The 57,671-nt window shown below is 50.0% G+C and carries 40 protein-coding genes (1 of these 40 running past the window's edge); 27 read left to right on the forward strand and 13 right to left on the reverse strand.

Annotation, left to right across the window (positions count from 1 at the left end):
* Positions 1 to 139: 139 nt before the first annotated feature.
* On the reverse strand, positions 140 to 1,564 hold the full coding sequence (gene murD, locus ACN0YN_RS28345) for a UDP-N-acetylmuramoyl-L-alanine--D-glutamate ligase (protein WP_417388261.1): 1,425 nt from the start codon (positions 1,562 to 1,564) through the stop codon (positions 140 to 142).
* Positions 1,565 to 1,735: 171 nt separating this feature from the next.
* On the opposite strand from murD, the gene ACN0YN_RS28350 reads away from it, so the two are divergent.
* Positions 1,736 to 3,703, forward strand: coding sequence for a sodium:solute symporter family protein (locus ACN0YN_RS28350; protein WP_417388262.1), 1,968 nt, complete (start codon positions 1,736 to 1,738; stop codon positions 3,701 to 3,703).
* A 119-nt stretch (positions 3,704 to 3,822) separates the two neighbouring features.
* Here ACN0YN_RS28350 and ACN0YN_RS28355 read toward each other — a convergent pair whose 3' ends face one another.
* Positions 3,823 to 4,287 (reverse strand): hypothetical protein, encoded by a 465-nt coding sequence (locus ACN0YN_RS28355; RefSeq protein ID WP_417388263.1) that lies wholly within the window; start codon positions 4,285 to 4,287, stop codon positions 3,823 to 3,825.
* A 559-nt stretch (positions 4,288 to 4,846) separates the two neighbouring features.
* Between ACN0YN_RS28355 and ACN0YN_RS28360 the strand changes: the two genes are divergently transcribed.
* The 4 genes from ACN0YN_RS28360 (at position 4,847) to ACN0YN_RS28375 (ending at position 10,251) form a co-directional block, all read left to right on the forward strand.
* The gene (locus ACN0YN_RS28360; RefSeq protein WP_417388264.1) at positions 4,847 to 5,959 is read left to right on the forward strand and encodes a hypothetical protein; all 1,113 of its coding nucleotides are present in this window, start codon (positions 4,847 to 4,849) and stop codon (positions 5,957 to 5,959) included.
* Positions 5,960 to 6,031: 72 nt separating this feature from the next.
* On the forward strand, positions 6,032 to 6,991 hold the full coding sequence (locus ACN0YN_RS28365; RefSeq protein WP_417388265.1) for a S1C family serine protease: 960 nt from the start codon (positions 6,032 to 6,034) through the stop codon (positions 6,989 to 6,991).
* A gap of 240 nt (positions 6,992 to 7,231) precedes the next feature.
* Entirely contained in the window at positions 7,232 to 8,983 is a 1,752-nt protein-coding gene (locus tag ACN0YN_RS28370; protein WP_417388266.1) for a hypothetical protein, read from the forward strand.
* 185 nt (positions 8,984 to 9,168) lie between these two features.
* The gene (locus ACN0YN_RS28375) at positions 9,169 to 10,251 is read left to right on the forward strand and encodes an EF-hand domain-containing protein (protein WP_417388267.1); all 1,083 of its coding nucleotides are present in this window, start codon (positions 9,169 to 9,171) and stop codon (positions 10,249 to 10,251) included.
* 27 nt (positions 10,252 to 10,278) lie between these two features.
* Here the strand turns inward: ACN0YN_RS28375 and ACN0YN_RS28380 are convergent, their stop codons facing one another.
* The 3 genes from ACN0YN_RS28380 to ACN0YN_RS28390 all read right to left on the reverse strand — a co-directional run bounded on the left by ACN0YN_RS28380 (position 10,279) and on the right by ACN0YN_RS28390 (position 12,460).
* Positions 10,279 to 10,956 (reverse strand): class I SAM-dependent methyltransferase, encoded by a 678-nt coding sequence (locus tag ACN0YN_RS28380; RefSeq protein ID WP_417388268.1) that lies wholly within the window; start codon positions 10,954 to 10,956, stop codon positions 10,279 to 10,281.
* Positions 10,957 to 11,010: 54 nt separating this feature from the next.
* Entirely contained in the window at positions 11,011 to 11,952 is a 942-nt protein-coding gene (locus ACN0YN_RS28385; RefSeq protein WP_417388269.1) for an aminotransferase class IV, read from the reverse strand.
* A 61-nt stretch (positions 11,953 to 12,013) separates the two neighbouring features.
* The gene (locus tag ACN0YN_RS28390) at positions 12,014 to 12,460 is read right to left on the reverse strand and encodes a hypothetical protein (protein WP_417388270.1); all 447 of its coding nucleotides are present in this window, start codon (positions 12,458 to 12,460) and stop codon (positions 12,014 to 12,016) included.
* A 346-nt stretch (positions 12,461 to 12,806) separates the two neighbouring features.
* On the opposite strand from ACN0YN_RS28390, the gene ACN0YN_RS28395 reads away from it, so the two are divergent.
* The 5 genes from ACN0YN_RS28395 to ACN0YN_RS28415 all read left to right on the forward strand — a co-directional run bounded on the left by ACN0YN_RS28395 (position 12,807) and on the right by ACN0YN_RS28415 (position 17,140).
* Positions 12,807 to 13,727, forward strand: a complete 921-nt coding sequence (locus tag ACN0YN_RS28395) for an NAD(P)-dependent oxidoreductase (protein ID WP_417388271.1) — start codon at positions 12,807 to 12,809, stop codon at positions 13,725 to 13,727.
* Between the two features lie 89 nt (positions 13,728 to 13,816).
* Positions 13,817 to 14,704, forward strand: a complete 888-nt coding sequence (gene dapA / locus ACN0YN_RS28400) for a 4-hydroxy-tetrahydrodipicolinate synthase (RefSeq protein ID WP_417388272.1) — start codon at positions 13,817 to 13,819, stop codon at positions 14,702 to 14,704.
* Positions 14,705 to 14,804: 100 nt separating this feature from the next.
* Positions 14,805 to 16,109 carry an ATPase, T2SS/T4P/T4SS family gene (locus tag ACN0YN_RS28405; RefSeq protein ID WP_417388273.1) on the forward strand — a complete coding sequence of 435 codons (1,305 nt, stop codon included), beginning with the start codon at positions 14,805 to 14,807 and terminating at the stop codon, positions 16,107 to 16,109.
* Positions 16,110 to 16,286: 177 nt separating this feature from the next.
* The gene (locus ACN0YN_RS28410; protein ID WP_417388274.1) at positions 16,287 to 16,535 is read left to right on the forward strand and encodes a hypothetical protein; all 249 of its coding nucleotides are present in this window, start codon (positions 16,287 to 16,289) and stop codon (positions 16,533 to 16,535) included.
* A 425-nt stretch (positions 16,536 to 16,960) separates the two neighbouring features.
* Complete coding sequence (locus tag ACN0YN_RS28415; RefSeq protein WP_417388275.1) at positions 16,961 to 17,140, forward strand: hypothetical protein; 180 nt, start codon at positions 16,961 to 16,963, stop codon at positions 17,138 to 17,140.
* A 209-nt stretch (positions 17,141 to 17,349) separates the two neighbouring features.
* Here ACN0YN_RS28415 and ACN0YN_RS28420 read toward each other — a convergent pair whose 3' ends face one another.
* Complete coding sequence (locus tag ACN0YN_RS28420) at positions 17,350 to 19,083, reverse strand: alpha-keto acid decarboxylase family protein (protein WP_417388276.1); 1,734 nt, start codon at positions 19,081 to 19,083, stop codon at positions 17,350 to 17,352.
* 180 nt (positions 19,084 to 19,263) lie between these two features.
* Complete coding sequence (locus tag ACN0YN_RS28425) at positions 19,264 to 22,932, reverse strand: family 10 glycosylhydrolase (RefSeq protein ID WP_417388277.1); 3,669 nt, start codon at positions 22,930 to 22,932, stop codon at positions 19,264 to 19,266.
* Positions 22,933 to 23,352: 420 nt separating this feature from the next.
* Between ACN0YN_RS28425 and ACN0YN_RS28430 the strand changes: the two genes are divergently transcribed.
* Positions 23,353 to 25,293 (forward strand): hypothetical protein, encoded by a 1,941-nt coding sequence (locus ACN0YN_RS28430; RefSeq protein ID WP_417388278.1) that lies wholly within the window; start codon positions 23,353 to 23,355, stop codon positions 25,291 to 25,293.
* Here ACN0YN_RS28430 and ACN0YN_RS28435 read toward each other — a convergent pair.
* Positions 25,290 to 26,702 carry a 6-phosphofructokinase gene (locus tag ACN0YN_RS28435; RefSeq protein WP_417388279.1) on the reverse strand — a complete coding sequence of 471 codons (1,413 nt, stop codon included), beginning with the start codon at positions 26,700 to 26,702 and terminating at the stop codon, positions 25,290 to 25,292. The two genes, ACN0YN_RS28430 and ACN0YN_RS28435, sit on opposite strands and share 4 nt — an antisense overlap.
* Positions 26,703 to 27,050: 348 nt before the next feature.
* On the opposite strand from ACN0YN_RS28435, the gene ACN0YN_RS28440 reads away from it, so the two are divergent.
* On the forward strand, positions 27,051 to 28,268 hold the full coding sequence (locus ACN0YN_RS28440; RefSeq protein ID WP_417388280.1) for a S1C family serine protease: 1,218 nt from the start codon (positions 27,051 to 27,053) through the stop codon (positions 28,266 to 28,268).
* A 62-nt stretch (positions 28,269 to 28,330) separates the two neighbouring features.
* Here the strand turns inward: ACN0YN_RS28440 and rpmA are convergent, their stop codons facing one another.
* The 3 genes from rpmA to ACN0YN_RS28455 form a co-directional block, all read right to left on the reverse strand.
* Entirely contained in the window at positions 28,331 to 28,582 is a 252-nt protein-coding gene (gene rpmA / locus ACN0YN_RS28445) for a 50S ribosomal protein L27 (RefSeq protein ID WP_144985837.1), read from the reverse strand.
* A gap of 166 nt (positions 28,583 to 28,748) precedes the next feature.
* Positions 28,749 to 29,588, reverse strand: a complete 840-nt coding sequence (locus tag ACN0YN_RS28450) for a hypothetical protein (protein ID WP_417388281.1) — start codon at positions 29,586 to 29,588, stop codon at positions 28,749 to 28,751.
* 452 nt (positions 29,589 to 30,040) lie between these two features.
* Positions 30,041 to 31,387, reverse strand: coding sequence for a serine/threonine protein kinase (locus ACN0YN_RS28455; RefSeq protein WP_417388282.1), 1,347 nt, complete (start codon positions 31,385 to 31,387; stop codon positions 30,041 to 30,043).
* Between the two features lie 464 nt (positions 31,388 to 31,851).
* On the opposite strand from ACN0YN_RS28455, the gene ACN0YN_RS28460 reads away from it, so the two are divergent.
* Positions 31,852 to 33,144, forward strand: a complete 1,293-nt coding sequence (locus tag ACN0YN_RS28460) for a CPBP family intramembrane glutamic endopeptidase (RefSeq protein WP_417388283.1) — start codon at positions 31,852 to 31,854, stop codon at positions 33,142 to 33,144.
* Here the strand turns inward: ACN0YN_RS28460 and ACN0YN_RS28465 are convergent.
* Both ACN0YN_RS28465 and ACN0YN_RS28470 read right to left on the reverse strand, forming a co-directional pair.
* Positions 33,131 to 34,480 (reverse strand): cytochrome c, encoded by a 1,350-nt coding sequence (locus ACN0YN_RS28465; RefSeq protein ID WP_417388284.1) that lies wholly within the window; start codon positions 34,478 to 34,480, stop codon positions 33,131 to 33,133. The genes ACN0YN_RS28460 and ACN0YN_RS28465 overlap by 14 nt on opposite strands.
* Before the next feature lie 37 nt (positions 34,481 to 34,517).
* Positions 34,518 to 35,342 carry a PIG-L deacetylase family protein gene (locus ACN0YN_RS28470; RefSeq protein ID WP_417388285.1) on the reverse strand — a complete coding sequence of 275 codons (825 nt, stop codon included), beginning with the start codon at positions 35,340 to 35,342 and terminating at the stop codon, positions 34,518 to 34,520.
* Between the two features lie 201 nt (positions 35,343 to 35,543).
* Between ACN0YN_RS28470 and nadA the strand changes: the two genes are divergently transcribed.
* The 14 genes from nadA to ACN0YN_RS28540 form a co-directional block, all read left to right on the forward strand.
* Positions 35,544 to 36,533: a quinolinate synthase NadA gene (gene nadA / locus ACN0YN_RS28475; RefSeq protein ID WP_417388286.1), complete on the forward strand. Its 990-nt coding sequence runs from the start codon at positions 35,544 to 35,546 to the stop codon at positions 36,531 to 36,533.
* 561 nt (positions 36,534 to 37,094) lie between these two features.
* Positions 37,095 to 38,474, forward strand: coding sequence for an MFS transporter (locus ACN0YN_RS28480; RefSeq protein ID WP_417388287.1), 1,380 nt, complete (start codon positions 37,095 to 37,097; stop codon positions 38,472 to 38,474).
* A gap of 61 nt (positions 38,475 to 38,535) precedes the next feature.
* Positions 38,536 to 41,496, forward strand: coding sequence for a nitrite reductase large subunit NirB (gene nirB, locus ACN0YN_RS28485; protein ID WP_417388288.1), 2,961 nt, complete (start codon positions 38,536 to 38,538; stop codon positions 41,494 to 41,496).
* Positions 41,497 to 41,510: 14 nt separating this feature from the next.
* Complete coding sequence (locus tag ACN0YN_RS28490; protein ID WP_417388289.1) at positions 41,511 to 42,281, forward strand: ferredoxin reductase; 771 nt, start codon at positions 41,511 to 41,513, stop codon at positions 42,279 to 42,281.
* Positions 42,282 to 42,287: 6 nt separating this feature from the next.
* Complete coding sequence (locus tag ACN0YN_RS28495; RefSeq protein ID WP_417388290.1) at positions 42,288 to 44,033, forward strand: DmsC/YnfH family molybdoenzyme membrane anchor subunit; 1,746 nt, start codon at positions 42,288 to 42,290, stop codon at positions 44,031 to 44,033.
* Positions 44,034 to 44,073: 40 nt separating this feature from the next.
* Complete coding sequence (locus ACN0YN_RS28500; protein WP_417388315.1) at positions 44,074 to 46,272, forward strand: molybdopterin oxidoreductase family protein; 2,199 nt, start codon at positions 44,074 to 44,076, stop codon at positions 46,270 to 46,272.
* Positions 46,273 to 46,591: 319 nt separating this feature from the next.
* A complete protein-coding gene (locus tag ACN0YN_RS28505) occupies positions 46,592 to 47,635 on the forward strand; it encodes a hypothetical protein (RefSeq protein WP_417388291.1) in 1,044 nt (347 codons plus the stop codon).
* A 318-nt stretch (positions 47,636 to 47,953) separates the two neighbouring features.
* Positions 47,954 to 48,481 (forward strand): RNA polymerase sigma factor, encoded by a 528-nt coding sequence (locus ACN0YN_RS28510; protein WP_417388292.1) that lies wholly within the window; start codon positions 47,954 to 47,956, stop codon positions 48,479 to 48,481.
* Between the two features lie 41 nt (positions 48,482 to 48,522).
* The gene (locus ACN0YN_RS28515) at positions 48,523 to 49,083 is read left to right on the forward strand and encodes a hypothetical protein (RefSeq protein WP_417388293.1); all 561 of its coding nucleotides are present in this window, start codon (positions 48,523 to 48,525) and stop codon (positions 49,081 to 49,083) included.
* A gap of 4 nt (positions 49,084 to 49,087) precedes the next feature.
* Entirely contained in the window at positions 49,088 to 49,771 is a 684-nt protein-coding gene (locus tag ACN0YN_RS28520) for a hypothetical protein (protein WP_417388294.1), read from the forward strand.
* 51 nt (positions 49,772 to 49,822) lie between these two features.
* Positions 49,823 to 52,570 (forward strand): DUF1549 domain-containing protein, encoded by a 2,748-nt coding sequence (locus tag ACN0YN_RS28525; RefSeq protein ID WP_417388295.1) that lies wholly within the window; start codon positions 49,823 to 49,825, stop codon positions 52,568 to 52,570.
* Between the two features lie 95 nt (positions 52,571 to 52,665).
* Positions 52,666 to 53,964: a DUF1501 domain-containing protein gene (locus tag ACN0YN_RS28530; RefSeq protein ID WP_417388296.1), complete on the forward strand. Its 1,299-nt coding sequence runs from the start codon at positions 52,666 to 52,668 to the stop codon at positions 53,962 to 53,964.
* Between the two features lie 71 nt (positions 53,965 to 54,035).
* Positions 54,036 to 54,548: a hypothetical protein gene (locus ACN0YN_RS28535; RefSeq protein WP_417388297.1), complete on the forward strand. Its 513-nt coding sequence runs from the start codon at positions 54,036 to 54,038 to the stop codon at positions 54,546 to 54,548.
* Between the two features lie 393 nt (positions 54,549 to 54,941).
* On the forward strand, positions 54,942 to 57,671 hold the 5' portion of the coding sequence (locus ACN0YN_RS28540) for a DUF1553 domain-containing protein (RefSeq protein ID WP_417388298.1). 132 nt of this gene lie beyond the right edge of the window; 2,730 of the gene's 2,862 nt are visible here — the first part of the coding sequence; it begins with the start codon at positions 54,942 to 54,944; the stop codon falls past the right edge of the window.

Below are 57,671 nucleotides of genomic sequence, written 5' to 3' on the forward strand. Positions count from 1 at the left end.
CTTCGTATACCAGTTTAATGGCGACGATCTGAAACAGCGATCGATCCCGAATAGATGATTGAGCGTACCGCTTGATTAAGTCTCAGAAAGGTACCCATGCGCGAAGAATAAAACCACTTGACAAGACGTCGCTGCTGGGTTAGCCCGACTGGCTTTCATCAGACAACTGCCGAAACAGGGTTCGAAAACGTTCCCCACGTTCGACGAAGCTGGTAAACCAGTCATAGCTGGCACAACCTGGTGAAAGCAAAATCACATCCCCCGGCGCTGATTGCTGAAATGCCCAGGTGAACGCATTTTCAAATGAAGTCTGAGGCAGTGAAATGACTGCTGATCCAGATTTCTGATCGGAAAACGGCTGTTCCTGCAGGGAATCGTACATCAGTTTACCGGTTTGCCCCATCAGAGCGGTAGCTTTGGTTTGACCTCGAAATCGACGGGCAAATTCCGTGAGATCCACGTATTTATTCGAGCCTCCTGCGAGCAGAATGACCGGACTGTCCCGGAACGCATCCAAGGCACAGATGGCTGATTCCGGGGTCGTCGCCAGTGAATCATTGTAAAACCGTCGCTGTTGATATTCGCCCACGAATTCCAGGCGATGTGGTAATCCTGTGAAGGACTCGAGCCCCTGGTTCAAATCCTGAGCGGGAATCCCTGCTGCCCGACATGCCAGCAATGCAGCAGCTGCATTCCATCGATTGTGTGCCCCGGGTACTTTCAACTCAGGCGACAAGGTTCCCCATTCATCTTTGAACTGAAACGAATTTTGACTGACAAATAAATCCGGATCTAGTTCGACGTCTGTACTGAAGGTGAGAATGTTTCCAGTGGTTTGCCATCCCTGCAATTCCGGATCATCCCGATTGAGCACCGCGACATCAGATTCTGACTGCCAGCGCAGAATCGTCTGTTTCGATTGACGATAATGAGCCAGGGTCTGATGCCAGTCGAGGTGGTTGGGGCTGAAATTGGTGACGAGGGCGATGTGCGGACTGACCTGAATCCGATTCAGTGCCTCGAGCTGAAAACTACTCAATTCCAGAACGACCCAGTCATCAGCCTGGATCTGCTCCAGTTCCGGTAACAGACTGATGCCGATATTCCCACCGAGCCAGCAGCGCCGACCGGCCGCTTTCAAAATGCTGTGAATCATGGCGGTCGTGGTCGATTTTCCATTGCTCCCCGTGACCCCGATCACACGTCCCGGATTCAGTTGCCAGAACAGTTCCATCTCACTGGTGACGGGAATCTGCTGTTGAGCAGCGTTTTTCAATAGGGCATGGTCGGGAGGGATCGCAGGATTCACAACCAGTAATTGCGTAGCTGGCAATTCCGTGGAACTGTCTCCCAGCTGAAAAGCCACATCAGCACAGTTTTCCAGCTGCCGGATTGATTCCTGCAATGCCTCTGCTGGTTTGCTGTCAAGTATGGTGACCCGCGCCCCTTTCTCAACCAGAAACCGGACGGTGGCGACGCCCCCGCCAAATTTCCCGAGTCCGAGGAGGGTCACATCCTTCCCGGCCAGGTCATTGTTCTGAATGAGATAGGGCAAAATGCTCATGCTATGTGATTCTGATCTTTTCTATTGGTCTGCAAGAACCATGCTGAAATACAGGAAGGATGCCTGAGGAGTTCATTCAGGCATCAGTAGGTTTGCATATTTTGTGAATCCGCGGTAGTCTGATTTCGAAACAAAGATTACAAATCAACTGTTCAAAATGAGGGTCAGCCGATGCTGTTTGCCGCTGAAAAAAATACCTGGTTGGGACTGCATACCGCCGACTGGATCATACTGGCTCTATACTTTGTTGTCATTCTCGCCATTGGTCTCTGGTCTGTCAAAAAGGTCAAAGACATGGCAGACTTCTTCATGGGGGGCCGCCGTTTCGGCAAAGTCTTCATGATGTTCTTTGCTTTCGGCTCGGGAACGAGTAGCGAACAGGCCATCAGTGTTGTTGCTGGTACGTGGCGGTCAGGGCTGGCGGGCATCTGGTGGCAGTTTCTCTGGTTGTGGGCCACTCCGTTCTACTGGATTGTTGCCCCCCTCATGCGTCGCATGCGTGCTCTGACAACTGCAGACTTCTTTGAAACCCGTTTTAACGGGCCGACAGCTGTCATGTATTCTTTTTACGGCATTGCCATCTCGATTACATTTATCGCCGGCGGTCTGTTTGGTACGGGCAAGATGGTCGATGCTTTAACCGGGAATGAACTGGATCGGCTTTCCGTTGAAGCCAATATCATGGTTCCCGCTGCGGAATGGGATACGAAGGAAAAAACGTTTCACATCACCGAACGCAGGCTGCAGGGGTATGAATTCGCGATTCTGGCCGTGACCGTCATGTTTGTGATTTACGGGATGGCGGGCGGTCTGGGAGCTGCGATTATCACCGACTTTATCCAGGGGATCTTAACGATTGTGTTTTCATTCCTGCTGCTCCCATTCGTGTTCTACGAAATAGGCGGTTTTGGAATGCTGCATCAGCAGTCCGATCTCAAAAAGGGAATGCTGGATCTGACGGTCAGTCCCGAACTGGCGGCCACCATGGGAGAACCGATCACCCCGTTTTACGTCTGTATGCTGTCTATTACTGCGTTGGCCGGCATTGTGATTCAACCCCACATCATGGGGGTCTGTGGAGCAGGGAAGACGGAATATGAAGGCCGTTTTGGATTCACGGTCGGTAATTTTCTGAAACGATTCTGTACTGTCGCCTGGACGTTTACCGGCCTGGCCTGCATTGTCTGGTACATGGGGGATAACAGTCCCTTGAAAACATCGCCCGATCCGGCAGATCAGGCTGTTTATCAGTCCCTGCTGGTCCGCGCCAGTCCTGAATATGATCAGCTTTCAGCAGAAGAAAAAGCCAAAGTTGAGGCCACTGATAAGAATTTCGCTGACAAACTGTTCGGAATGGCGGCACATGATATTCTGCCACGCATTGCCCCTGGCTTGATCGGTCTGTTGCTGGCATCCCTGCTGGCGGCGGTCATGAGTACCAGCGATGCCCAGATGATTATTTCCAGTGGTTTATTTACCGAGAATATTTACCGGAAGTGCATCGTCAAGAATAAATCGCAGCGACATTATCTCTGGGTCGGACGACTGGCAGGCCTCGTGATTGTGATCATGGCGCTGATCCTGCAGACGACGTTTACCGATATTATTGACGCCTTGAAAATCATCGTCAAAACGCCGGCCTGTATCGGCATCAGCCTCTGGTTTGGCATTATCTGGCGACGCTGGAATGTGATCTCGGTCTGGGTTTCAACAATCACTGGTATTGTCGTCTGGACCATCGTCGCGTTTCATGCTGATGTTTTGTTTAACTCAGGAATACTTCCTGAGAGCATGTTTAAATCAGGCAACGAAATGAAAGACGTCTGGCAGATGTTCTCTTTTATGAGTCTGGCGATTCTGAGTGGCATTTTTGTGAGTTTCCTGACGCCGCGCCAGTCACAGGAAAAGCTGGACCATTTCTATAAGCTGATGCATACGCCAGTGAAATTGAACGAAGTGATTGATGCCCCCTGCACACTGCCGGCAGAACCGGAGCCGATGGGAAGAAAGCTGTTCCCCAACTCGAAGGATATTGAAATCCCTTATCCTACCTTTCAGGATCTGGCAGGGTTTGCGCTGGCATGGGGAGCGGTGGCGGCAATTATCTTTCTGACACAGTTCCTGGCCAAAGTCGCCTGACACTGCTCAATACGCTTTAAATCAGCGTAACAAGTTTCATATCTTTACGTAAAAAAACAGCCGGAAACAAAATTGTTCCCGGCTGTTAATTATTGTGATGAAGCTACTACTCTTTATTATTAGCTGCGGTAGGTTACAGTGACTTTTCCACGGTGGGATTCAACGACTACACTGTATTTCCCGTAATCAAAAACTTTACGACGACCATCTTTTGTGCAGCGAACGCATTCGCAGGCACAACTTGGAGCACAAATTTCCACAGCCACACATCCTGGTTCGCAACAGCTGTGTTTGGGTGCACAAGGATCAACAATGGTTACAAGTTTTGGATTGGAACAGGGAGCAATGTTGCGGGGACGTTTGTATTTGACACAATCAAATACAGGGATCTCTTGAGAAGCAACATGGTGCTCATACGGCTGAGGCGCCAACTCAGGCATCGGTACAGGACTGACTGCTGGCGGTACTGCAGTCGTCTGGCTCAACAATAGCCCTTGTCCCAGATTAAACGAGGGACCCTGAGCTTGAGCAGTTGAAACGGTCAAGGCAATCATACCTAAAGTGTAACAAACAATCTTGTTCATCTCTGAATACTCCTTTTGCTACCTGGGTGAACTCCATTAAGGCAGCTGATTGATAAAAATCAATGTTGTTTCCCCCGACAACGTGCTTGCTGGCATTCTCCAGAATGTTAAATGATCAAGCAGATGAATAGTCAGTTCGTTTTCGCAGTTGTCCACCACACAAATTATACTCTACTGTCAACTTGAGTCGCCAATTAATCAGCAAAGCAGGTGAAAAACCGGTATCAGTTACGTACCTGATAATGGTCAGAGATAATAAGTGGAGTTTGAGATGACAAGGGTTGGCAGGCAATTTTTTGCGTAATCAACCAAACGGCCCCTGTTTCACTTACCGGAATATTTTGACAGAGAGTCAAGCTGGATCTGTTTCAGCTTGAATTCTGCATGGTTTCAATTTGATTTAGACACATGGGTTATTTGAAAAGTCGAGATTGGGAACTGGAAAACCTGTACAGATTAGAATAAGAATTTTACAATCCTGCAGAGATGCAGTTGCAAGCCGTGCTCAGATAACACATAATCTAATTGGTTTAATTTCAAGGACTTGAGGGAGACATCCATGAACAGACCGGCCTTCCGGTGGTACGGCAAACCGTTCTATTACACACCTGTGTTAATTTGTGGCACGCTATCATCTGCTCTATTGACTGGATGCGGAGGGAGTGAACCCGCACCTGCTCCCACACAGGCAACTCCCCAACAAGCAACGCCTGCACCCGCTGCGCCCCCTTCGCAAGTCGCGCAGAACACACAGTCTACACCTGTTAAGAAAGAAGAAAAGCAGGAAGACAGTCGCAAAATGATCGACGGCATCCCCTACGATGTCTGGTTTGATAATCCTCTTGCGGTCGCAGGGGATCAACAATCGGTGACTCCCGTTGCGCTTCCAGGGAATACCGTCGCAGCCACACCTGGGAATACAACTCCTGCAACAGAAATGAAGACGGCAGACGCACAGCCTTCCGCAGCAGCGGGAGGGGTAGACTGGAAAACCATCATTCCGATGCCCGTGCTTGACTCACTCGTCAAAGACATCCGCAATCGCCTGACCAAAAATATGCAGTCTGTGGGAACATATAACACCACTTATCTGGAACTGCCTACGTTTACTTCCACTCTGGCGGCTCTTGCGGAAATTGCAGCAGAGCATCCGGACGAGATTGGCTGGAAAAAAAATGCGAAATACCTGCGTGACCTGGCAGCAGGTATTTCGTCGAAGCAGTTAATGCGTGGTGCCAAATCTTATCGCGAGATCCAGGTTCCTTATGAGCAGATGATTGTAATCATGAATGGCAGTCTGCCTGCGGGGGTCCCCGATTCCGAAGATAAAAAACCTCTCAGTGATGTTGCCTCCATGGGGGATCTGATGAAGCGGGCTGATATTGCTTCCAAATGGTTGAAATCCAATGTTGGCAATGCAGACGCTTTAAAATCGGAAAAAGAAAAGGTCATTGAAGAAGCACACCTGCTGGCGGCGATTGCCAAAGTCATCACAACCGAAGGTTATGGTTACGTGGATGACAAGGGGTTTCTGGGGCACGCCAATCCGATGTCAGAGGCCAGCCTGCAGATGGTGGAAGCAGCCAAAGCCGATAACTTCCCTGATTTTGATAAAGGTTTAACTCGCGTTTATAAGGCATGCACTGAATGTCACAGTGAATATAAAGAGTAGTCTCTCTGGAAATCAAAACGTTCGCTCTGCACCCCGTATCAGCACACAACAGCAATAGAGGAAATCGACGGAATGATTCGCAATTTTTGCCACCTCGGACTACTGCTCTCTGTTCTCTTAACGCTTCCAGGCTTTGTCCGTCCCGTTCAGGCCGACTGGATAGAGCTGGTCAGTGGTCATAAAATCGAAGGCGATGTTCTCAAGCAGAGTAACGATCACCTGCTGGTGGATATTGGGTTTGAAGTGCTGAGAATTCCGCTGGAACAGATCCGTTCTCGCAGTAAATCGGAAAAAACCTCCGATGGTAAAACGCCGGTTTCCAAGAGTAAGGACAAAATTTACTCCGTAGCGGAACTGCCGGTCAAAAGTATCAAGGAACTGGCCCGGCAGTATGGAGAAGCAGTAACCCTCGTTCAAACTCCCAGTGGACTGGGATCCGGCTTTATCATTAACGACCGCGGGTATTGTGTCACCAATTATCACGTCGTAGAGAAAGAAACGCGGATTGCCGTTACGATTTTTCATCGAACGGCCAATGGAGAATTTCAGAGACGTCAAATCAAGGATGTAGAAATTCTCGCGCTCAATCCCTTTTTTGACCTGGCTCTGCTGCGTATTCCACAACAGAAAGATTTCGCATTTCGCACCGTCTATCTCGCAGAAAATGATCAGCAGCGGGAAGGGGAGGAAGTCTTTGCCATCGGTAACCCACTTGGCCTGGAACGATCCGTTTCACGCGGAATCGTGAGCACGCGCAATCGAAACATGCAGGGTATTGTTTATATTCAGACGACCACTCAGATCAATCCCGGCAACAGTGGCGGCCCGCTGTTTAATTCCCGGGGTGAAGTCATCGGCGTCACTAATATGAAGCTGATTCTGGGAGAAGGGCTGGGATTTGCGATCCCCATCACTTACGTCAAACATTTTCTGGATAACCGGGATGCATTTGCGTTCGATAAAACAAGTCCCAATACGGGCTATCGCTATTTTGATGCACCGCGCAGAAAAACGGCTGTTTCTGAAAAGTAAATTAAGAAATTTGCAACCAGTGTCTGAGTTTCGTGGTAATGTCTGCCGAGAGTATCACGAAATTGTTTTCTGCCTCTGACCGGGGTGAGTTTCAGGTTGGGGTTGTCAGAAAAAGAAGAATTGCTACAAATAAACAGTATAATTTTCGTCACGCGTAAAAGTATAAGACAGGGCCACAACGTCGGATCTTGCGTGAAGTTCCCTTAAATCCCCTCTGGAAGAGAAAGAATGAAGGCTCCTATGAGAAAGCCACTTTTGTTACTCGCATTCATGTTGATGCAGGCGATGTTCCTGCAGACTGCCCAGGACAGTTTTGCACAAGATCGTGTTTCTGCAGCACAGAGACTGCCCGACGATTCACTGTTCTATTTTTCCATTCCGGACGTCGAAGTCATGGAAGAAAAATGGGCACAGACCTCAATGGCAGAAATGATTCGCGATCCCGCTTTTGCTGGAATGCGCGAAGATCTGGTCAAACTGGTCGAAAAGTATTCAAAAAAGTTTGAGGACGAAACCAGTCTGGGACTGAGTAATGTCCTGAGTATTCCCAGTGGCGAATTCTGTCTCGCCTTCGTGAAAAGCAGCGAAGGGAAATTTGGTGGACTGGTCTCGCTGGAGTATGGCGAGAGCGGTGAGATCGTAGAAAAGATTCTGGAAAAAACGGCTGATGCTCTCGATAAGGAAGGTGCCCGCCGCTCCATTCGCAGTATTTCCGGTACCAAGATTGTCGTCTTCTCTTTTGAAGCCGAAAATCCTGAAGACGAACCCGTCAAAGTTCCACTCGCCAAGCAGTTTTCGTACTTCCTGAAGGATAAAACGTTTGTTGCTTCCAATGATGATAAGATTCTGGAAGGAGTTCTGGCGAACTGGGATGGTCAGGATCAGAGATCACTGGCTGCGAAAAAAGAGTATCAGTACATTCAGAGCAAGTGCGCAGATCCGGGTGCACCGGCAGTTGCACAATGGTACCTGAATCCGATTGGTGCGCTGCAGTCTATCCTGGGGGTGGCCAGCCGTGCCAATCCTCAGATTGGAATGGTACAGGGTTTTCTGCCTGCTTTGGGTATTACCAACCTGAAAGCTGTCGGCGGAGCCAGCTTCATGGCGACTAAAGAGTTCGATGCTATCTCAAAAACTTTCACTTATGTCGAAATGCCGACCTCCGGGATTATCGACATGTTTAAATGCCCTGCCGTTCCTCAGCAGCCCCCCGTCTGGGTCTCTGATAAAGTTTCCTCGTACTATTCAATCAACTGGAGCATCATCGGTGCTTACGATTCGATTGAAACTCTGTTCGATGGTTTCCAGGGACGCCCCGGTGCGATGGCCGCTTTAATCGATTCGATGGCTGATAATCCAAATGGCCCCAAAATCCACATCAAAAAAGACATCGTGGATAACCTGAGTGGACGTATTCAGGTTGCGACTCAGATTGAAGAAGGCGAACAGCTGGACCTGACCAAAATGACCGGTCAGTTCACTGTCGCATTAGGTCTGAAGAATGCAGACGCTTTCCAGAAAATTATCGCATCACTGACGGCCCGTGATGATTTTCCCGGACAGGCACGTGAATTCCAGGGAACAACACTATATGAACTTCCCGGCGCAGTCATCAATTCCCCCACCTCAGCAGGCTTCTGCATCGCAGAAAATCAGCTGTTTATCTCAAACGATGTACAGCAGATCGAAAGTGTGCTGAGAAAAGACCGGGGTGCCGGTTCTCTGATCAACGATGCCAATTACAAACTCATCGCTGAAAACTTCCCTGAAAAGACATCCATGATTACCTACCAGAATGCAGATGCTCAGGTACATGCCGTCTATAATTTAATTAAACAGAATGAGGATCAGGTGAAGATCGAAGGACTTGACCTGTCGAAACTGCCTCCTTACAGCTTCTTCCAGAAGTATCTGCCCATCAGCGGCGGTTACACAATTCCTGATGACCAGGGCTTCTTTACCTCGACTTTTTCAGTGAAAAAGTCAAGATAAGTCCTTAAATCACGCTTAACTTTCAAAAACCCGGCGAGTCAGCTCGCCGGGTTTTTTTATTGTTGATATCGGTTTTTTCGAAAGGCGCAATACTTTTCAGTCCGGTTTGAGTTAAATAGGAAGTAGAGGACTTATCGTGTATCTGGCCCTCGTCTGATTTCAGCATACCCGTGAAAGGGGCGACAATGCAGTATTCTTTCATTTCACTGGCGGCACTCGCCGTACTGGGTTTCTCTGCCGGCAGCCTTTCCGCTGCTCCGGAACAGGACGAATCCGCGTCCCAGAGCATTTTTCAACAGCTTGATAAAAACTCTGACGGCACTGTGACAGCAGATGAAGTCCCACAGGATAAAGAACGTTTTTTTGACCATCTGATTCGAACGGGTGATCAAAACAAAGATGGGAAGCTCACAAAAGATGAGTTTGAATCGAGCCTGAAAAAAGAGGACCAGAAATTTCCTGCTGCAGGAGGCGGCGACCAGGAACGGTATCGACGTGGTATGCAGGAATTCATGAATCGTCTGGACCGAAATGGCGACAAAAAGATTTCACGTGATGAAATACCAGAACCACTGAAAGATCGTATGGAACCGCTTTTCAAACGGATGAATACAGACGCGATTCCTCTTGATGCACTGCAACGATTCTCAGGCATGAATCGAGGCAGACCCGATGGTGACCGCAGAGAACGTTCTCGCGCTGATGACGAAAAGATGAGCCAGGAACGCTACGAGCGGTTTTTCCAGTCACTCGATACCAATAAAGATGGCAAACTGACTCTTGCGGAAGCCCCTGAACGGGCAAAGCAGATCCTGCAGCAGATTTACAGACAGACCGATAAAGAGGCTGACAGCTCACTCTCAAAACAGGAATTCATTGAAGCAATCAAAAATTCTCGTCCTGGCCGGAGACCCGGCGATCGTGGGCGCGACACCGAAATGGAACGTCCCGAAATGAATGCTCGTCCGGAAGGGAGCCGTGGAGGTTTTCAGGGAAGAATGTTTCAACCGGTTTTCATGAAATCTCTGGATACAAACGAGGATGGAAAACTGGATGCCAAAGAACTCGAGCAGATGAAAGATCTGCTGAAAAAACTGGATCGCAACGAAGACGGTTCGCTGGACCTGAGGGAATTGATGGGCGGAGACCGTGGTGGATTCAATCCACGAGGGCGGGATCGCGATCGCATGGATCGTCCACGTCGTCCTGCTGCTGAATCACCGGACAACAAACAGCCGGAAAAAGATTCGAAAAAACCAGACGCTTAAATACCGGCTCACGAACAGTTCGTGAGATCAGACCTGATTTTGAGAGGCAGTTTGCTCCAGCGCGGGTGAACTGCCTTTTTCTTTTTGCAGATGCTGTACCCAGGCGGGAGGCAGGTTGCACCAGACCCAGTTTCGACGAATGCGGAACTGGCGTGTGTAGTCTCCCATAATCTCATCGATTTCACGAATCCGCTGATTCTCGTCACCCCGCGAGACGACTTTGCGGACAGGCCGCACATACATGTATTCGAAGTACGAAAGTACTCCTCCCGGCTTGAGCAGTCGGAAGTACGCTTTGAAAATATCAGTAACCAGATCTGTCGGGAAATTATTTAAAGGCAGGCCGGAGACAATGTAATCATATTCCTCTGCTGCACCATAATCCTGCAGTGGACAATTATGAATTGCCGTCTGATGTTTGATTTCCTGGAAGCCTCGTTCGGTATCAAAGCGTTTATGCAGAATCTCGACAAATTTATCATTCAACTCCACCAGATCGAGTTGATCGCCTGGGTGAATCTGCTTCACGATCTCCCGTGTGACCGCTCCTGTGCCAGGCCCGATTTCCAGAACTTTCTTGGGCCCCTGATGCTGCTTCATAGGCCCGGCCATGTTCGCTGCCAGAAATCGACTGCTGGGAGCAATCGCGCCTGTCGTCTCGAAAGTTGTCCGAAACTGTCGAAAGAATTCAAGGTAGTGTGACAAGACAATAATTCCTGATTGATACGCTATATATGAATTTGATGATCAACCTGATGATTATAAACAGGCCTGCCGACGTGCGGTACCGATTTCCTGTGCCTGCTGTAAAATATCAACTCCCACCGCCTGACTCCAGGCAGTCAGCAGTTTCCAGTAAACGGGGCCGGGAATGCCTTCCGACAACTGATTGTCTTCAAAGCGGGTGACCGGCATCAGACAGTAAGCGGTCGAAGACGTCAATGCTTCGTCAGCTTCGAGTATCATATTGGGGGAAATATCTGTTTCCTGATAGTCCATTCCCAGCTGTTTCGCTAATCGAATCACCATTCTCTGGCTGATTCCCCCCAGAATATATTCAGGGCGGGGAGAAAGAATCTGGTTTCCCTGCACCAGAAAAAAGTTTCCAATGGTCGTTTCCGCCACGTAGCCTGCCGGATCAAACAACAAGGCAGAAGCCTCCGGATTGTTCCGCCGTACCAGTTTGTCAGCGCGGTAGAGGTGAATTCTACTGCGTGATTTCACACCCGGATTAAAAATGGCAGCATTGAGAGGCTGTACTTCTGATCGTATCAGATTTTGTCCCACAGCATATTTGCGATCCCAGAGTTCAAAAGCGAGCGGGAACGTGTGCACACAAATGGTCGGTGTCTGACAGGTCTTAAGTTCAGCCAGTCCCAGGTAAGGCAGATTGTGGCCGGCGGTAATAAAGACCGTTAAACCCAGGTCATGCTGGTCTGGTAACAGCGCGGCATTTCTCTCAACCAGCGTTTCACAGACCTGCTTCAATTCAGCTTGGGAGACAGGAGGTTCTATGCATGCATAGTCCAGCGCAGAAAAAAGACGCTCCAGGTGATCGTCCAGCAGAAACAACTGATGCTGAAACGTTCGTACCATCTCTGTAACAGAGGCACCATACACGATTCCCAGATCGGTTACCGACAGCTTCGCTTCCGAATCGGGAATGAAGTTGCCATTCAAATACGCCTGCGCTTCGGACATGGAAAAGATTCGTTCGGGTAATAGAGATCAGTAACAAAGAAAACAGCTCGACAGCTGCAGATCAGTATCCGTAATACACAACTGGCTGTGAGTATGCCGGGTAGGAGTACACAGGATAAGGCATGGGAGCAGGATATGTCGTGGGATACTGTGAATTCAAATATGGTCTTCTTCCAAATAAACGGACCTGCAAATACATGGTATTAGCAACCATTCGGCAGCCCAGTGGAAACGCAGAGCTGTTACATCGCTGGTGTAATTCATTCCGGAACTGTAAATCACAATACCGGCGGCTGATACCGGGAATCTGATAGCAGCGGTCATGTTGAGAACAGGTGCCACGAAAATCGGCCCCCATAAACCCCTGGGGAGTCAGCATCTGCAGCAGGGGAGCACCATCAGGACCGCAAGGGTAACCATTTCCACATGTTTGAGCCTGCAGTTCAGATCCCTCTGAGAAAATCCAGGCGAAACAGATACTCCACAACACAACGTATTTCAATTTCATGACATAACCTGAATCCGCATCTGAAAATAAGTCAACCAGGATCGGGCACTGTTCAAAAGCTCCAGCCAGATCGTTCGTTCGATTTTCCCTACCTGGCAATCCAATCGCAAGTTTCTTTTGCTCCCATCGTCGAATTCCTGTCAGAAAAGAGGGCTGCAGGCATGATAGTTGACAAAAAAATGAACCAGTCATATGACTTCTGAGTCCGACCTCGATATACTGCGAAGGAGAATGATTGGTCTAACTTGAGATATACCAATCATTTTTTTACGATTTCAATGAACATAACCGCATTGATCATTAAGTAACTCGACGAAATCTGAAACAGATAAAAGGATTGAACAAGATGGCGATACCAACCATTCAACCAGGTCAGACAAAAATTGGCTGGATTGGGACGGGAGTCATGGGAGCCAGCATGGTTGGCCACCTGATGGACGCTGGTTTTTCGGCTACGGTGTATAATCGCAGTAAATCGAAAGCGGAACCACTCATTAAAAAAGGGGCAAACTGGGCCGCTTCTCCCAAAGAGGTTGCTGAAAATTCAGATGTCATCTTTTCGATCGTTGGTTTTCCGACAGATGTCAGGGAAGTTCTTCTGGGAGAGCAGGGGGCTCTGGCCGGCGCAACAGCTGGTAAGATCCTGGTTGATATGACAACCAGCGACCCCTCTCTGGCTGTTGAAGTCGCAGAAGCAGCGAAAGCTCAGGGAGTTTTTAGTGTCGACGCCCCGGTTTCCGGCGGAGATGTGGGCGCCAAAAACGGAACTCTGTCCATCATGATTGGTGGTGAAGAAGCAGTTGTGGATGCACTCAAACCCTGCTGGGACGCCATGGGGAAAACGATTGTCTATCAGGGGGGACCGGGATCCGGACAGCATACCAAGATGGTCAATCAGATTCTGATCGCGACCAACATGATCGGCGTCTGCGAAGCATTGCTCTACGGTTACAAGGCAGGCCTGGATCTGCCCACAGTACTGGAATCCGTAGGCAGTGGTGCAGCCGGCAGCTGGTCTCTCTCGAACCTGGGTCCGCGAATTATGGACAACAATTTTGATCCCGGTTTCTTTGTAGAACACTTCATCAAAGACATGGGAATCGCCCTGGCGGAAGCCAAAGCGATGAACCTGAGTCTGCCCGGCCTGGCACTGGGACATCAGCTTTACCTGGCCGTCCAGGCTCAAGGGCATGGACGGGATGGAACCCACGCACTGCAGCTTGCCCTGGCGTCATTATCGAATGTCGACTGGGAACAGCGATCATAGTATTTCAAGTTAAACTCAATTGAATATAAAAAAGAACTGACCCGCCAACCTGAACTGGCTGGAAGGATTTGTAGTAAGGTAATAAAAGCATGGCGAATCAAAGTGACCTGTTTGCAGGTCTTGCGGTAGCAATGATCACCCCGTTTCAGAATGGTGAAATCGATGAGACAGCGCTCCGCGCCCTGGTCGATTATCATGTGGAACAGGGGACAGACACCTTGTGTCCCGTCGGGACAACCGGTGAATCACCGACGCTTTCTCACGACGAACACAAACAGGTGATTTCGATTGTCTGCAATCAGGCTGCCGGCCGGATTAAAGTGATGGCGGGGACAGGCTCCAACAGCACACGCGAAGCGATCGAGCTGACCAAGTATGCACAAGGTGCCGGAGCAGATGGTGCCCTCCATGTGGCTCCCTATTACAACAAGCCGACCCAGGATGGCTTCTTCCAGCATTATCAGGCCATCGCAGAATCCGTCGATATTCCGATCGTCATCTATAATATTCCCGGGCGGACAGCAAAAAACATCGAACCGGAAACGATTATTCGACTGGCTGAGATTCCGAACATCGTCGCCGTCAAGGAGTCCACCGGCTCCATGGATCAGGCTTCTCACATCCTGTCAGCCTGCGATCTGGCAGTCTTATCAGGCGACGACAGCCTGACTCTGCCCCTGATGGCGTTAGGCGGGAAAGGGGTCGTCTCTGTCGTAGGGAACATTGTTCCCGGCGATGTCAAAAGCATGCTGAATGCATTCAATGCAGGAGATTTAGCGCTCGCCCGTGAGTGGCATTTCAAGCTGTTTGCCCTGTGCCGTAATCTGCTGGGGCTGGCGACCAATCCCATTCCCATTAAAGCCGCCATGCAGTTACTGGGACGTGACAATGGTGAAGTTCGACTTCCCATGACCCAGTTGGACAGCAGTTCAATGCAGGTTCTGGAAAAAACCCTGCGGGATTATGGTCTGCTTTAAGAATTCGGCTAAACTAAACGGCATCTACAGTTGCTCCGGGTAAGAGACTCCAGGAACAATGTTCAATTAGGCACTTAATCTGTTTCAAGAGGTATCTCTGGTGATATTTGGCTTTGGAAAATCCCGGGAAGAGGAAGAAGAAGAGTTCGAAGAAGAAATTGAGCCGGTCTCGTTTCAAGGGGCACTCAATGGCCAGCCTGCGAATCTGAAAGACAACGCGCGGCTGGTAAAAGCAGGCCTGATGCCTGCGAAAAACATCATTACCGACGGACTGGTATTGCGTGCAGAGCTCATCCGATTTGAACCAAAGGGGGAACGCTACCAGGTCCTGTTTTATGTTGATGGTGTCCCCAGCCCTGGCCCGAAACTCTCCAAGCAGCAGGGAATGGCGGTTGTGCAGGTCATCAAGCTGCTGTCAGGCTTGAATATCCAGGAGCGCAAGCGCCCCCAGACAGGAGGCGTTGCAGCGGAGCTGGAAGAAGTATCGTACCAGTTGCGCGTTGCAACCGCACCGACACAGGATGGTGAGCGGCTTTCCGTCAAAGCAATCAACCTGAAATACCCGCTGGATCGAGCAGACGACATCGGCTTCACCGAGGAAATCAAAGACAAGATTCGTGAACTGAGTACGGGCCGCAGTGGGTTGATCATGGTCAGTGGTCCTCCTAACTCCGGCACAACCACCACGACTGTTGGTGTGGTGCGTTCGGTCGATGCCTATCAATACACGATCTTTGCATTGGCTGACCCTGAGCATCGCGAATTGAGTCATATTGCGACCCTGGAAAAAAAAGAAGGGGACACATTCGACGATGAATTACGCCGCATCATCCGGATGGAAGCAGATATCATCTATATCTATCCTATTACCGATGAACAATATGTCGCCAGCATTCTGAATGTCGCCGATGAAATCACGATGATTGCGGAACTTTCAGCGAAAGATGCGATCTCCGGTATCATTAAATACTGCAAACTGGCAGGCAGTCTGGAAAAGGGTGTGAATTCGCTCAAAGCGGTTGTTGGTCACAAACTGATCAGAACGCTGTGTGATCAATGTAAAGAAGCGTTTCGCCCCAATCCGAAGCTCATTGAAAAAATGGGGCTTCCCAAATCCACAAAAATGCTTTATCGACCGCCACGCCAGACCGTGGATGAGGATGGCAATGAGATCGAACCCTGTGAAAAGTGTGAGGGCTTGGGATACTACGGTCGGACACTGATGCTGGAAATGATCGAGATGACGGACGAAATGAAGAAGCTGATCATCAGTGGTGCCGAACCTGCCAAGATCAAAGCGTTTGCGAAAAAGCAGGATATGCCCAGCTTCCAGAAAGATGGTATCCGACTGGTCGCCGAGGGTAAGGTTTCCATGGATGAACTGCAGCGTGCGTTCAAATCGTAATTGAACCGACGATTTCCTCCAGCAGAATCGAATTCATAGATCGCCTGTGACATCAGGGAAAATGCGCAAATGTTTCGGGCTGACCTGGCCGATACTATGCTACGCCCCACCTGATCCCCTCTTGCAGATCGCTTCGATTCCACCTTTCAAACTTCCTCCACTTTCGCGAGGCTTCCTATGATCACACGCTCCAGAATGATTGTGCTCCCTGCAATTCTTGCTGGTTTCGCCATCTATCCGTTTATCACTTCGGTTCCAGAGCAAAGCAGCGAAATTACCCCCAAGGCGTTACCGGAATCCTATAGCAGAGATGTGGTTCAGTATTATCCTGATGAAGCTCAGGGACAGTTTGCTGACCAGCGTCAAATTCTGGAAGCGTATAAAATAGAGCGCTCCCGCAAATCTGCTCAATCTGCGCCTCAGTAAGCATTCCGCAGTCTGAGTTTAATTCGAATCAAAGCTGTATAGAACAGCTGAGGTCCCAACACAGACTTTCAGATTGACGGAGCAATCAGTGGCCATGCGATCACAATCCGCCATATCTATGTTCTGCGGAGTTTCTTTATACAAAATCTTGTCCGATTAAGCAGAATATACCGAAGATTCCGGTTTTGCGTGTCGATAAAAGAAGTACACACGTTGTAGTTTTGTGTGACCTTGCAATCACTTTACATCAAAGTGACTGGATTCAGTACAAGGACGGACTGTTCCCAAGGTGTTCCCGGCTCCTGTCTTACCCTGTTTACACGTCTCCCCAACAGGTGCCATTTGACAACTTTATCATTCCGAGGAAAATCATGGTGATTCGCCAGCTAAAAAATTGGTCAAGTGTTGGAGTTCTGGGTTTAGCATTGATCGGATTAACCAGCACCGGTTGCCAATCCAGCATTGGTGGCCAGACATTGCCTTCAGCGTATTACCTGAATGACGATGTGCAGTTCTACCCGGCAGGTCCTGAAGAACAGCTCTACAATCAGCGGGAAGTACTGGAACAATACAAGCTGGAACGCAAACTCCAGCAGGATCAATAATCATTCATTGAAAACTCCAGCAGGCGTGGTTTCGATCCGCCTGCTGTTTTTACCACAAGCGACTCCAAACAGGGGGGACCCTTTCGCGCCTTATGACGGTTCAATGCGCTGGATTATTTGAACTGTCAGCGAAAGGATATTAGCCGGACGCAGAGAACGGGACTCTCGCCCGGCTTTTTTCATTTTTCGGTTTCCAGACCCCCTACCGCTTAGAGCGTCTTCGACATCTTATCGGCCAGGCGAGTGAGAGCCGGGCTGACGTCAGTTGGCTTAAGATGCACGTTTATGACACTCAAGCTGTCCTTATTCGCCAGGGCGGCTTTGATGGCTTTCTCCAGGTCACCTTCCGTACTGACTTCGAAGCCCCAGCCCCCTCCGATCAGATCGGTAATATTATGATATTTCCAGTCGGGAATATCATTGAATGGGCCTTCCTGCAGAAAACGCTCGGTCGTATACCCCTTGTTATTGAGTACGATCACAATCGGGTTGAACCCCAGTTTGAGTGCCGTCGAAAGCTCTAGACATGTCATCTGAAAAGCACCATCGCCGACCAGAACAATCGGCCTCAGACTCTGATTCGCCACCTGTGCTCCCAGAGAAGCAGGGATCGCAAATCCCATTGATGTATAATAAGCAGGGCTGAGGAACTTGGTATGCGTATTGATCATCAGATCAACGGCCCCGAACAGGCAGTCGCCGACATCGGTGACGACCACCGTCTCATCAGTCAGGATCTGATTGATGCTTTCAAAGAGATGTTTTGTCGTGACAGGCTGTGTCGGTTTGACCTTGAAATCAGCCTGCTGCGGACGGACATTTTCGGGAATTTTCCGGGTAACCACTTTCATTTTCTGCTTTTCCAGGGCGGTTACAAAGTCCGAGAAAATCACATCGTGAAAGTGATGATAGCTGATCCGCAGCTTTTCGCTGGTGGCATAAATACATTTCCCCGGATCCAGATGCGCGGTATAAATTCCGAGATTGATGTCCGTCATAAATGTTCCCAGGAGAATGACACAATCACTCTCCTCGACATATTTCTGGACCTCGCCTCGTCCCATCGCTCCTTCATAAACTCCCAGGTAAAGCGGATGCGATTCGCTCACGACTGACTTTCCGAGAATCGTGGCACACATCGGGATGTTAAACTTCTCAGCGAAACCGAGCACTTCTTCCCGTAAACCAAAGCGATGAACTTCAACCCCTGCGATGATCACAGGCTTCTTACTGGCTTCAATCAGTTCCTTCGCTTCTGCCAGCGATTCCCGCAACGCATTTTTGTCACTGACGGGCTGACTGTCATCAGGCACATGGGGGATCACAGCCTGCTTGTGTACGCAGTCGCGAGGCAATTCCAGATACACCGGTCGTTTAAACCGGACACACGCTTCCAGACACCGGTCGATTTCCTGGAATGCCGTCATGGGATTATCGAGTAACGCTGTTGCAACGGTTATCTTTTCGAAGACATCGCGTTGTGTATGAAAATCTTTGACACGATGATGGAGCAGGGGATCTGTCGCTCGCTCTGACATGCCTGGTGCGCCACTGATGACAATCACCGGAGACTTTTCTGCATAAGCCCCCGCAATCGAATTACACAGGCTCAAACCGCCGACACAATAGGTGACACAGACGGCTCCCAGACCATGCACCCGGGCATAGCCGTCCGCTGCATAGCCGGCATTATCTTCACGGGTCGTCCCGATGACTCGAATCGGACTCTCTTCCAGCATCCCATAAAACTGCAGCACAAAATCGCCGGGGATACCGAACAGATCGGTGACGCCATAATCCTGCAACCGCTGCACCAGATAACTGCCAATCGTGTGCACTTTTCCGTTGCGTTTTTCAGATTTGGAACGCGAAGTCTGTTTCGCGGGGATACGTGATCTCGTTGAGGCGGGCTTTGAACTGGTTGTGGATTTTCGAGCTAACATCTCAATTCCTTCCTTGCGTATATGCTGATTCATTCAGAGAAATTGTGACCTAAGATCTTTCTACTATTGATTATAACAGACAGAAGGAGCCGAATAAGCAACAATCCCATAAGCCACTTATATCACAGCACTTACGGCACCGCATAGTCGCGTAAGACAGGCAGGCAGAATTTAACTGGCTCACCTCTGGAGCAGTTTTCGGATTCCTCTTCGCTCAGCATGCCTGACCGGAGCCTGTTCACCAGCGGGCGTGGCAGGCAGTTCAGCTGTATCTCCAAACTGCCCCCAGTAGCTGCATAAAAGTCGGTAGCAGTCGAGATAGCGCTGTGAGTCCCAGGCCAGGGCAAGCGTCGAAACCAGTTTGGTCAACTGGCGATCATCCTCAGGGGAAATCTGATGGATCTGTAGATCAACGTCATCAATCCACAATTTCTCTGGCCCCAATTTTTCAACAACGATGTGGGCATTCTGAATCTGATCTGCAGGGATATCTTTGACACGAAACAGGTATTTGCGCCATTGCTGATCCACTGAAATAATCGCGGACTGCACTTTTAATTTCCCGTTCTGCTCCGCCTCGAGTGCAATCCGCACCTGCATATCGCTGGCCTTCGACTTCATCCAGACGCTCATGTTCAAATAGCGGGAATCCTGAAGTGGAATTTCATTTGTGCGAAGAAAGTTACTCCCAGGCACATTTCCCAGAACCAGTGACGTTTTTCCGGAGTGGGCTTCGGTCGAATCGATGGTCCAGGCATTCCCCTGAGATGCTTTTGTCTCCCAGCCTGCCAGGATGTAGTCGCGAGAACTTTTACTTTCAAAATCGGCATGAAAGACAACTGCCGTCAGTTCATCCATCGACTGATGCAGTTTAACCAGACTTTGTTTCTTCTGTTCGATTCTGGCCTGCAGATGCATGAGATCCTGTTCGGCGATATTGCATCGAACTGACTGGACCTGAATTTGTGAATCATCGATCCGAAATGCCTGAAAATCAAACGGCTCAAGCGAGACGGTGTACCGACGAATTTCTGTCCCCGACTGAGTTACAGGTAACGCTTCACCCGATTTAAGCGAAATCACCGGCGCCTTCGAAGGAGCCGTCAATTCAATCACAACCTGGCAGGAATAGGGAAAATCATTCACCAGGTAGAAATAGGCTTTCTCTTTGCCGCGAGACAGGCGGGTTACGACCGGTTGTGCTGTTCCTTCCACAGTCTGAAAGGGGCGCGACGGGAGTTGCTGAAACTGACTGCGAATGGATTCGGTCGCACGCTCCTGCCCAAACGGAATCGTCCAGCCTCCATCAAAGATAAAATAAGGATCCTGTCTGGCAATCGAATGAATATATCGAATTCGATTACTTTCACCAGCCGGTGTTACCTGTGAAACCAGCCAGGTAAACGCTGGCTGCCAGGGCGAAATCCGGTCAAATTCAGCAATCCGGATTTCGACCGGATCGTGATAGTATAAAGCGCCGCTTAAGCGAGACTTAAATGCGTCATCAACCGATGGATGTGAATTCAGAACCTGGGCTAACGCGGAGTCCTGCTGCTGTGAATTATAATGACCGGGTCTGAGCACAACCGCATTTTCGATCTGATCATAGTGTGTAAAATCCAGCCCCATTTCCATTAAAACAGGCCGAAAGATGGTTCCTGCTTTGAGAGCGGTGATCACATCTCCTTCACTGCTGCGAGAAGGCAGTAGTTCCCGTGCAGAGAAAATGATCTGTGCATCAGGAGCTTCTGCCTGCAACACATCCGCTAACAGTTGATGCAGTTCGCGGATCTTCTGACAACGCCATTGTGTCCACTGTGGCAAAGCCGCTGTCGTCAGATATCGATACCGATCCTGATATCTGCTTGCCGGCGTGCTGAAGGGAACCTTAATCCCTGTCTCTTTCTGAAACTGCTGAATCGTCTGATCATCATAGCCCCATTCCAGTCCCGGCAACTGCAGGTAACCATTCAGGCTCAATTGAACGGCAACTCCCTGGAATGAGGGATGCTGTTTATAGCGGACCACCAGTTCACGGAATATTTTCACGATCTCGGCCTGAACCCTTGGATCCAGGGGATTATAAAAAGGCGCCTGTCCGCGGGAGGTCCCTTTGGCTTCACGCCAGGTCTGTCCAGCAGAATTGACCAGTTCAATCCCGGCGGAACTTCCGGATGCATCATGCAGCATCTGTTCCAGTGAATTCAGCATGGAAGAGAACTGCAATTCCGGAACCAGGGTTAACTTTTCCCGATTAAAAATCTGGAACAACAGCTCCAGCACATCCTTGCGTACGACATCCTGCCCGGAAGAATGATAGACACCAGAATCGTAACGAGGCGTTGGTGCCAGGAACTCGGAAGGATAAATGGCGCTTCCGTCAGCGGAGACAGCCATCAGCACACTGTTGAAGTGATGGTAATTTAAGTAGTAAGCCAGATGCTCACCCGCTTCGCGAAAGGTCTGCCAGTCATCCAGGCTGCGATTACTTTTACTATCCAGCACCTGCGTGGCACCAAATATTTCTGGCAACAATGGTTTCTGCAGGTAAGGCCCGGTCAGTCGACTTTTTTCAGTGACAGCGCCAGTTTCACCTTCAACAGTAGTTTGCGAATTTAAACGGGCAGGAAGCTCATAGACTTCGACTTTTGTCACTTCCGCTGGGTTTGCGGTCCCCAGACTATGAAAGATCAAAATGGGATTATCCACTTTAGGCCAGAAGAGTACTTCGGCCTGCAATTCATCCGACTGGCTGGCAGCAGTTACTTCAGTCTCTGTCTGATAAACTCCGGAATCGATCCCGACGGGAACCAGTTGACCGGCAGCATCCGGTTCCAGAATACTGAAGCCCAGTCTGGCACCGGTTCGTCTCGGGTAGGTTAACAGCAGTTTGTGAGGTCTGTGTAGACTTTTAACCCTCAGGTGGCATGCCGACCAGGGGGGATGCTGTGTGCCGGACTGCTCTATGGCTGGATTGGCTTTGAAAAATGACTTCAATGAACTCCTGAACCGGCTGCCTGGACGACGTTTAATCAGATCATGATGGTCGAGCGGACCATTCAGGGTAAATTCATCCACCAGATCTCCGGAATCCGGAATCAATGCTTTGATATGCGGTTGAGGCCGTTTTTGTGAAAGAACAGCAAACTGAACTTCCGCGCGCTGACTCCCCAGGGTCACCACCAGATTGTATTCACCTTTCTCTGGTGCATTGACAGATAGGCCAACCCCCTGTTTCAACAGCTCCGCACGATCCTGCGTGGGAAGGGGAATTGCCCCTGACAGAACGGGCTCCGCGGTTCGTGCCCGCTGGATATTCCAGTTCAATTCATTGCCAGGTACCACGGATTTGTCGAAGAGGAAATGCGGGAACGCCTGAATTTTAATTTCTTCACCCGGCTTGAAAACAAGATGCGGGTTCCTGATCTTTAAGGCAAATGCGTCACCTGGCGCCTGCTGTACGATCAGTTGCGCAGCCGTCTGATTGACGGGCAGAATGACTTTTTGAACCAAAATATCCTTCAACTCAAACTGCTGACTCAAAGAGACAAGGGAATCGTCCCGATCCCGCACATGAACCTGGAGTTTTGCATCAGCAACGCCACGGACCGTAAACTCAACGCTGTTAAACACACGCCGCGAGTGCGGCTGATAGCGAACCGTTTGCCCCGCTGACTTCAGGACGGCAGCTTCATCTGCGTCCACGCCTAGCGATTTTGCTGAAAGCAGTTCACAACCCGTGAACTCGAACTGTGCTTCCCAGTGACGGGGAACCGATTCTCCCCACTCTATCCGAATCCTGACTGGAATCGTAAGCGCATCTTCGGCTCCTGCGTTTGCAGTAGCCAACGACACCATCCAGAGGATTGTCCAAGTAATGATTAAGGTTCGTTTCACAGAAACCTACTTTACCGTGTGATTAAAGTCCGGAATTCGGGGGCCCGCTCGAATTGAGCAATCGATTGAATGCCAACAGGCTGTGAAGAAATGAACTAAAGGTGAGCAGGGGGATTATATGGATTTCCGAATCTGGGCCAAGGGCAATTATTTTCTAAAAGTACACCAAAACATGTGAATTTCCCCAGGAACCATCTTGACTCAAATCCATAAAAATGCCAAAAGACGCTTCCTCTCTCACAGCTCGCTTCCGGGCTCTCAAACCAGAAGCAGTTGTTACTTACAATTTCTGAGCTCTTCACAGAAGCTGCTCCGAAATTATAAAAACCAATCTCACTCCTCTCAAACCCCCAATACCTACCTGGACTAATCATGATGTTAAAAAACGGTTTCTCTCTGGTAAGCTGCGTTTTCCTGCTGGCATGTGCAACCGGTTGCGCTTCGCTGGTTGAAGTAACAGCGATCGAACAGTTTTCGAAGGCCATCGAAAACGAAGACCTTAAATCGCTCAAACATCACACGACCATGAAATTCTCGAAGGTTGCCTTAAGGGATAAGGCATCCATGGATGATCTGAAGGTCCTCAAGATTCCTACAGGGGAAACGACGATTGTCGAAATCACGGACATCTCTGAAAATCACAAGAAAGTGGTCGCAGAAGTCGGTAAAAACAAGAAAAAACTGCTCTATGAACTCAAACGTGTTACGAAAACAGGTGAGTGGGTTGTCGATGATATTTATATCAACCAGAAACAGAAGAATCTGAATGTGATGAAATCTGTCACTGAGCAGATGGACCTGCTGCTCACTGTCCGCGAATTCGTTGCTGCCTGGGAAAAAGGGAATCGTGACGACATCCTGGAAACAACAGATGGCGAATTCAAAGAAAGCCTGGAACAACTTCACCCGGCCTTCCTGGCGAAACTTTCAAAGCGAGTCGCCGGCGAATCCAAAAACACGAAGTACCGCCGCCCCGACGCACAATTGGATACAAACATTGCCATTATCCGACTGCCTCGTCGCTCAGGAGAAATGGTTATTTCCATGAAGCTGAAGGACGGGAAATGGAAAGCCAGCGATGTTGCTGTTGAGTCCAGGGTGGATGGACAACATCTCGCTTCTGCCAAAAAGCAGGCAAAAATGTTACTGGCAGTCAGTCACTTCCTTGATGCCTATAACCAGAACGATAAAGCGGAACTCAAAAACTACTCAACGGAACAGTTTTTCCGGGGCAGTCTCGATTTTGCAGATCTGAAGCTGGCTGCTTTACCTCACTCACAGAATGCGGCAGCTGACTATGAACTGAAAATCGAAAATAACATGGCAAACTTTGTCACCCAGAACGATGGAAAAATGATTAATCTATCGCTGGTCAAAATTGAATCAGACGAAATTGATATTCCAGATAAATATCTGATTGAAGAAGTCACACTCTTTCAGGATCAGGGAAGTCAACAGGTCACTTTGACTTCGTTATTCTCAACCCGGACGATCACAATGGTATTCAGTGAAGCGTTAGCTAAACGCGACATGAAAATCCTGGACTTCAGTTCGACTCCCGACTTCTCAACCCGCGTCTGGAAACAGGTCGCCCCCCAACTGGTTTCTCAGTTGCCTTTGAATGAGATCACTGAACCGGGATTTGAAATTCTGGATATTCAATTCAATGGTGCCATCACAAAGGTATTCGCTCGACAGGGAAATCTGCCCGTCACGTATATTTTAAGAGAACATCTGGGACAACTGCTGGTCGATGACATTCAACTGGACCTGAAAGGCCGTCCTTCTTCAGTGAAAGATACACTGGAAATGATGATTCGAGTCCAGAACTATGCCTTCTCGATGCACGAACAGAATATTCGAAATCTGCAGCGTCATTCCTCACGCGACTTTAATGAACTGGTATGGCGACAGGTAGACCAGGTACCACAGACCGCCTTTAACATCCCGGAACTCCTCATGTCCGATCTTGTCAGCCTCGAAATTAATGAAAATGAAGGCTACTCCCGAATTCAACTGGGAAACAAAGAACGAGGAGCGACCGTCCTGTTTATCAAACAGCAGGGACAATATGTGGTGGACGACATCATGATCAATTCTGATTCGGTGGCCTCGCGTTATCTTTCGACCAAGAAAGAGCTCCGTATGTCAATGGCTGCCACTTCAGGCACCTTGAAGCAGCAAGCGGTCCAGGCAACCTATACGATCTCGAACGAGACTGTTCCCGAGAGAATGACAGCACCGCGTGCGGAACCGGTATCCATTCCAGAGATTCAACCAGCGGCATTCGAAATCCCTCAAGAGGAGCCTTAAAACTGCTCGGAGTTTTCCGACATGACATCGGAATTCAAATATCGAATATGCTTGTGAACGCTGACATTGATGCTTTGATACCGGGTTTTCAGATGCCCGGTATCAAACAGGTCTTCGCGTAATAATTCCAGGTCATCAGATCCGACAGCATTCGCGAAGATCTTGGACAGGTAGCTGACTCCCAGTTTGGAAGGCTGATAACGGTGCTCATCGTAAAAGGCAGGGTGCAGAGTCCGCGGATGAATTCCGCGCCAGGCATCTCGGAGTGAGTTCCCGTTGATCGAACTGACATAAAAACCACGCTGCTCATTCCACTGCAGAATTGCGACATAGTTATTCTGTCTTTGCACGAGCAGATCAACGGCCTTGCCTCCCAGCTGTGTTGCGTAGTGACGGTCAAAGCGAATCGGACGTCCGCCACGTTGCGTATGTCCAATCTTACGTGTGAAAGTCGCCTGTTTTGCCTGTTCATGTCGTTTACGGGAGACGAAATAGTGATCTCCCAGGGAGTCGATCAACATATTCTGCAGAACTTCTGCTGCACCGGAGAAGATAATATTACCTGCCGGATCAACGCTTTTTGAGATATCTCCCAGTCGTTTCCCTTCATGGTCTCGCAATCCTTCGCCAATGACGATCACGACATTTTTCTGCGTTTCATACAGATCCCGGACGCGACGTTCGAAGCGTTCGTAATCGAGTGGAACCTCCGGTATCAGGATAATATCGGGCTGGCCGTATGCTGCGCCTAATGCCAGATAACCGGACTCTCGTCCCATCACTTCAATGATGGCAATTCTGCGATGGCTCTCTGCTGTCGACCGAATGCGCTGTACCCCCTGCACACAGACATAGACGGCGGTCGCATATCCGGGAGTCGCAAAATTGATGATATCATCCAGCTCCAGATCCAGCTTACCTGGCGTCTTGCGAAATTTTTCTTTCTTCGTCTCGGGATTGACTTCACGGATCCATTCATTGGGTTCGTCAGGATAATTCAGCCCCAGGTCATTATCGATGGTTTTCGGAGCCAGGACACAAGGCATGAACTGGGAAATCGGCTGCATCCCATTCAGGGTTCCATCGCCGCCGATGCAGATCAGTCCTTCGATCCCCAGTTGATCGAGTCTTTTTTTGACCATCTGCAGCTCACCAGCATGCGATTCATCAATATACGTTCGAGATGAACCGAGAATCGTGCCTCCACAGCGGGGGTCGAGCTCAGGCAGTGTTGAATAGAGTGGATTCAAGCGAATATGGGGGACGTTGGGATCAAGTAAGCCACCGAAGCCTTTAATAATTCCTACCACCTGGACCCGAAGCTCATTGGCTCGCTCGACAGCCCCGAAGATCGTGGCGTTTAAAGCCGGGGTGTCTCCACCTGCTGTTAAAAGTGCAATCCGACGCATCTCAATCCTTTCGTCACGCTGAAACGGGAACGCTTCTAAAAAAGTTAAGTCTTTTCGTAGATCAGAACTCAAACTGTTTTGCATCCTCTGCAAATGACTGTTTGAATTCCTATTTACGCTGGCGGGAGAATTGTGATAATGATTTTGCGATCTCTTGGCTGGTGCCTATTTTACCAGCATTTGAACTTCACCGACTATTCTGGCAAGGAATTATGATGGAGTTCAGTCCAGATTCCATGCTTATTTTAAAAATTCTTTCAAAAACGAAGTTCTCAATCATTATTCTCGAGCCCCCGGGCTTTTTGTTTTACCCAGTTTGCTGGAATTTCGTGTAGTTCGAGGTGTCATATGAAATATGTACTTGGATGTTTTTTTTCTGCGATCATCGGTGGTCTGATCGTTGCTTCATTTGAATCTCCCGGAACAGATTTGATTTCTACCTCTGAGGCTCAGGCGCCTCCCCGTCTTTCGGGTCCACAAATATTACCTCCCACACCACTGGTCAAGGAGCCGCCTCAATCAACTGCCAATAAGACGCTGTCCGTCCCTGACACCGCGCTGTTCAATCAGCGTGGCTTGTCTCCGGAAGAAGAAATTAATGTCAGTGTGTATGAAAAGTTGAATAAAAGCGTGGTTCACATCACAACCAAAAGCACGAAGACAGACGGGTTTTTCCTGCTGGAATATGATACGGAAGGGGCCGGCTCCGGCGCAATTATCGATCAATCCGGGCACATCCTGACGAATTATCATGTGATCGAAGACGCACAACAGGTCAACGTGACGCTGTTTAACGGGAAATCTTATACTGCCAAGTTCGTGGGCGCTGATGCGATTAATGATATCGCCGTCATCAAGATTGAAGAGGAACCGGGCGTCTTGCAGCCGGTCACGATGGCTGACTCCAGTAAACTAAAAGTGGGGCAGCGTGTCTTTGCCATTGGGAACCCGTTTGGGCTGGAACGAACGATGACCTGCGGCATTATCTCCAGCCTGAATCGCTCTCTGAAACTGCGCGGCAATCGTACTATCAAGTCGATAATTCAGATCGACGCCGCCGTAAATCCGGGGAACTCAGGCGGCCCCTTGATCAATTCGCACGGGCAATTAATTGGAATCAATACCGCCATCGCCAGCAGTACAGGGCAAAGTTCCGGCGTAGGGTTTGCGATTCCGTCTAATCTGGTTTCGCGCGTTGTCCCCCAGCTACTGACTCATGGCCACATGATTCATCCTGAAATCGGGATTCAACGCGTGTATGAGACGGAACAGGGACTGCTGGTCGCGAAGCTGACTCCAGGCGGGCCGGCGGAAGCCGCAGGGATTCGGGGTCCCAAGATCGTCCGCCAGAGAAGGGGACTGATCACAATTGAGCGTGTGGATCGTGGTGCCGCTGATCTGATCGTCTCCGTTGATCAGAGACCTGTAAAAACAGCATCGGACTTCCTGGATTACATTGAGAGCAGGAAACCGGGGGACACCGTGGTTGTCACGGTTCTGCGCGGAAAAGAGCAGACTCCCACGAAAGTCTCTGTCACGCTCACTGCAGGCCACACAAACCGGTAATAAAAAAGGCTTCCTGAATCTGATATTCAGGAAGCCTTCGTTTGTGTCTTGATCGGACGAGTTTAGTTCAATGCAGGCTCAACGTTGATGCGTCGACCTTCTTTATCGAAGTAAACTTTACCTTCCACCAGTGAAAAGATGGTGTAGTCGCGGCCCATACCCACATTTTTCCCGGGGTGCCACTTTGTTCCACATTGACGGGCAATGATGTTTCCTGCCAGCACGCTTTCGCCGCCGAACTTCTTAATTCCGCGTCGCTGTGCTTCGGAATCACGACCGTTACGACTGGAACCTTGACCTTTCTTATGTGCCATTACTTCATTCCTCAGGTAGCAAAAGTTGCCCCTGTGCAGGAGCATTTTAAGAAAATACTGTTAATTGAGGCCGTATATTGGCGAATTCGACCTGAACTTGCAAGAGATAATCCGTTTTCTGGACAACTTCCCACTATTTTTCGGCAAGAATCGAATTGAACCCGGCTCAGGAGGCTGGTTTGGCTTCCATGTTCAGGTCTTTTATCATCTTAGCCGCATCATCGGGATCATCGGGCAGGTAAACCCAGTAGGGTTTGCCTTTGGGGCGGAATTCATGTTCCTGCTGTCCAAATTCATCGCCGGGACGCCAGTACTGCTGAATTAGAGTTTTTCGCCAGGTTTGCATTTTGCCATCAGGGCCTTCGACCTTCTTATAACCGTTCGAGAGACCGGCAAACGAAACCGTGAAATAATCCGTCCCGGGATCAATGCCGGTCCAGAGACAGATACCATAAATGGCATTCTCCTCTTTGGATTCAGGCAGTGTTACAGGAGGCAGTTCACCAATGATATCCACGGCGTTTTTGAATTGATGACGTTCCCGCTGATTGATGATGAGTTCCGCTTCAGGAAGAATCTGATTGGGGTATTTCTTCTGTTGGCCGTTATCATTCGTAATGAGAGTGATTTCCGGAACAAATAACGGGGGCCCCGGTGGAGGAACTTCGGCGTTTTCAGGGGTAAACTCGTTAGTCGAATTCGGTTGTTCAATGGGACGCAGCACACATTTATAAACCAGATACCAGACCAGAGTTTTCTCTTTTTTACCGGTTTGCGGGTTTGTCAGATCCAGCCGTACCATGCGCATTGGTTTGAAAACGGTATCCAATACCCATAGAGATTTCTGAGATGCCAGTTCCTCACCTGTAGCAGCCAGATCCGGGCTGATCGAAAACCCGCGATTCAACATATTTTTCTGAGCAAACGCCTGATTTCCCTGGGGAATAAATAACAGACAGCTGCAGGCAAAAAAAGTGGCAAAAGAACATTTGAGTGATGGACGCATGAAATACCCCGGTGTGACTCATCGATCCGAACAGAACGTGGTTTAACGTATTAAAAGTATATCGTCTCATCACGGGAAATTCCCACAGAGACTTTGCTGAAACAGGCTGAAAACCCTAAGTACTGCCTCCAGAACTCGAATCCAGTGTCGCATGTACACTTCGTACGCAATCTGCAGGGTGAAAATGAGAACTTTGATATGTTATCGACTATATCAGTGCCGGGAATGGACGGTCAAGCACTTGATTTAAGATCTCATGGGAATCACACGTGATTCTACGCGCGGATGTGGGTTCGCCACAGTTTTAATGACTGGTATGGCTCTTGCGAATCACTCGCTCCCTTCACAATCCGTCTCGCAAACGGTATCTGGATGTAGAACTGTAGCTCAGAAAACCGTGATCATTACAACCACTACAAACGGACCTGCTCAACCTGGGTCAATACTCCCTTTTAATGGAGATCGTGACCGGTCAGTTTCTTTTCCACATCGTCAGCATGCTGGGCAACAGCGATCACACTTTTTCGAATATCCTCAGCATCCACGGTGGAGCGGGGGAAGGTATCCACCATGACAAACTTCGTTTCACCATTCACTTCACGAATCGAAATCCCGCCATGTGATATTTCTGCATTCAGTCTGAGTGCTTCTTCATAATACTCCGGCTGCGCATCACAGCAGGTGCTGTAAATCAGTAGCAGCCGCTCGTGCATCTGATGGTCGCTCGGCTCGATGAAGACCGTCTGCTTGCGATCTCCTGATTGCCGTACTTCCAGAATGTATTGTTGCTCTTTGCGCTTCCAGGAAACCAGTCCGTTATCTGCAAATGCCTCGTGAAGCATCGCTTCGATATTCTGCACCTGTCCCAGAACGGCATTCAGAAACAGCGCGGCCATGTAGCCATTCTGAAATCGATTCGCGGGACTCTTGTCGAGCATCAGCGAAACGCATTCAGAAATCTCCAGAGGGATGTCGGGGCAGAGATCTCGTACGCTGGGAGCAGATTTTGTCGTGACATCCTGAATCAGTGAATTGAAATTGGTCCCTCGATGCGGCAGTTGCCCGGTCAGCAGTACAAAGAAGCAGACCCCGAGAGAATAGACATCGGAAGTTGCCGATGCTGGTGCGCCCTGAAACAGCTCGGGAGCCATGTAATTAGGGGTTCCTGCCAGGTTTTGTGATGTCATCAGCTTTTCATCGGCGTTGATCCGTTTTGCCAGTCCGAAATCAGCAATCTTGGGAATTCCGGTTGCAGTCAGCAGAATATTTTCCAGCTTGAGGTCCTGGTGAATGATCCCTTTCACGTGTGCGGTTCCCAGGCCGGAAGCAACCTGAGCGATGAGAGAGGTGGCGTGCAGAGGCATTAAAGGTCCGTCCTCACGAACCACATGACTTAACGCACGACCGGCAATCAGTTCCATTTCCAGAAAACGGTATCCCCGTTCTTCACCTATCGCATGCGCGGTGACAATGTTCGGATGGTTGAGCGTCGCGACAGCCCGTCCTTCATGTAAAAAACGCTCAACATACTCAGGATCACGTTCTGCCAGATGCGGCAGCAGAATTTTCAAGGCACACTGGCGTCCCAGGTCACGGTGCGTCGCCAGATACACCATGCCCATACCGCCACGCCCAATCAGCGACTGACAGCGATAGACGTGCAGATCCTGACCGGTAATCGGATCTTCCCATTTCGTACCCTCGTCTGCAAGTACTCCGTGATTCTGGACAACGATTGTTTCCTGCAGGTCAACAGCAGAGAGATCATCGACCACAGCACCACAGTCAGGGCAGTGCACACAGCCTTCTTTCTGAGAAAACGTCGCGTTACAATTCGCACAATATTGCAACTGGCAGTGTTGGTCTTCTATTTCAGAATTTGAATCCGGAAGCATTTCAGAATCTTGCCCAGCAAAACGGGGAAAATCAGTAAAAAATGACTCTTTCATAACAGGGCCCTGCTGCTATCATAACCGTTTGTGAGTGAAATGAAATCATGACTTTTCGATGAGCGCAATTCCGTCTCTGGCCAATTCGTTCTGCAAACCGGAATATTTCAGAAAAAATCCCGGTTTCCTCGAAAAAAATCAAATTCTAACTCCATCAAAGCGACTATTAAGACATAGACTGAATGAGAGACGTTCTCCGCTTTCTTATTTTGCATAAGTCACATAAAATCCTTTAAGTTATACACTTAAAACGCATCCTTCACGGCAAATGCCGAGGATCCTCACTCTATATTTTCCAGAAACTGATAATCTCTATGGCTGCCTCCGAAAATCCCTCATCCGAGCAATCGGAGCCTGTATTTGATTCACTGGATGAGACTGAAGAATCGCAGACAGATCTGTACTCAGAGGAATCGAAGGGAACACTCGAGAATCTTCTGAACGAAGCAGTGCAGACTGCCAACGCAGAAGATGCGCCGCGTCTTAACGACGTGTCACCTGATGTCCGGCCACCGGGTCCCGGGCTCTTTGAATCGTTCTTCTGGATGATAGGTGTGATTGTTGCCCATTTTGCAGGGATGATCGTATTCTTAATCGGCTTCTTCGTCTTCCTGATCGCAACAAACCAACTTCCCGACACGAGTGACAAAATGCGCGATCAGCTTACTGGTCTCACAGAGACTCATACTCTGGAACTGGCCGGAGTTGAGCAGGGTGTTTTCGTCTTCATCGTAATGGTAGCGGTCGCGTTGCGTTTCAGAAAAGGTGTGCTCGCCAAGTTGAACCTGCAACCCTTTGCTGTCTCAACCGGTTTTCTGTTATTGATCTGCGTGTTACCACTGTCCCTGCTCTCAGGCCAGTTGTACAAAATCTCCTTTGACGTCTGGACCGTCTTTACAGAACAGTTCCCCTGGCTTCAGCAGTTTGACCAGATGCAGGCGATGGAGATGGTGAAGGGGATGGCTGAAAAGAGTTCATTGTGGGCGCTGATCCTGGTGGTCGCAGTCTGTCCCGCGATTGGAGAGGAACTCGTCTTCCGCGGTGCCATCGGTCGTGGACTGCTGGCCCGTTGGGGGCTGATCCCCGGCATCCTGATTACTTCGTTCATGTTTGGGATTGTCCACATGCATCCCGCTCATGCCATTGCCGTCATTCCCCTGGGAATGTTCATGCACTTCGTCTATGTCGTGACCAAGAGTTTCTGGGCTCCGATGCTGGTGCATTTTATGAACAACGCCTTCGCGGTGACCGTGGCCAAAACAATGAGCGAACTCCCCGAGAATGCTGCTCGTCTGGGTGATGAATCACAGGCCGTCCATCCCATGATCAGCCTGGCGGCCGCTCTGTTCCTGACAGTCGTATGTATCTATCTGTGGAAGACCCGGGTCAGGTACATCAAGCCGAATGGCAGCGAATGGACACCCGGTTATCTTTCCAATGAGCAACCACCAGAGAACGCACCCATCACCAGGGAACGCGCCTCAGCAGCAGGGTTTTATCCTGGTCTGGCATTTCTGTTTTTGAACTTCCTGGCAATGATGTATCTGTTCGCCATGCAACCCGAAGCAGAGGCAGGGTTCCTGCAGTTGTTCATCAAAGCGTTTTAAGATATTCCAGAACGGCTTTCTTCTGTTCCTGCGTCAGTGTATCAGGGTAATCGTGTCCTTTGGCTGATTTTCCAAACTGGCTCGTATCAAAATAGAGTCGTTTTTGCACGGCTGAGAGCCCCGCTGGCATTTTTGAAAACGTCTGCACTTCCAGCCCGACCTGTGTCTGATCGTATCCGTTTTCCGTGCGTTGCCAGATGACCGGTCGTTCCTGTGGATTCAAAACGTGCCACAAGGTTGGCACAGAACCATTATGAAAATAAGGTGCAGAGGCCCAGACTCCGTTTAAGGGAGGGGCCACATAACCGCCCGGGTCTTCTACTACAGCATCTTTACCGTACCGGCTCAACCAACTCTCGTTTAAGGCAGCACGATATGCAGCAGGTAATGAATCCAGACGGACGGGATCAGTCTTGAGGTCTGAAATCGGAACCGTCTTGAGCGGATAGGAGCTCTCTTTCCCATAAGTGCCGTGGCAGTCGGCACAGTGGTCATTGAATACAAGTTTTCCGTGCGCGGCCAGTTTCTCATCAATCGACCAGCGATAACGGGGAGCTTCCAGAGATTCAATGTATGCCATGATATCTGCAAAGTCGGCTTCCCACTTTTTGATTTTCTCCGCATTATTTCGTGGAATCAGAATAAACTGCATTAATACGCGGTGATTCTTCGTCATGAAGGCGTCCGCGTAAATCCGTGATTTGTATTTGACGTTCCACCACGGTTGAGGATCCATATCATGGTGCAGCAGATTGGGAACCGGACGGCTCCTGTCAAAATTCATCTCTGCATCACGGAGGGAGTCGAGCACCACGCCAAAGATCACAGCATTCGTGGTGCCATGCGTAGTCCCCAGGGGAATACCGATCGCAGCCAGATCCATGTGGCTCAGTTTTTTCAACTGCTGCAGTTTGACCTTGCTCACATCTTCAGTCAGGGTGTGCAAAGCGATATGGCTGTTGGGGGCACCCGGAATGACCGTGCCTGCCACTTTGCCTCCGTGGCAGGTAAAGCAGTTCATCACCCACTTTTGCTCGGGTGTCACCACGTATCCCAGCGGTGCTTCTTCAGAACCGGGTCGGTGCATGATTCCATAATACGAAAAGATCAGTTCCCGGCGTTCTGCGGGAGAAGCCTGTTCGGCTTTCTCTTTCCATTCGTCAGGCCAGACTTTCCACAAGTCGTCCAGAACTTCCTGATCAAAATCAGGCGGTAAATAAGCCTGGGTGGTCAACAGGCGATACCCCCGTTCGGCGGGCGTCTCTTCGGCAACAGTAGAGTCAATGTTCGCTGCAAGACAAGCGGCAGCGATCAGAAATAGAACGGATCTTCGCATGGGACTGGTATTTCTCAAACGTTAAGTTCACATGGTATCAGGGGAGAAACGGAAACAGGATTTTGCGATTCTCATCAGTTAACGGGGAACCATATTCGCAGGGTTCAAACGCTTCGATCAGTTGAATTTCCCGCCCCCGTTTTTCGCCGTAAGTCTGAATGACTAAATCACGATAGCGGTCTGCCAGCGGGCCGATGCGGTCTTTCATTTTTTTGCTGAGAAAAACTTTGCGCTGCCCGGGATCTGCGGGAACTTCATCTTCATAAAAGTGATTATAGGGAAGCCAGTCATAAAACTGGGACTGATGACAGTCCAGAGCGTCAATCATGCGATCCCAGACCGGCTCTACGTCAACAACAACTGTCGGTGAAAACGGGTAGGGGCGGGTAAAATGATCAGAAAGATACGCAATGACCGGGTTCTTCCGCAGTGCGGGGACATCAGGCACAATGGGAGGCACCGTCACCATATAGGCGGCATCGCAGACCAGCTGTGATGTGTATCGGTGATCAGGGTGATAATCATTGGGCCGATGGGTGAGGATCAGATCGGGCTGGAAGACACGAATCAGGCGGATGATTTCAAACCGGGCTTCAATGGTCGGCTGCAGGTAACCATCACGGTTATTCAGCACTTCGTATTCAATGCCCAGTGCTTTTCCTGCCGCAGTGGCTTCTGCGCGTCGTATCTCAGCTAATTCGGTCCCCGACAGTCGTTGATGCCCTGATTCGCCATTCGTCACACTGACGAATTTCACAGTGTGTCCAGCCTGTTGATACAAGGCTGCTGAACCGCCTGCTTTGATATCGCAATCGTCCGGATGAGCGCCAAAAACCAGGATTCGTAATGATTGATCTGTCATAGAGTTCTAAACCTTCAGGTAATTATATAGAATATCCACCACTTGACGAGGATCATATTCCATTAACAATAGTACTGTATTTGTACTCAAAAGGTTTCAACTCATCCAGATTTAACTGATTGAAGTTATTGAACTTTTGAGCGGTAGTCCGTGTCTGCAACAGATATGAACTATAGACACGTATTCTGAAGGTGAAAACTAATGTCGTTGCCCACAATTGATCACAGTGATGAAATCTATGAAGATCCCCTTGATCTGATGGATGAAATTGAATCACTTAAAAAGGAAAAGGATGCAACACTCCTGGCTCACTTTTATATCGACGGTGAGATTCAGGAAATTGCTGATTTCACCGGCGACAGTCTGAAACTGGCCCGCGATGCGGTCAACGTGAAGACATCGACAATTGTGTTTTCCGGCGTGCATTTCATGGCGGAATCGACCAAGATTCTCAGTCCCGAAAAAACCGTACTGCTGCCGGACCTGACTGCCGGCTGCTCGCTGGCGGACAGCTGTCAGTACGGCGATCTCGATCAGTTTCAGCAGAAATTACGTGCGGAAGGGCGTGATTTTGAAACGGTCGCCTACATCAATACCAGCGCCAAAGTGAAAAGCCTGTGTGACTGGATCGTCACCAGCGGCAATGCCCGGGAAATCATTGACCGGGTCCCCTCAGACAAAGAGATCCTGTTCGTGCCCGATCAGCACCTCGGCCGTTATCTGCAGGAAGTGACCGGAAGGGAAATGATTCTCTGGCCCGGTTCCTGCATGGTGCATGAAATCTTCAGTATTCAGGATATGCTCCGGGCTAAAAAGAATAACCCTGGCTCGCTGGTTCTGGCACATCCGGAATGTCCGCATTCGATTCTGGAAGTCTCTGACATCATCGGCGGCACCGAAAAATTACGTCAATACGTCATGTCAGTCAAAGAGCCGGGAACATTCCTGATCGCGACCGAAGCGAATATGATTCATCCTCTGCAGAAATCCGCTCCGCAGCACACCTATATTCCTGTCCCCGGCATCATGGCTTCCTCGGGTGAGACGTGCGCCTGCAACCGCTGTCCTCACATGGCCAAGAATACGCTGCAGAAAGTGCGCGACTGCCTGAAATACGGCAAACCAGAGATCGAATGGCAGCCCTATTTCGATCAGGCGAAAGACGTCTTACAGAAAAGTCTGCTGCAATAGTCTAAGTCTTTCACTGCATATTTTTTATGCCCATTTTCTATGCAAGATGAGGGAAACACTGCGTATTTATTAGAGTGAACATACGAATCTATCAATTTTTTTTGATGGATAGAAACCGAAATTTCCTCATAAATAACAGTACATTCTGACAAATCCCTTAAAGATGCCTCTTTCTTAAGATAGTTGTCTTATTTTCTGGCATACACTTTGCCTCTTCATGCAAATGTCACTGCAATTTCATGTGATTTCTCAACACCTGAATTGCCATTCTTTGAACCACGGTTGCGCTGACTGTGAATTCAAACAGACTATTTGAATAGAAGAGCAGCTTATCACGATAGCAATAATTCTGGGCCTGCTGCGAGCTTGAGATCCATCTCAAATAACGCTCTCGTTGATGAACTAAACCTTTGGCTTCATCCCCTCCAGTCTTGTTGGCTCCGGTCTCCCTCTCATATTTCCAGGCTGATTTTGCGCCTGATGATTGTCTGAAAGAGAAATTGCTATCGCTTGAACTCTCACAGAACACGTTCTCAGACATCAGCAGAAAGTATTCAGGAAATGGAAATTCAAAACAAAGCAACCAGAATCAATCTGTTTAATTTCACCACGCCACAAATGCGGGCGTTTCATATGTCCTGGTTTGCTTTTTTCCTCTGTTTCTTCGCCTGGTTCGGCATTGCACCTTTGATGAAAATCGTACGTGCAGAAATGAGCCTGACCCAGGAACAGGTTGGCTGGTGCATTATCGGTTCGGTTTCGATTACCGTCATCGCCCGACTGTTTATTGGCTGGCTCTGCGATCAGATTGGCCCCCGACTTGCTTACACAGGGCTGCTGCTGGTTGGTTCGCTGCCTGTGATGGGAATCGGATTCGCCCACGACTATACCACCTTTCTGCTGTTCCGAATTGCGATTGGAGCGATTGGAGCTTCCTTCGTCATTACGCAATATCACACTTCCATCATGTTTGCCCCGAATTGTGTCGGTACGGCGAATGCGACCTCTGCCGGTTGGGGAAACCTGGGGGGAGGCGTGACGCAAATTGTGATGCCTCTGATTTTCGCCATGTTTATTGGCGTACTGGGATTCAGTGAATCGATGGGCTGGCGGGCTTCGATGTTCGTTGCCGGTCTGGTCTGTGCACTTACGGGAATTGCCTACTATTTCCTGACGCAGGATGCTCCAGAGGGGAACTTCAAAGAACTTCGCGCAGCAGGAAAACTACCCGAAAAGAAAATGCAGAAAGGGATGTTCCTGAATGCCTGCAAAGACCATCGGGTCTGGGCGCTGTTTGTGATTTATGGTGCCTGCTTCGGTATTGAGCTGACCATCAACAACGTCGCTGCACTCTACTTCCAGGACTACTTCGACTACTTCAAAAAAATGGAGACTGCAGAAGCCATTCGACTGGCAGGGCTTTTCGCGGGTCTGTTCGGCCTGATGAATATTTTTGCCCGAACTCTGGGGGGCATCTTTGCCGACCGGTTTGGCCAGAAGTGGGGCTTGAGCGGTCGAGTCAAATGGTTGTTTATCGCTGTGTTCTGTGAAGGGATTGCCTTAATGGTCTTTTCGCAGATGAATGTGCTGGCAATGGCCATCCCCTCTTTAATCATTTTCAGCCTGTTCGTGCAGATGTCAGAAGGTGCCACTTACTCAGTGGTTCCCTTCATCAATAAAAAAGCACTCGGGGCGGTTTCCGGAATCGTGGGGGCAGGGGGTAACGCTGGCGCTGTCACAGCAGGATTTCTGTTTAAGACGGAAGCGATTCAATGGCCCACTGCATTATTCATTCTCGGGGCGATTGTGACCTGCTGTTCCTTTCTGACCTTCGCCGTTCGGTTCAGTGAAGAATCAGAAGCAGAGGCTCGTCTGGCTCATGATTCTGCCATCACACTGAAATCTGGTGATAAAGAACTGGCCGCTTCCCTGGGGCAATAACTGATTGACTGCGAAAGACAACAAATTACGCGCTCCTCTGATTTAATAAGGTATCGATAAAGTGATTCAGCAATCTTCCGGACAACAGAAAAATGTGGTAGTGATCGGAAACGGCATGGTGGGCTTGCGGATGTGCGAGCAACTGGTCGAAAAAGATCTGGCGCGGGAATACAAAATTGTTACCTTCTGCGAAGAACCACGTGCCGCCTATGACCGGGTAGGACTCACACAGTTTTTTGCTCACAACGATGCTGAAAAACTGATGCTGGCCAGGCAGGAATGGTATGCGGAAAATAATATCGACCTGCATCTGGCCGATCGTGCTGTCAGCATCGATCGCCAGAACAAAACAGTCCGCTCACAAAAAGGGATTGAGATCCCCTATGATAAAGTTGTCATCGCGACCGGATCATACCCGTTTGTACCGAATGTGCCTGGGATCAAAAACCGGGGCGTCTTTGTTTATCGAACCATTAACGATCTGGAACAGATCATCGCCTACGCCGGACATTCCCAAAAAGCAGCAGTAATTGGCGGCGGTTTACTGGGACTGGAAGCAGCGAAAGCCGCCCTCGATCTGGGACTGGAAACACACGTTCTGGAATTTGCACCTCGACTGATGCCTCGCCAGATTGATGATGCAGGCTCCAAGGTCCTCGTTCAGAAAATTGAAGAACTGGGAGTCCAGGTTCATTTAAATAAAGCCACAGACTCTGTTCTGGGAGAATCCAGCGTGAAAGGCATCCGGTTCCAGGATGGCGAAGAGCTGGAACTCGACATGATTATTGTCTCCGCAGGGATTCGTCCTCGGGATGAACTCGCGCGGGAATGTGAACTGGAAGTCGGCGAACGAGGCGGAATTCTGGTCAACGATAAGCTGCAGACATCGGACCCCGATATCTATGCGGTAGGCGAAGTGGCTTTGCATTCCGGAATGGTCTACGGGCTGGTCGCCCCTGGTTACCAGATGGCAGAAGTCGCAGCTACTCACCTCTGCCATGGGGAAGCTGAGTTTACCGGCAGCGATCTTTCCACAAAACTGAAACTGATGGGAGTCGATGTCGCCAGCTTCGGCGATTACGAAGCGGGACCAGACGTTTCAAAAAGCCTGACATTCGAAGACCCGTTTAACGGCGTTTATAAGAAACTCGTTTTCAACAGAGAAGGTACCAAACTGCTGGGCGGGATTCTGATTGGCGATGCCTCTGACTATGGCAGCCTGTCGATCCTGGCGAAATCCAGCGATGTACTTCCCTGTAAGCCACACGAACTTGTCGTTGGTACTGGAGGGGGGATTCCCGGAAGCAGTGCCGCTGACATGTCGGATGACGCACAGATCTGTTCCTGCAACAACGTTTCGAAGGGACAAATCTGTACGGCGATCAAAGAACAGAATCTGAGTTCCGTCGATGAAATCAAAGCCTGTACGAAAGCGGGCGGTGGTTGCGGGGGCTGTCTGCCTCTGGTCACGGATGTCTTTAAAGCCGAGATGAAGGCAGCGGGAATCACGGTCAGCAATCGACTGTGTGAGCATTTCGATTATTCGCGTACTGAATTATTCGACATCATCAAAGTCAAAAAACTCAAAACCTTTTCTGCAGTGATTGAAGATTGCGGCTCCGGTAACGGATGCGAAGTCTGTAAACCGGCAGTGGCTTCTATACTGGCCAGCTTGTGGAATGAGCATATCATCGATCACTCCAGTTTACAGGACACTAACGACCGTTTCCTGGCGAACATGCAGCGCGGGGGACTCTATTCGATCGTACCTCGCGTTCCCGGCGGTGAAATCACTCCGGAAAAACTGATCGTACTGGGTGAGGTCGGCAAAGAATACGGGCTCTACACAAAAATCACCGGTGGTCAGCGCGTCGATTTGTTCGGGGCCGAAGTGCATCAACTCCCTGAAATCTGGGAGAAACTGATTGATGCCGGTTTTGAAAGCGGGCACGCTTACGGCAAAGCATTACGAACTGTGAAAAGTTGTGTGGGGACCACCTGGTGCCGCTACGGAATCGGGGACTCGGTCGGTTTTGCGATTCGACTGGAAGAACGCTACCGCGGAATCCGGGCACCGCATAAACTGAAGGGGGGCGTCTCGGGTTGCGTTCGCGAATGTGCCGAAGCCCAGAGCAAGGACTTTGGACTGATCGCGACCGAACATGGATATAACCTGTATATCTGCGGAAACGGCGGTGCCAAACCACGGCATGCCGACCTGTTCGCTTCGGACCTGGATGAAGAAACCTGCATCAAATACCTGGACCGGTTCCTGATGTATTATATCCAGACCGCAGACAAATTGACGCGTACCGCGACCTGGCTAGAAAAGCTGGAAGGGGGAATTGACTATCTGCGCGAAGTGGTGATTGAAGACAAACTCGGGATCTGTGATGAACTGGAAAGTATGATGCAGTCCCTGGTCGATTCCTACCATTGTGAATGGAAAGAAGTCGTCACCAATCCTGAAAAACGACGGTTGTTCGAGCAGTTTGTCAATACGGATGAGCATGAACCTTCCATTGAAATGATCCCGCAACGTGGACAGACACGACCTGTTGACTGGGCTCCTGACTTTGTCGCATTCGACGACATTAAGCAGCCAGAGAAAAAGTCTGAGCCGAACGGTGAGCCGCGAGAGTGGGTCAAAGTGGGAACCGTCAGCGATTTTCCGGCGGACTCCGGTTCAAGCGTCAAATATGGTAATTCACAGATTGCCGTCTTCAACTTTGCCAGTCGCGGGGAATGGTATGCCTGTCAGCAGATGTGTCCCCATAAAAAGGCAATGGTGTTGTCACGGGGAATTATCGGTGATGCCGCAGGAATCCCTAAAGTGGCCTGCCCGCTGCATAAGAAAACTTTCTCTCTGGAGAATGGTTCCTGCCTGAGTGGTGAATCTGAATATGAAGTCCATGTCTTTAAGGTTAAAATAGATGAACAGGAAAATGTGTACCTGGAATTACCGGACTCCAGCGTACTGGACGAACTGATCAATCACACGGAATGTGCTGGCGCTCACTAAGCACAGGTTTTGGAATGATAATATTCAATCAACAAGACAGCAAAATACAAAAAGATCAACTGATATCGCTTCCGGTGACCAACATCATCGAGGAAGCAGATGAGGTCCGAACTTTTCGGCTTGATAATTCACAGGGACTGATTTCCCCACATCTTCCCGGGATGTTCGCCAAAGTCTGCCTCGATATTAATGGTTCCGATGTCTGGCGCAGTTTTTCCATCAGTTCTTCTCCCCATCAAAGTGAGCGGATTGATTTAACCATCAAACGCAATCCCGCTGGGCAGGTCGGAAACTATTTTTTTGACCACATCCATATTGGCAGTCACGTACGGCTCAAAGGCCCGTTAGGCCAGTTTTATTTTGATCCGGCACAGCATCTTGAACCTGTGGTTCTCCTGTGTGCAGGCATTGGGATTACTCCCATGATGAGTATCGTACGTTATCTGCAGGCCACAAACGTGAACCGGATCTGCTACCTGTTTTATGGTGCCCGGACACATCGGGATATTATATTTGATCAGGAAACACGCGACCTGATCACGGAAATGCCGGACTTCCATTACTTTCTGACACTTTCTCAACCGGTCCCTCACTGGCTGGGATATTGTGGACAACTCAATTTCGATTTCATGATCACAAAGATCCCCCAGGTTGAGTTATCCCGTTTCTTTTTATGTGGCCCGCGAAATTTCAATCAGGATTTCACACTTCGACTGCTCGAAATGGGAGTACCACACGAACTGATTCACAGTGAACAATTTCATAAAAAAAATAAAACCAGATAGAGACGCATGAACTTCGACGTTGACGGCACAAATCTGAACCAGTCCTTTTCCAGCAATGCGGGTGCTTCGGTTGCACCGCGGGGAACATCCTCCGAACAGGAATTCGACCTGATCTCACTGCTGCTGAAAGAGCAGCAGACACTCACCGCCATCGATCAGTTTGCCAGAAAATACGATTCCAATCAGTTGCCGGCACAGTCGCGTTATTATGCAGATCTGATTCCTTCCGCCACTCCTCAGTCTGGAGAACAATATGCGTTCGGCGTGGATCTGGATCGCTGTTCGGGCTGTAAAGCCTGTGTGACGGCCTGCCACTCCCTGAATGGACTGGATGAAAATGAAACCTGGCGCGATGTCGGGTTGCTCACTGGCGGTACAAACCAGGATCCGATTTATCAGCATGTCACCACCGCCTGTCATCACTGCCTGGAACCGGGGTGCATGCAGGCCTGTCCCGTGAATGCCTACGAAAAAGATCCCATCACGGGGATCGTCAGACACCTGGACGACCAGTGTTTCGGCTGCCAGTATTGTACGCTGGCCTGTCCTTACGATGTCCCCAAATACCACAGCAAGAAAGGTATTGTCCGCAAATGCGACATGTGCAGTCAGCGTCTGGCTGATGGAGAAGCCCCCGCGTGTGTGCAGGCCTGCCCCCATCAGGCGATTTCCATCAATATCGTCAACAAAGAGCAGGTGATTGCCGATTCGGAAATCGATCCGTTTCTGCCGGCTGCTCCCGATCCGCAGCACACGTATCCGACGACCACGTATAAATCAAAAAAACCGTTTCCCCGCAATACCATCCCCGCAGATTATTATTCTGCCAGCCCACAGCATGCCCACATGCCTCTGGTGATCATGCTGGTATTAACACAGCTTTCCGTCGGCGCGTTTCTCACCAGTCTCGCGCTGGAATATTTCCTCAGTCCCGAATCGACAGCCGGCATGATGCGGATTTCTGCCACGTTTGCACTCTTCTTCGGATTAGTTGCGCTCGGGGCCAGCACGTTGCATCTGGGACGTCCTCAATATGCTTTCCGGGGAATCCTGGGACTCAAACATTCCTGGTTGAGCCGTGAGATCCTCGCGTTTGGTGTTTTCTCCAATACAGCGATCGCGTATGCCCTGTTGACCTGGCTTTCAGGAGAATCATTCGCTGACCTCAAAGCCTGGCAGCCTCTGGCAGGTCAACTGGTTGGTCTGACAGGAGTCATAGGCATCTTCTGTTCAATCATGATTTACGTGTTTACGAAACGTGAGTTCTGGAATTTTGAATCCACGATGATCAAGTTCGGGCTGACCTCTGTGCTCATGGGAATTGCATCGACCCTGTTCACACTGAATTTATTCGGCCTCTATTCCAGCTCGCCTGAAACGCAACTGCTGGTTGCCCAGGCAGGGCCGATGCTGGCGAAAGCGCTGATTGTCACTGCTGTCTGCAAACTCGCGTACGAAGCTTCTATCTTTCGCTACCTGCTGCGACGTCAGAACTCGCCTCTCAAACGATCTGCTCTGTTGATGAGCGGGGAACTTTCCAATATCACGCTGGCTCGATTTGCCTGCGGAATACTGGGAGGCATTCTGATGCCGACCTTTTTATTGAATCACCAGACTCAACCTTTACATACCATCAGCCTCATAATCATTGTCTCCTTCCTGTTTGTTGCCAACCTCGCTGGTGAACTGCTGGAACGATACCTGTTTTTCTCTGCGGTTGCCGCTCCCCGCATGCCAGGTGTACTACGATGACGCACTTTTTATCGCACTGGAATCGGTTTCGATGTCAATAATGGATCCCTCAAATATAGGCTCCCTGATTCATCAGAAAGAAGGGCACCTGACCCGAGAGCTATTACTTTCGCCCGGCGGATTTGGACTGGGGAAAGTTCCCGAAAAAAATCTGCCTGATTCAACAACTCAGATGGTTTGCGGCTTTTGTGGCACGGGATGTAACCTGAATATTCATTTAAAAGATGGGGAAGGAATCTGCGTCAGTCCGACGACAGAGTACCCGGTCAATCTCGGCATGGCCTGTCCGAAAGGCTGGGAAGCATTATCCGTCCTGGAATCTCCTAATCGCGCGATCAGCCCGCTCGTCAAAAAGTCTCCCAACCACTGGGAACCGGTCGACTGGGATACCGCTTTGAGCCTGTTCACCCGTAAGTTTAAGGGAATTCAGCAGAAGTATGGAGACGATTCCGTTGCCTTCCTGAGCACAGGTCAAATGGTGACGGAAGAGATGGCCTTTCTGGGAGCGCTGGCTAAGTTTGGGATGGGAATGCAGCATGGCGACGGGAATACGCGTCAGTGCATGGCTTCCGCAGTCACCGCTTACAAACAGTCGTTTGGCTTCGATTCCCCGCCATTCACTTACCAGGACCTGGAAGAATCTGATGTGCTGGTTTTTGTCGGCGCGAACCCCTGTATCGCCCATCCCATCATGTGGGAACGGGTGATGCGCAATCCGCATGCCCCTGAAATCATCGCCGTCGATCCCCGCAAAACCGAGACCGCGATGCAGGCCAGCCTGCACCTGCAGATCTATCCGAAATCCGATCTGCCTCTGTTTTACGGGATCGCCAGAATCCTGATCGAGCAGGGGGCCATCGACGAAAAATACATTCAGGGACATACCGAAGGATTTCAGGAGTTCGCAGACTACGTCGCCGAGTATCCGCTGGAGCGAGTCATTGCCGAAACCGGGTTAAGCCAGTCCGCAATCGAAAAGTTTGCCGATCTGATCAAATCAGGGAAGCGGGTTTCGTTCTGGTGGACCATGGGAGTCAATCAAAGCTACCAGGGAGTCCGTACCGCGCAGGCTCTGATCAACCTGGCATTGATGACCGGGAACATCGGTCGCCCGGGAACCGGAGCCAACTCGATTACAGGGCAGTGTAATGCGATGGGATCCCGATTATTCAGCAATACCACGAATCTATTGGGGGGGCATGATTTTCTGAACGCCGAACACCGCGAGAAAGTTGCCCGCGTGCTTTCGATCCCGACAGAACGGATTCCCGATCAAAACAGCTGGCCTTACCACAAAATCATCGAAGGAATTCTGGCCGGTAAAATTAAAGGACTGTGGGTCATCTGCACGAACCCGGCTCATTCCTGGATCAACCAGGGACAGGTCCGCGACATTCTGGACCGTCTCGACTTCCTGGTCGTTCAGGATATGTATCATGATACGGAAACCGCAAAGTTTGCTGACCTCATCCTGCCGGCTGCAGGCTGGGGTGAAAAAGAGGGGACCTTCATCAACGCCGAGCGGCGGATTGGTAGCGTGAAACGCGTCAAACGCGCTCCCGGACAGGCGTTGTCAGACTTTTCCATCTTTAAACTGATTGCCCAGTACTGGGGCTGCGGCGAAATGTTTTCTAAATGGAAATCACCGGAAGATGTGTTTCAGTTGATGAAACAGTTATCCAAAGATCAACCCTGTGATTTTTCCGGTATCGAAAATTACGCAGCGGTTGACGAGCAGGGAGGCATTCAATGGCCATTCCCCGATACACAGACACAACCTCCCGAACCGCAACGCCGCCTCTTTGAAGACGGCGCCTATTTTCATGAGAATGGTCGGGCGCGATTTATCTTTTCAGAACCTTCCAAAATGCCGGAACCGCCTAACGATCAGTATCCGTTCATTCTGTTAACGGGACGCGGGACCGCATCGCAGTGGCATACGCAGACCAGGACACGCAACTCCGATGTACTGCGCAAGCTTTATCCGGAACGGATCTATGTGGAGATGAATCCTCAGGATGCCCGCTCACATTCGATTCAGCCAAATGACTGGATCATGGTGGAGTCGCAGCGGGGTCACTTGAAAGCACGCGCGTTTATTACTCAATCGGTTCAACCGGGACAGCTTTTCATTCCTATGCATTATGAAGAGACCAATCAACTGACCGATGCCGTATTCGATCCGCATTCCAGTCAGCCTTCCTACAAGTGTTGCGCCGTGAAAGTGAGTACGAACTGACAGGTCCCGCAATCCGAAAGCAGACATACGCTGAAACTGCATATCTCCCCCCATTTCACAATTAATGTGTTCTCTTCCTCCGCCTGCCGGATACTTATTCCCGCCAGCTTTAGTGTATTCCAGAGACCTCTGCAAGAATCCGGACATTTTTGTGGCCCCAATCAACAAAACCGGAGATTGTATTAAATCGCGCTTATCGGTTCAGAAGAATACCGATATGAGATCTAAGCGCTGATCGCACGACCGGACAAGGAGTGCGCGCTGCATGTGAGAAACGGTGCCCCCCACACTCATCCATTGAATTCAATAAATCAGGCCAATGAATTTATTACAATCTCAATTCATGCAGCTCAAAGTCTTCGCTTTCTGCTGCCTGCTGCTGTTTGTCACTCCAGGGTTTGCGCAATCTGTTCCTCCAGCTCCCGCTTCTGATACTCCTGCTGCAACGTGCCTCAATACGCCCGACTGCGTCAGTTGTGTTCCCGAAATCAACTATTGGGTTGTCAGCAGCCGTTGCTGTATTCAGAAGAGTAAATGCTGTTGCCCCTGTTGCGAATTCGATGTGTATCACTCCAGTTCAGAAGGACGCGTGACGGAACAGACGATGGAAAGTCTGGTCCAGTCGATTCATCCGGAAGCCCCCATCTGTATCATGGTGCATGGCAGCTTCGTCGACTGGGACAGTGTGCTGAACGATTCTTACAATACTTATCTCTGGTTGCGAAGTGCCGCACCTCAGATGCCGTTAAACGTGATCTTTTTTACCTGGCCCAGTGATGACATGCCGACCAGGATCATTCCCGTTGATGTCAATATCCTCGGAAAACGGGCAGAATATAATGGGCATTACCTGACGAGACTGATTGCCCAACTTCCCGAACATCATCAGATCAGTATGCTCGGGCACAGCCATGGAGCACGCGCAGTTGCCTCTGCCATGCATCTGATTGGTGGAGGCAGCATCCAAGGGATTTCGCTGCAGGATTGTGGCATTCACATCTGCTGTCGGTGCCGCCATTTTCGGATTGTATTTGCCGCCGCTGCCATCAATCACAACTGGTTGAACCCCGGAGAACGATATGGCTGTGGTCTGAACTGCACCGACTGTCTGATCAACTTGCGAAACCACAAGGACCGGATCCTGCTGTTTTACCCGGTTCTCGCTCCCATTTCCCGCCGCGCCCTGGCACGAACCGGATTCACCTATCTGGACAGACGGGCCCTGGGAGATGACGTCAATCGGGTTCACGATATTGACGTCTCCCAATGCGTCGGAGCCGGCCACATGTTTCCCAACTACTACAGCCACCCGGAAATCGCAGAAACGATTGTCCCCGCCATCTATTTTCACAACGCAGAATAATCCTGAGTAAGGAACCTGCCTTGCAGCCCTCACTTCACTATTCACAAGAACACACCCGGGTGTGACTTGACTTTGTGAATCACTGCGCTTCGCTGGTAATTATTTTGCATATTGCCACGCATCTGTATATTCTGATTGAGGATTTCCCGCCTGCAGTCATACTGAAATGACTGTATTCTCCTGCAAAATAGAGACTTACGCGAATTCCAACCCCTGTCGGATATTTTGAAAATCATTCCGTTTTCTGAAAATAATCCCGACCGCTCGTGCATCTGTATTACTAAAAGCCGTGGTTTAGTTAACAAACGGGAGTAGAAATTGGCCACCGGAAACGATGGCAAACTCGCCCCCGAGCTCGTCCATCAACTATTTGAAGACCATGCTGGCGAATTGCGCGCTTTTTTACTGGGTGTGTTACGCAACCACGATCTGGTTGATGAAGTATTGCAGCTGACGTTTTCCAAAGCCCTGGAATCAGGGGGCACCTCGAAAGAAGAGACTCGCAAGGGCTGGCTGTTTCGAGTGGCCTACAACGAAGCGATGGGGCTGATTCGTCGGAAAAAAATACAGAAGAAATCATTGAATCAACTGGGACAGACGACCAAGTTTTTCTCGACCGATTCACCCGATCAACAGCTGCTGGACGACGAAACGATTGAGCAGATCCGACTGGCCCTCAATCATCTGCCTGAGAATCAACAGGCAGTGGTACAGGCCCGGATTTATGAAAATAAAACGTTTAACGAAATCGCACAGGACCTCGACATCCCTCTGGGAACTGTGCTCACAAGAATGCGGCTCGCCATTAAATCACTTTCAAGTCGGCTCGATAATCCCGCTGAATAAATCAGAACCATTTATCACCGCTACTTGCCAAGACCATGATTATGAATCAAACAACACCGGAATCTGACCAGCCTGCTGACAACGATCTGAACTGGATCGCGTTTCAGTACCTCACGAACGAACTTTCCGCCGCTGATTCGCTCCAGTTTGAATCACTGCTGGCAGAAAAGCAGTCCGCACGTGAAGCGCTCGCGCAGGCAACCCGTCTGGTCGCTGGTCTGCACGCGATTGAATCCGTCCCCGCGACTGTCGCTCCTCAATCTCAACCTGTTGCTCACCACCGTTCGCTGAAATGGGTCGTCATCAGTTGCTCAATCGCTGCGATGCTGTTTCTGGCGATCTCCCTGCTGCCGAAAACTCAGGTCCCCCAGACCGAACTGGTTTCCAGCTCCGGCCTCAACGATGCTTCTGAAGAAGACCTGGAACACCTGCTGAACCTCTGGTCCGAATCTGCAGAAGAGAATCAGTTCCTCTCCCAGAATACCGTGACGGAACCAATCGATTCTCTGGACCAGCAGACCACACTGGCAGAAAACCATTCGCTCGAAATCCCAGACTGGCTCTACACAGCCGTCGCTCTCCCGGATGAAAGTGTGAACTGAAGCCATGTTATCCAGCCCTCGTCAATCTGATACGTACTCGCGTCTGCTGCTGTTACTCCTCAGCTGTGGCTGCCTGCTGCTGCCTGCCTCTGTCTCTGCACAAAACGGAGCCAAAGGGGAGACGGTTAACATTTCACGCGATGCTTCAAAAACAGCAGTAGCCGTTACACCGGAAGCCAAATCAGAAAAAGAGCAGAAAGCAGCCAATGCCGTCAGCGCCAACCGGGAAAAACTGGCAATCGAATTTGCCCGGACTCATCATCCTGAACTGGCGGACCTGATCCAGCGACTGAAAAAACACAAACCACGCGAATACAAGCGTGCGATCCGAGACCTCGACAGCACGCTGACCAAACTGGATCGGTTCAAAAAACGTGATAATGACCGCTACCGACTGACCCTGGAACGCTGGGAAGTCGATTCACGCATTCGGCTGATGGCCGCCCGGGTTTCTATTATGGGCAGCAGTGATGATGAAGCGGAATTAAAAACACTCCTGAAACAGCGCATGGATCTGCAACTGGAATTTTTGAAACACGAAAAAGCCCAGGCTGAAAAACGACTGCAGAAGCTGGAAAAATCCATCGCCGATATCGAACAAAACCATGACAAACTCGTTGATTCTGAGTTGGCCAAAATCAACCGCAGTATCAAAAAAACGGGCCAGTCAAACAAAAAACAAAAGTAAACGGATTACTCTCTGACAGACTTAACCGTCGTCTCTAATGCAAGGTGTGATATGAAATCAATTCGCATGACAAGTTGTTGCTTCTCCTTACTGGCCGTCATCGCGTTGTCCGCAACGAGCGAGGCTGCAGACAAGACCGACGTCAAACAGCCGGTCAATCAGCGATTTTCTGACCCTGCCAGCACGGAAGTCCCCCAGTTTCAGCAGCACGTTATCCCACTGCTGGGCAAGCTGGGCTGTAATGGACGCGCCTGCCACGGCTCATTCCAGGGAAAAGGTGATTTCCGGCTTTCACTGTTCGGCTACGATTTCGCGATGGATCACCAGCAGTTAACCGACAAAGACGCGGAACGCATCAACCTGAAAGATGCCGCAGAAAGCCTGATCATTCAGAAGCCTCTCAATGAAATTGAACACGAAGGGGGCAAACGCTTCGAAAAAGACAGCTGGCAGCATCGACTGCTGTTGAGCTGGGTTAAAGCGGGCGCGAACGGCTTACCTAAACAAGCTCCCAAATTTGAACGTCTGATCGTCACCCCCGATGCGATTCAGTTCAAAAAAGAAGGGGAGACCGTTTCCTTAAATGCGATCGCCGTCTGGTCTGATGGCACACGTGAAGATGTCACGCCGCTCTGTCGCTTCCAGACCAACAACGAACAGATTGCAACGATCACCGAAGAAGGTCTCGTCACTGCTGCCAAACCGGGAGACACCCATGTGGTCGCCTTCTACGATTCCGGCGTGATTCCCGTTCCGGTGATCCAGCCTGTCTCCGAACAGTATGGCGAAAAATATCCTCAAATCGCTGCTGCGACCGAAGTCGACAAACATGTGGTCAACAAACTGCAGAAACTGGGCATGGTTCCCGCCGACAAATGTGATGATACCGAATTCCTGCGTCGTGTCAGTCTGGACATTTCCGGCACACTGCCTGCACCTCATGAAATAGAATCATTCCTGAAAGACACCTCTCCCGACAAACGCGAGAAGAAAATTGACGAACTGCTGGAAAGCCCCGGTTATGCCGCCTGGTGGGCCACCAAGCTGTGTGACTTCACACAGAATAACTACGACGACCTCGTGAATGTTTCTCCCGTCCGCGAACGTCCCAGCCAGGACTGGTACGACTGGATCAAAAAACGCGTTGCCAACAATGTCGGCTACGACAAAATCACCGAAGGCATCCTGCTGGCAACCAGCCGCGAAAATGGCGAGAGCTTCGAAGAGTTCACCAAAAACATCAATGCGATTTACCAGGACAAACCAGGCACAGACATTACGGACCGCGATCACATGCCTTATTACTGGGCGCGACGTGACCTGCGGAACCCCGATGACCGGGTGCTGGGCTTTGCCTACACCTTCCTGGGAATCCGGATTCAGTGTGCCCAGTGCCACAAACATCCGTTTGACCAATGGACCCAGAACGATTTCAAACAGTTCCGCGGATTCTTTACCCGGGTGAATTTTGGCGTCAATCCTGAATCCAAGGACGAATACGCTGCCATGGTGGATAAACTGGGTTCCGAAAAACTGCGTGGTAACCAGTTGCTCCGCGAATTGAGCAAAGAAGTCAAAAAAGGAAACGACGTGCCTTTCATGGAGGTGTATGTCACCAAAGCACGTCCTGCCAGCAAGAACAATAAAAATAAGAAAAAGCAGAACAAAAAGGGCGGTCGCAACGGCCAGACTCCTGATACAGCCAAACTCCTGGGAGCCGAAGTGGTCCAGATCAATGAACTGGATGACCCACGTACCGCTCTGATGGAATGGTTACGCCGTGAAGACAATCCGTACTTCGCGAAAGCCTTCGTTAACCGTGTCTGGGCTTCTTACTTCAACCGGGGAATTATTGAACCCGCTGATGACCTGAACCTGGCCAATCCTCCCAGCAATGCACCATTGCTGGACTATCTGTCACGCGAATTCATTCGTCGCGACTTCGACATGAAATGGTTGCATCGTGAAATCACCAACAGTGACACGTATCAGCGCAGCTGGCAGACCAACAAAACCAATGAACTGGATGAAGTCAACTTCAGCCACTACATTCCCCATCGTCTGCCTGCAGAAGTTCTGTACGATGCCATTCATCAGGCAACCGCTTCTGACGATGCCATCGACAGTATGAAAAACAGCATCAATGATCGTGCGATTGCAATTGCTGCCTCAGGCGTTCGTAACCGGGCGATGCGGGATCAGCAGTACGCGTTGACCATCTTCGGACGTTCGACTCGTGAAAACAACTGCGACTGTGACCGTTCGGTTGACCCGAGCCTGTTACAGACGATGTACATCAAAAATGACAACGATGTGTACTCTGCCATCAACCGTACCAACAGCAGCTGGCTGTTCCAGGTCGGACAACAGTTGGGAGCGGTACAGAAACCGAATGCTCAGAAAGAGCAGATGGGGAATCGTCTGGAGAAACTGCAGGAACAGGCCAAAGACGCGAAACAGCGTGTGGCTCAGTTGCGAAAGCAGGATGACAAGAAGAAACTCCAGCAGGCTCAAAAGCGGTTCAAAGAACTGAATGAGCAGGTCCGCAGAGTACGACAGATGGCCAGCAAAGCCGGCAATACTCCTGCGAAACTGCAGACCTTTGAAGGACCGATCTCCGCTGAGAAATCAGAAGAAATTATCACCAACACTTACCTGAGAAGCCTGAGTCGTTATCCGACAGAAGAAGAAATTGCTTCTGCCAGAAAATACCTGGGTGAATCCGAGAATAAAATTGATGGTTTGTATGACCTGATCTGGGCAGTGATTAACACGAAGGAATTCATGCTCAATCACTAAAATCAAAACTGAAACAACAGCGACAATCCACTGTATCACCAAACAACTTTCGCCTGATGATTTCAATCAGGCATCACAATGTGAAAGGAATTCTCATGGCCGTATCAATGACATGCGATGGAGTGAAACGCCGCGATTTTCTGAAAATCGGTACGCTCGGCTTCACTGGTTTGACACTTTCTTCCTACCTGAGAATGGTAGATGCCGGACAGGCGAAACCGGAAAAAGCCAAGTCAGCCATCTTTATCGAACTTTCCGGCGGTCCTTCCCACATGGATACGTTCGACCTCAAACCCGAATCGTCCAGCGAATATCGTGGGGAATTCAAACCCATTAAAACCAATGTGAGCGGGATCGAAATTTCCGAGCATCTGCCCAAGCTGGCCGCCTGCATGGATAAGTTCGCGCTGCTCCGCGGGGTCTCACACTCTGTTGCCGCGCACGCATTGGGTCGCGCTTACGTGAATACAGGCAGCCGCCCATTGCCTTCTCTGGAATATCCCGGCTACGGTGCCGTCTACACCAAAGAATATCCGGGGCCGGCAAACCTGCCTCCGTATGTTTCGATTCCGAATTCGACCCAGAAACCAGGGTTCCTGGGCGTCAAATACGCGCCGTTAAACACGGGCGCCACACCACGTCCGGGTCAGCCGTTTAATGTTCGGGGGATCTCACTCCGTTCCGGTCTGACGATTGAAAATATCGAACGCCGCGAATCACTGTTGCGGGAGATCGATCAGAAATTCAGCGGTCTGGAAAAGAACTCACAGCTGATCGAAGGTCTGGATCGATTCGGACAGCAGGCGCAAGCGATTATCACATCGAAACGAGCCCGTGATGCGTTTGACGTTTCCAAAGAATCACCGAACTTCGTCAAACCGTTTGGCGAATCCAGCTTCGGGCAGAGCTGTCTGCTGGCTTCGCGTCTGGTGGAATCCGGCGTGCGGTTTGTTACCGTCTCCATGGGTGGCTGGGACACGCACAACAAAAACTGGGATGCCCTGGAAAACCGTCAGTTGCCTCCGTTTGACGAAGGTCTGTCTGCTCTATTCAACGGCCTGGCTGAAAAGGGATTACTGGAATCAACGGCCGTCTACGTGACCGGCGAGTTCGGACGTACTCCCAAAATCAATAACCAGCGCGGCGGACGCGATCACTATCCACGCTGCATGTTCATGCTGATGGCCGGTGGGATGGTCAAAGGTGGTCAGGTACTCGGCAAGAGTACTGCCAATGGAACGGAACCAGAGGGTGACGGATTCTCTCCCGATGACGTCGCTGCTTCCTTCTACCACAACCTGGGTATCGACTTTACTAAAGAATATCACACCAACACCGGACGGCCGATTACCATCGTTCGTGATGGTGCTGTGATTAATAAACTGTTCTCTTAAGTGTGGCACTTCCCGTCAATCTCCATGTTGGAGATCTGGCATTAACTGTTATTTCCTGAGGGGGAATGAGAATGTTGAAAGTATCAAAAGCGCTTGTGGCTGTAGCTTTAATCATGGCATGTGTCGCATCAGTAGATGCAGCCGATAAAGGTGCCAAAAAGAAAAAGGGCAACAAAAAACAGGCGAACGTCACGATTCAGGCTTTGAATCTTCCTGATTCAATTGAACTGTCTGACGAGCAGAAAGAAAAAGTGGCAGCTCTGAAGAAAGAGTACACTCCCAAATTTGCCGCTCTGCAGAAAAAGAATCGTGAGATTCTGACCGATGAACAGGTCAAAGCACGACGTACAGCAATGAAAGAAGCGAAGGACGCCGGTAAAAAAGGCAAAGAACTTCGTGATGCCGTCAATGCTGCACTGAACCTGTCTGATGATCAGGAAAAACAGATGAAAGAAGTGACTGGCGAAATTCGTAAACTGAACGCAGAAGTCACTGGGAAACTGGAAGGTATTTTAACCGCCGATCAGTATGCCAAAATCAAAAAGCCTGCAAAAGGTAAGAAAGCCAAGAAGAAAAACAGCTGATCTGCCGATCAGGTTTCTGGATTTTCTGCGCTGAATGAATTTGCAGGCCACTAAGCCATTTGCGTTTCCCCCCGATTCGGATTTCTGAATCGGGGGTATTTTTTTGGTTTTGCCAGAATCTGTACTCTGCAAAATCGCTTCAAACGTCGTAAGTTCAGGAAACAAAGGGAGTTTGATGGCATCTCCTGCCGGAAAAAGAGTTGTTTTTCGTCACAAATGCTGATATAAACATTACTTGATTCAATTCCGATCACAGGGACGAGATTGTGGCCAGTCATTCGGTCACGAATCCCGGTTCTTTCGGACCGAGTCTATAAGCTGAAAGACGCGATGGTTACATGTGATGTGCTCAATCTGAAGGGGCATACCCAAACCGAGTGAGGAGCAGGCTGAATGTTGCGGACTGAACCAAAATCCCGCCTGAGATACTTCTTCGTATTGATATTGCTGGTGTCCGGCCTGATATCACCTGCCTGGAGCGCGGAAGCTACAGGGAAAGCAGGGGACAAGGGAATTGAGTTTTTTGAATCAAAGATTCGCCCGGTCCTGATCAAACACTGCTACGAATGCCACGCCGCCGATTCCAAATCAATCCGAGGCGGTCTGCTGCTCGATACACGAGCCGGTCTGCTGAAAGGGGGAGATTCCGGTCCCGCTCTGGAACCAGGTAAACCGGCAGAAAGTATGCTGCTTGAATCGTTACGGTTCGAAAGCTTTGAGATGCCACCGTCCGGGAAACTCGCGCCGGAGATCATTGCCGATTTTGAAACCTGGATCAAAATGGGAGCCCCCGATCCCCGGGACGGTGAAAGCAAGATCGTCAAACAGGGAGTCGGTATCGAAGAAGGAAAAGAGTTCTGGTCCTTTCGCCCGATCACAACACATCCTGTCCCTGCCGTTACTGATGCGGGCTGGTACGAGACCGACATCGATCTATTCATTCGGGCACGACAGGAACAGCGGAATCTCGAACCGGCGCCTGAAGCATCACCCACCACACTGGTTCGTCGGTTGTATTATGATCTGACCGGACTGCCACCCACTCCGGCGCAGATAGATGCTTATCTCAAAGATAAGAGTCCCGGAGCAACGGAAAAGCTGGTCGATGAGCTTCTGGCATCGCCGCAGTTTGGCGTACGCTGGGGACGTTACTGGCTGGATATCGCCCGCTATTCTCAGTCTACAGGAGGCGGCCGTTCGCTGCTGTATGATTCTGCCTGGCGGTATCGAAACTATGTCATTGATTCATTCAATGCAGATAAGCCTTACGATCAATTCATTACCGAGCAGATTGCCGGTGATCTGCTGGAGGCGAAAGACTATCAGCAGCGTCGCGAACAGTTGATTGCCACCGCCTTTCTCCTGCTGGGACCGACCAACTACGAACAGCAGGACAAAGAACAACTGCGGATGGATGTGATTGACGAACAGATCCAGACCGTGGGCCGGGCCTTTCTGTCGATGACACTGGGTTGTGCCCGCTGTCACGATCACAAATTCGACCCCATTCCTGCTTCCGATTACTACGCACTGGCGGGAATCTTCCGCAGCACAAAGATGCTGACCCCCGGCAATGTTTCCGGCTGGACCAAACGTCCGCTGCCTCTGCCGACGCCACAGAAGAAGAAATACGATGAATATCAGCAGACTCTGGCCAGCCTGAATTCGCAGATCAAAACAAAGCAGGGGGAATTAAAGCTGCTGCGTGAGAATCTGAATACCATTACGCTGGATGATTCCTCCGCGACGCTGATTGGCGACTGGAAAGAGTCCACCTTTTTCAAAGACTATATCGGCAAAGGTTATATTCACGACCAGCATACCGCCAAAGGGAAAAAGCTAGTCAAGTTTTCGCCGCGTAAACTCAAATCAGGACGTTATGATGTCCAGCTGGCTTACAATTCTGCAGAATCGCGGGCGTCCCGGGTGCCGATTACGATTAAAACTCCGCAAGGGGAGCAGACGGTTTACCTGAACCAGCGCATTCAACCTACAGACGGTGCATTCGCCTCGGTGGGGCAGTTTGATTTTTCAGGGACGAAAGACGATGAAATCATCGTTTCCAACGAAGGCACTGACGGCTACGTGATCGTCGATGCGATTCGCTTCATCTCCGCTCCCGTGGAATCGACTGGCAAAGAACAACAGCAGGCAGCCGTCTCGGAATACAAACAGACGCTGCTGAAGATCAAAGAAACCAAACATCAGCTGGCTGCACTCAAGACGGAAATGGAACAGCATAAGAAAGCAGCACCGCCCGCAGTTCCTGAAATCATGGCAGTCTACGAACAGGACGAACCGGGAGATTATCACGTACTGATTCGGGGCGACGTCCACCATCCTGGAAAGACAGTACCCCGCGGATTCATCACCGTCGCACAGACAGGGGAAGCCCCGGTCATCTCCGCTGATACCAGTGGTCGCAGAGAACTGGCCCGCTGGATTACTGATCCTCAAAACCCGCTGACCGCCCGCGTGTATGTCAATCGGATCTGGCATCACCTGTTCGGTTCCGGCCTGGTACGCACGGTCGATAACTTCGGTTTCCGTGGCGAGACACCTTCTCATCCGGAACTGCTGGACTACCTGGCATTGAGACTGATCGAAAACGGCTGGTCAACCAAAGCCATGATTCGCGAGATTGTCCTTTCGGAAACTTATCAGCGTTCCAGCAGTTCGACAGCGGAACAACGGGAACTGGACCCGGACAACCGACTGTTGTCCCACCAGAATCATCGCCGCCTCGATGCCGAAGCCATTCGGGATACGATTCTGTTCGTAAGTGGAAAACTGGATCTGTCACAACACGACCAGACCATCCGCCCGAATACGAAATCGGAATACGGGTATCAGTTCCATAACCAGTTCCGCAGCGTCTATGTACCGGTCTTCCGAAACCGTCTGCATGATCTGCTGGCGATCTTTGATTTTCCCGATCCGAACCTGTCAGTAGGGCGTCGCAACACCAGCACGCTTTCCACACAGGCGCTGTACCTGATGAATAACCCGTTCGTCATCGAACAGGCACAGAATATCGCACAGCGACTGCTGGAACAATACCCCGACGATGAATCGGCCCGCATCAACGCTTTGTTTCGCATGTCACTGGGACGACTTCCCAGC

Origin of the sequence: Gimesia sp., assembly GCF_048260065.1 — a bacterium.
Lineage (GTDB): Bacteria > Planctomycetota > Planctomycetia > Planctomycetales > Planctomycetaceae > Gimesia.

Excerpts from the sequence above, each read along its gene's own strand:
- murD (WP_417388261.1), bottom strand. The coding sequence starts at position 1,564 with ATGAGCATTTTGCCCTATCTCATTCAGAACAATGACCTGGCCGGGAAG.
- ACN0YN_RS28350 (WP_417388262.1), top strand. The coding sequence starts at position 1,736 with ATGCTGTTTGCCGCTGAAAAAAATACCTGGTTGGGACTGCATACCGCC.
- ACN0YN_RS28355 (WP_417388263.1), bottom strand. The coding sequence starts at position 4,287 with ATGAACAAGATTGTTTGTTACACTTTAGGTATGATTGCCTTGACCGTT.
- ACN0YN_RS28360 (WP_417388264.1), top strand. The coding sequence starts at position 4,847 with ATGAACAGACCGGCCTTCCGGTGGTACGGCAAACCGTTCTATTACACA.
- ACN0YN_RS28365 (WP_417388265.1), top strand. The coding sequence starts at position 6,032 with ATGATTCGCAATTTTTGCCACCTCGGACTACTGCTCTCTGTTCTCTTA.
- ACN0YN_RS28370 (WP_417388266.1), top strand. The coding sequence starts at position 7,232 with ATGAGAAAGCCACTTTTGTTACTCGCATTCATGTTGATGCAGGCGATG.
- ACN0YN_RS28375 (WP_417388267.1), top strand. The coding sequence starts at position 9,169 with ATGCAGTATTCTTTCATTTCACTGGCGGCACTCGCCGTACTGGGTTTC.
- ACN0YN_RS28385 (WP_417388269.1), bottom strand. The coding sequence starts at position 11,952 with ATGTCCGAAGCGCAGGCGTATTTGAATGGCAACTTCATTCCCGATTCG.
- ACN0YN_RS28390 (WP_417388270.1), bottom strand. The coding sequence starts at position 12,460 with ATGAAATTGAAATACGTTGTGTTGTGGAGTATCTGTTTCGCCTGGATT.
- ACN0YN_RS28395 (WP_417388271.1), top strand. The coding sequence starts at position 12,807 with ATGGCGATACCAACCATTCAACCAGGTCAGACAAAAATTGGCTGGATT.
- dapA (WP_417388272.1), top strand. The coding sequence starts at position 13,817 with ATGGCGAATCAAAGTGACCTGTTTGCAGGTCTTGCGGTAGCAATGATC.
- ACN0YN_RS28410 (WP_417388274.1), top strand. The coding sequence starts at position 16,287 with ATGATCACACGCTCCAGAATGATTGTGCTCCCTGCAATTCTTGCTGGT.
- ACN0YN_RS28420 (WP_417388276.1), bottom strand. The coding sequence starts at position 19,083 with ATGTTAGCTCGAAAATCCACAACCAGTTCAAAGCCCGCCTCAACGAGA.
- ACN0YN_RS28430 (WP_417388278.1), top strand. The coding sequence starts at position 23,353 with ATGATGTTAAAAAACGGTTTCTCTCTGGTAAGCTGCGTTTTCCTGCTG.
- ACN0YN_RS28435 (WP_417388279.1), bottom strand. The coding sequence starts at position 26,702 with ATGCGTCGGATTGCACTTTTAACAGCAGGTGGAGACACCCCGGCTTTA.
- ACN0YN_RS28440 (WP_417388280.1), top strand. The coding sequence starts at position 27,051 with ATGAAATATGTACTTGGATGTTTTTTTTCTGCGATCATCGGTGGTCTG.
- rpmA (WP_144985837.1), bottom strand. The coding sequence starts at position 28,582 with ATGGCACATAAGAAAGGTCAAGGTTCCAGTCGTAACGGTCGTGATTCC.
- ACN0YN_RS28450 (WP_417388281.1), bottom strand. The coding sequence starts at position 29,588 with ATGCGTCCATCACTCAAATGTTCTTTTGCCACTTTTTTTGCCTGCAGC.
- ACN0YN_RS28460 (WP_417388283.1), top strand. The coding sequence starts at position 31,852 with ATGGCTGCCTCCGAAAATCCCTCATCCGAGCAATCGGAGCCTGTATTT.
- ACN0YN_RS28465 (WP_417388284.1), bottom strand. The coding sequence starts at position 34,480 with ATGCGAAGATCCGTTCTATTTCTGATCGCTGCCGCTTGTCTTGCAGCG.
- ACN0YN_RS28470 (WP_417388285.1), bottom strand. The coding sequence starts at position 35,342 with ATGACAGATCAATCATTACGAATCCTGGTTTTTGGCGCTCATCCGGAC.
- nadA (WP_417388286.1), top strand. The coding sequence starts at position 35,544 with ATGTCGTTGCCCACAATTGATCACAGTGATGAAATCTATGAAGATCCC.
- ACN0YN_RS28480 (WP_417388287.1), top strand. The coding sequence starts at position 37,095 with ATGGAAATTCAAAACAAAGCAACCAGAATCAATCTGTTTAATTTCACC.
- ACN0YN_RS28490 (WP_417388289.1), top strand. The coding sequence starts at position 41,511 with ATGATAATATTCAATCAACAAGACAGCAAAATACAAAAAGATCAACTG.
- ACN0YN_RS28495 (WP_417388290.1), top strand. The coding sequence starts at position 42,288 with ATGAACTTCGACGTTGACGGCACAAATCTGAACCAGTCCTTTTCCAGC.
- ACN0YN_RS28500 (WP_417388315.1), top strand. The coding sequence starts at position 44,074 with ATGGATCCCTCAAATATAGGCTCCCTGATTCATCAGAAAGAAGGGCAC.
- ACN0YN_RS28505 (WP_417388291.1), top strand. The coding sequence starts at position 46,592 with ATGAATTTATTACAATCTCAATTCATGCAGCTCAAAGTCTTCGCTTTC.
- ACN0YN_RS28515 (WP_417388293.1), top strand. The coding sequence starts at position 48,523 with ATGAATCAAACAACACCGGAATCTGACCAGCCTGCTGACAACGATCTG.
- ACN0YN_RS28520 (WP_417388294.1), top strand. The coding sequence starts at position 49,088 with ATGTTATCCAGCCCTCGTCAATCTGATACGTACTCGCGTCTGCTGCTG.
- ACN0YN_RS28525 (WP_417388295.1), top strand. The coding sequence starts at position 49,823 with ATGAAATCAATTCGCATGACAAGTTGTTGCTTCTCCTTACTGGCCGTC.
- ACN0YN_RS28530 (WP_417388296.1), top strand. The coding sequence starts at position 52,666 with ATGGCCGTATCAATGACATGCGATGGAGTGAAACGCCGCGATTTTCTG.
- ACN0YN_RS28535 (WP_417388297.1), top strand. The coding sequence starts at position 54,036 with ATGTTGAAAGTATCAAAAGCGCTTGTGGCTGTAGCTTTAATCATGGCA.